General features: G+C 74.2%; 29 protein-coding genes (2 of these 29 cut by a window edge). 20 read left to right on the plus strand and 9 right to left on the minus strand.

Annotated features, from left to right (window positions below; genetic code table 11):
• The 4 genes in view from mhpA to ACL03H_RS00710 are tightly spaced (each overlapping or abutting the next) and all read right to left on the minus strand, a layout consistent with a single transcriptional unit that may run on beyond the window.
• Window positions 1–1,426, minus strand: partial view of a bifunctional 3-(3-hydroxy-phenyl)propionate/3-hydroxycinnamic acid hydroxylase MhpA gene (gene mhpA, locus ACL03H_RS00695; RefSeq protein WP_412809031.1) — the 5' portion only. The gene continues 113 nt to the left of window position 1, outside the view; only the first 1,426 of its 1,539 coding nucleotides appear in the window; the start codon lies at window positions 1,424–1,426; its stop codon lies off the left edge, out of view.
• Complete coding sequence (locus tag ACL03H_RS00700) at window positions 1,423–2,367, minus strand: fumarylacetoacetate hydrolase family protein (protein ID WP_412809032.1); 945 nt, start codon at window positions 2,365–2,367, stop codon at window positions 1,423–1,425. Before ACL03H_RS00700 ends, mhpA begins: the two co-directional genes overlap by 4 nt.
• Window positions 2,364–3,530, minus strand: a complete 1,167-nt coding sequence (locus ACL03H_RS00705; RefSeq protein WP_412809033.1) for a VOC family protein — start codon at window positions 3,528–3,530, stop codon at window positions 2,364–2,366. Before ACL03H_RS00705 ends, ACL03H_RS00700 begins: the two co-directional genes overlap by 4 nt.
• On the minus strand, window positions 3,527–4,555 hold the full coding sequence (locus ACL03H_RS00710) for an amidohydrolase family protein (RefSeq protein WP_412809034.1): 1,029 nt from the start codon (window positions 4,553–4,555) through the stop codon (window positions 3,527–3,529). The genes ACL03H_RS00705 and ACL03H_RS00710 overlap by 4 nt, the downstream gene beginning before the upstream one ends.
• A 143-nt stretch (window positions 4,556–4,698) precedes the next feature.
• Between ACL03H_RS00710 and ACL03H_RS00715 the strand changes: the two genes are divergently transcribed.
• Complete coding sequence (locus tag ACL03H_RS00715; RefSeq protein WP_412809035.1) at window positions 4,699–5,334, plus strand: TetR/AcrR family transcriptional regulator; 636 nt, start codon at window positions 4,699–4,701, stop codon at window positions 5,332–5,334.
• 41 nt (window positions 5,335–5,375) lie between these two features.
• Here the strand turns inward: ACL03H_RS00715 and ACL03H_RS00720 are convergent, their stop codons facing one another.
• The 3 genes from ACL03H_RS00720 to ACL03H_RS00730 all read right to left on the minus strand — a co-directional run bounded on the left by ACL03H_RS00720 (window position 5,376) and on the right by ACL03H_RS00730 (window position 8,890).
• On the minus strand, window positions 5,376–6,833 hold the full coding sequence (locus tag ACL03H_RS00720) for a sulfatase family protein (protein ID WP_412809036.1): 1,458 nt from the start codon (window positions 6,831–6,833) through the stop codon (window positions 5,376–5,378).
• 120 nt (window positions 6,834–6,953) lie between these two features.
• On the minus strand, window positions 6,954–8,210 hold the full coding sequence (locus tag ACL03H_RS00725) for an alkyl sulfatase dimerization domain-containing protein (RefSeq protein ID WP_412809037.1): 1,257 nt from the start codon (window positions 8,208–8,210) through the stop codon (window positions 6,954–6,956).
• Window positions 8,211–8,254: 44 nt separating this feature from the next.
• Window positions 8,255–8,890, minus strand: a complete 636-nt coding sequence (locus tag ACL03H_RS00730; protein WP_412809038.1) for a DUF3159 domain-containing protein — start codon at window positions 8,888–8,890, stop codon at window positions 8,255–8,257.
• A 311-nt stretch (window positions 8,891–9,201) separates the two neighbouring features.
• Here ACL03H_RS00730 and ACL03H_RS00735 point away from each other — a divergent pair, with 311 nt between their 5' ends.
• The 5 genes from ACL03H_RS00735 (at window position 9,202) to ACL03H_RS00755 (ending at window position 18,233) form a co-directional block, all read left to right on the plus strand.
• Window positions 9,202–10,065: an MBL fold metallo-hydrolase gene (locus tag ACL03H_RS00735; RefSeq protein ID WP_412809039.1), complete on the plus strand. Its 864-nt coding sequence runs from the start codon at window positions 9,202–9,204 to the stop codon at window positions 10,063–10,065.
• A gap of 118 nt (window positions 10,066–10,183) precedes the next feature.
• Window positions 10,184–10,360: a hypothetical protein gene (locus ACL03H_RS00740; RefSeq protein ID WP_412809040.1), complete on the plus strand. Its 177-nt coding sequence runs from the start codon at window positions 10,184–10,186 to the stop codon at window positions 10,358–10,360.
• A gap of 359 nt (window positions 10,361–10,719) precedes the next feature.
• Window positions 10,720–11,403, plus strand: coding sequence for a helix-turn-helix transcriptional regulator (locus ACL03H_RS00745; RefSeq protein ID WP_412809041.1), 684 nt, complete (start codon window positions 10,720–10,722; stop codon window positions 11,401–11,403).
• A 128-nt stretch (window positions 11,404–11,531) separates the two neighbouring features.
• A complete protein-coding gene (locus ACL03H_RS00750) occupies window positions 11,532–12,806 on the plus strand; it encodes a PLL family lectin (protein WP_412809042.1) in 1,275 nt (424 codons plus the stop codon).
• Between the two features lie 261 nt (window positions 12,807–13,067).
• Window positions 13,068–18,233 carry a WXG100-like domain-containing protein gene (locus ACL03H_RS00755; RefSeq protein ID WP_459561764.1) on the plus strand — a complete coding sequence of 1,722 codons (5,166 nt, stop codon included), beginning with the start codon at window positions 13,068–13,070 and terminating at the stop codon, window positions 18,231–18,233.
• A gap of 82 nt (window positions 18,234–18,315) precedes the next feature.
• Here ACL03H_RS00755 and ACL03H_RS00760 read toward each other — a convergent pair whose 3' ends face one another.
• Complete coding sequence (locus ACL03H_RS00760) at window positions 18,316–20,793, minus strand: AAA family ATPase (protein ID WP_412809044.1); 2,478 nt, start codon at window positions 20,791–20,793, stop codon at window positions 18,316–18,318.
• Between the two features lie 415 nt (window positions 20,794–21,208).
• Here ACL03H_RS00760 and ACL03H_RS00765 point away from each other — a divergent pair, with 415 nt between their 5' ends.
• The gene (locus ACL03H_RS00765) at window positions 21,209–22,555 is read left to right on the plus strand and encodes a helix-turn-helix transcriptional regulator (protein ID WP_412809045.1); all 1,347 of its coding nucleotides are present in this window, start codon (window positions 21,209–21,211) and stop codon (window positions 22,553–22,555) included.
• 37 nt (window positions 22,556–22,592) lie between these two features.
• A complete protein-coding gene (locus ACL03H_RS00770; protein ID WP_412809046.1) occupies window positions 22,593–23,408 on the plus strand; it encodes a sensor histidine kinase in 816 nt (271 codons plus the stop codon).
• A gap of 117 nt (window positions 23,409–23,525) precedes the next feature.
• On the opposite strand, the gene ACL03H_RS00775 is transcribed toward ACL03H_RS00770, so the two are convergent.
• Window positions 23,526–23,984, minus strand: a complete 459-nt coding sequence (locus ACL03H_RS00775; RefSeq protein ID WP_412809047.1) for a CAP domain-containing protein — start codon at window positions 23,982–23,984, stop codon at window positions 23,526–23,528.
• Between the two features lie 197 nt (window positions 23,985–24,181).
• On the opposite strand from ACL03H_RS00775, the gene ACL03H_RS00780 reads away from it, so the two are divergent.
• From ACL03H_RS00780 to ACL03H_RS00835, 12 genes are all read left to right on the plus strand, one after another.
• Window positions 24,182–24,505: a WXG100 family type VII secretion target gene (locus ACL03H_RS00780; RefSeq protein ID WP_412809048.1), complete on the plus strand. Its 324-nt coding sequence runs from the start codon at window positions 24,182–24,184 to the stop codon at window positions 24,503–24,505.
• A 40-nt stretch (window positions 24,506–24,545) separates the two neighbouring features.
• Window positions 24,546–24,842: a WXG100 family type VII secretion target gene (locus ACL03H_RS00785; protein ID WP_412809049.1), complete on the plus strand. Its 297-nt coding sequence runs from the start codon at window positions 24,546–24,548 to the stop codon at window positions 24,840–24,842.
• 105 nt (window positions 24,843–24,947) lie between these two features.
• The gene (locus ACL03H_RS00790) at window positions 24,948–25,748 is read left to right on the plus strand and encodes a hypothetical protein (RefSeq protein WP_412809050.1); all 801 of its coding nucleotides are present in this window, start codon (window positions 24,948–24,950) and stop codon (window positions 25,746–25,748) included.
• Window positions 25,749–25,864: 116 nt separating this feature from the next.
• On the plus strand, window positions 25,865–29,332 hold the full coding sequence (locus tag ACL03H_RS00795; protein WP_412809051.1) for a hypothetical protein: 3,468 nt from the start codon (window positions 25,865–25,867) through the stop codon (window positions 29,330–29,332).
• Window positions 29,333–29,374: 42 nt separating this feature from the next.
• Window positions 29,375–33,361, plus strand: coding sequence for a type VII secretion protein EccCa (eccCa, locus tag ACL03H_RS00800; RefSeq protein WP_412809052.1), 3,987 nt, complete (start codon window positions 29,375–29,377; stop codon window positions 33,359–33,361).
• Window positions 33,362–33,425: 64 nt separating this feature from the next.
• Window positions 33,426–34,817, plus strand: a complete 1,392-nt coding sequence (gene eccD / locus ACL03H_RS00805) for a type VII secretion integral membrane protein EccD (protein WP_412809053.1) — start codon at window positions 33,426–33,428, stop codon at window positions 34,815–34,817.
• 10 nt (window positions 34,818–34,827) lie between these two features.
• Window positions 34,828–36,165, plus strand: coding sequence for a type VII secretion protein EccB (gene eccB, locus ACL03H_RS00810; RefSeq protein ID WP_412809054.1), 1,338 nt, complete (start codon window positions 34,828–34,830; stop codon window positions 36,163–36,165).
• Window positions 36,166–36,169: 4 nt separating this feature from the next.
• On the plus strand, window positions 36,170–38,884 hold the full coding sequence (locus ACL03H_RS00815; protein WP_412809055.1) for a hypothetical protein: 2,715 nt from the start codon (window positions 36,170–36,172) through the stop codon (window positions 38,882–38,884).
• A 61-nt stretch (window positions 38,885–38,945) separates the two neighbouring features.
• Window positions 38,946–42,236, plus strand: coding sequence for a right-handed parallel beta-helix repeat-containing protein (locus ACL03H_RS00820; RefSeq protein ID WP_412809056.1), 3,291 nt, complete (start codon window positions 38,946–38,948; stop codon window positions 42,234–42,236).
• A 113-nt stretch (window positions 42,237–42,349) separates the two neighbouring features.
• A complete protein-coding gene (locus ACL03H_RS00825; protein ID WP_412809057.1) occupies window positions 42,350–42,766 on the plus strand; it encodes a YbaB/EbfC family nucleoid-associated protein in 417 nt (138 codons plus the stop codon).
• A 52-nt stretch (window positions 42,767–42,818) separates the two neighbouring features.
• Window positions 42,819–43,256 (plus strand): hypothetical protein, encoded by a 438-nt coding sequence (locus tag ACL03H_RS00830; RefSeq protein WP_412809058.1) that lies wholly within the window; start codon window positions 42,819–42,821, stop codon window positions 43,254–43,256.
• Window positions 43,257–43,373: 117 nt separating this feature from the next.
• Window positions 43,374–57,671, plus strand: partial view of a DnaJ domain-containing protein gene (locus ACL03H_RS00835; RefSeq protein ID WP_412809059.1) — the start only. Its footprint extends 22,776 nt past the window's final position; 14,298 of the gene's 37,074 nt are visible here — the first part of the coding sequence; it begins with the start codon at window positions 43,374–43,376; the stop codon falls past the right edge of the window.

Here is a 57,671-nt window from a genome sequence, read left to right on the forward strand (position 1 = left end):
CCAGGGCCGCGCGGGCCCCGCCCTCGGCCAGCCAGCGGCCCAGCGGCTCGTCCGGGGCCACCCGCACCGGGATCGCCCCGGCGCGTTCCACCTCGCGCAGCTCCCCGGCGTCCAGCGGGAGGTCGGTGACGAGGGCGAAGCGACCCCCGGCCAGGTCGTCGAACCGGCACGTGCGGGTGACCTCCGCGTTCGGGCACAACCGTCCCGCGAGTTCCGGGCGCGCGCGCACCAGCGAGGAGCGGCGCAGCGCCGGGCTGGAGCTCTCGCCCAGCGCCGCCCGCACCCCGGGGACCCGCAGCAGCGCCGGCAGCAGGGTCCGGCGCACCAGGTCGGCGGGGCGCCCGCCACCGGTCATGGCCCGCCCCATCGCCACCGCCACGCGGACCATCATCGCCGCGTGCTGGCGGCGCTCCACCTGGTAGCTGTCCAGATCGGACTCCGGGAGCTCCCCGCGCAGCACTCCGGCCAGCTTCCAGGCCAGGTTCTGCGCGTCGCGCAGCCCCGCGCCCATGCCCTGCCCGACGAACGGCGGGGTGAGGTGGGCGGCGTCGCCGAGCAGGAACACCGGTCCGTCGCGCCAGCGGTCGGCGACCTGGGAGCGGAAGGTGTACTCGGTGATCCGCAGCAGCTCCAGGTCCAGCCCGTCCCGCACCCAGGGGCGCAGCAGCGGGCGCAGCGCGGCGATGGTGGGGAAGTCGGCGGCCGACTCCCCGGGCAGCAGCTGGAACTCCCAGCGGTAGCGCTCCGGTCCGACGCGCATGAAGGTGGCCGCCCGCTCGGCGGAGCACAGCTGGTGCGTGCCGTCCCACCTGTCCAGGTCGTCGGCCGTGGCGATGTCGGCCACCAGCCACCGCTGCTCGAAGCCCAGGTCGGTCATCCGCGCGCCGATCACGTCCCGCACCAGGCTGTTCGCGCCGTCGCAGCCGAGCACCCGGTCGGCGACCACCGCGTCCCGCTCCCCGGTCGCGGTGTCGCGGAACTCGACGGTCACCGCGCCGTCGCCGGTGATCTCGTGCCGCACCAGGCCGGTGACCTCGACGCCCCCGCACAACTCCGCCCGGGGGTGGCGGGCGAGGTTGCGCCGCAGCAGCCGCTCCAGTTCCGGCTGGTCGAACATGTTGGCCTCGGGGAAGCCGTGCGCGCCGGGCTCCGGGGGGCGGCCGAACTCGGCGAGCACCTCGGTGTCGGCGTCCACCAGCCGCATTCCGGGCGAGGGCAGCGAGATCGCGGCGAACTCCTCCGCGACGCCGAGGCGGGCCAGGATCCGGTGCACCTCCCCGTCCAGGTGCACGGCGCGCGGGCGCGGGTAGACCTCGGTGAAGCGGTCGAGCACGAGGCACTCCACGCCGAAGCTCGCGAGCAGGGTGGCCGCGGTGATGCCGGTCGGGCCGGCCCCGACCACCACGACGGGTACCCGGCCGGTCATCGGTGCTCCACCGGGTTGCGCTGGGTGCCCAGGTCGAGGGCGCCGTCGTCGGTCGCGATCGAGGCGGTGATCACGTCTCCGTGGCGCAGGTACGCGGGGTTCGCGGCCTGGCGATCGATGAAGGACTTCCACTTCTTCGCCGGGGGCAGCAGCCCGCCGATGATTTCGAGCGCCTTCGCCGGGGCCCGCAGCGCCGTGCCGCCGGGTGTGCCGGTGAGCACCAGGTCGCCCGGGTCGAGCGGCTGGAACCGGGCGAGCACGCCCAGCGCGCGGGCCGGGGGAACGATGATGTCGGCGAGGGTCCGGTCCTGGCGGACCACGCCGTTGACCTCCAGGCGCAGCCGCAGCCGGCCCAGCCGCGCGTGGTCCGCGGGGTCCAGCAGCACCAGGCGCGGGCCGACCGGGGTGAAGGTCGGGTAGGACTTCCCCTCGTAGAACTGGCCCTTCGGCAGCTGCACGTCGCGGGCGCTGATGTCGTTGGTGACCACGAGCCCCGCCACGTAGCGCGGCAGGTCGGTCTCGGCGACCTCGGTCCCCACCGGCAGCGGGGCGCCGATGACGAGGCCGAGCTCGACCTCGTAGTCCAGCAACCGCACGTGCTCGGGCCGAACGACGGTGGCGTCCGGTCCGGTGACCGAGTGCGAGGCCTTGCGGAAGAAGGTCGGCAGCACTTCGTCGGGATCCATGCCGGAGTCCCGCGCGTGCGACTTGTAGTTGACCATCTGGGCCACCACGCGGCAGGGCGTGGTGACGGGGGAGACGAGCTCCAGCGCGGTGACCTCCACCGCCTCGCCGTCGTCCGCGGCGGCCGCCTCGACCGCGGCGCGGTCGGCCAGCAGCTCGGCGGTGGTGCGGGCGGCGGTGTCGACCCGGACGGCCCGGCCGGTGCCGGGGAGCTCGACGTACCAGTCGTCGGTGGTGCGCAGGACGGAGGTGCTCATGAGTTCATCGCTTTCATCAGGCTCAGCAGGCGGGCGGTGGTGAGGTCGGTCCGGTCCCCGCGCACGCTGTCGAAGATCTCGCGCAGCTTGCCCGGGGACGGCGAGGCGCCGAGGAAGTCGCGGGTGACCGGCGGGCCCCACTGGGCGAGGCCGGAGGAGGACATGCTGGCCCAGCCGGGCTCGACGGAGGCGTCGAACAGGTCGCCGTCGGCGAAGTGCTCGACCATCAGGCCGTCCGGGTCGCGCCAGTAGTCGAAGAGCTGGCTGCCCTGGACGTGGCGGCCGATGCCCCAGGCCCGCTTGTAGCCGCGCTCCCCGAGGTACTGCCCGCCCGCCGCCAGCGCGTCGAGGTCGGTGACCTGGTAGGCGGAGTGCACGTACCCGGTGGACGGGCCCAGGTGCATCGCGAGCGTGTGGTGGTCGGCCGGCTCGTCACCCCGGTCGCACCGGATGAACGCCATCGTCGGGCCGAAGGACCGGTCGTCCGGCAGGTACAGGAAGTCGCTGACGATGAGCCCGAGCGTGCGCAGGTACCAGTTCAGCGCGGCCTGGAACCGGGGCGTTTCCAGCACGACGTGCCCGAGCCGCTGCACCCGGGCCGGCTCCAGCGCGGGCCGCTGGGCGCGGTTGAGCCGGGGTGCGGCGAAGCGGTCGGGCCCGAGGCCGGTGTTGAGCGTCAGCGGGACCTGACCGGGCAGCTCCGCGTGCTCCTCGGCGCCGTGCACCACGCCGACCGCGATGCCGGAGGGGTCGGTCAGCTCCGCGATCCGCCCGGAGCGGCCGGGCCCGAGCCCCCGGATACGGGCGTCCGCGTGCCGGGCCAGCCGGTCGAGGTCCTCGGACGCGGCGGCCTGGAACACCGGGCCGACGAAGCGGGAGCGAGCGCCCCGCCGGACCACCAGCGAGTCGGTGCCGGGGAAGCTGCCGCGCAGCCGCAGCTCCTCGCGGGTGCGGGCGGCGATGGTGAAGCCGAAGTCGCGGGCGAAGCTCTCGGTGCGGTCCAGGTCGGGTTTCTCGAACTCCAACCAGGCCAGATCGCGGACCTTGATGATCGGGTCGCGGACCCGGCCGGGGTGCTCCCCGGGCAGTGCGCCGCGCTCGCTGTGCAGGCCGCTGTGCGCGTCGGCGGGCAGGTCGTCGGGAGCGGGTATCTCGATGGTCATCGCTGGTCACCTCGAAGCGATCGGTCGTCGGGACGCGGTTCCGCCGCGCCGGGAGGGCCGGGCCGCGCGAACCGGGGGAAGAGGGCTTCGGCCGCACCGCGCCGCATCGAGCGCTGCTGCTCGGCGGTGAGCGTCGCGTCGGCGGCGAGCGCCTCGGCGAGCCCGCGGGCCACCGGGGCCGGGGTGAACGGGAGGTCGCTGCCGTAGAGCAGCCGGTCCGGATCCGCGAGCGCCAGCAGCGCGGGGAGCTGGCGCGGCAGCGCGAACCCGGCCAGGTCGTAGTGCAGGCCCCGCAGCGCGCCCGCCACGTCGATCGGCGGACCGCCGCTGATCAGGGAGAACGCGGCGATCCGGTCGGCCAGCACGGGCAGCGCGGCCCCGGCGTGCGGGACGACGAAGCGGATCCGGGGATGGCGTTCCAGGGCGCCGCTGAGCACCAGGGAGGCGACCGCGCGGGTGGTCTCGAAGGGGAATTCGAGCAGGGGGCGCGGCAGTCCGGCGCTGACCGCCTCCCAGCACGGCGGGGAGGTCGGGTGCAGCACCACCACCGCCGCGCGTTCGTCCAGCGCGGACAGCAGCGGTTCGTGCTCCGGGTGGCCGAGGTGCTTGCCGTCGTAGTGGGTGTGCAGCGTGATGCCGTCCGCGCCGAGCGCGTCGAAGGCGTGCTCGACCTCGGCCAGCGCGCCGGTGACGTCCGGCAGCGGCAGCGACGCGAGCAACCCGAACCGGTCCGGACGCGCGGCCGCGATCTCCGCGCCCTCGGTGTTGACGTCCCGGGCGAGCCGCCGCGCGTCGGCGTCCGATCCGAAGTGGACTCCGGGGGAGGACACCGACAGCAGCGCGGTCGCGACGCCGAGCGAGTCCATGTCCGCCAGCGCGGATTCCGGGCTCCAGTCCGGGATCGCGGGCATTCCGTCGGGTTCGGCGTGTCCGGCGTCCACCATGGCGGCCCGCAGGCGCGGGGTGACGTAGTGCGCGTGCACGTCGATGGCGCCGTCCAGCGGCGGGCCGGAACGGGGACTCATGGTGCTCCTCTCGGGTGGGGGCGGATCGCTTTACTGATGAAATCATCAAACATGTTGAAGTCATCGTCAACAGCTCGACCCTGAGAAAGTGATGAGAACATCAGAACAGGGGTTTTCGTCAGAAGTCTTGTTAAGCTGGGCACATGCCCACTTCAGCCACCACCGGCAACCGCAACGACCGCCGCCGGGCCGCCACCCGGCAGGCGCTCGTGCGCGCGGCCCGGCAGATCCTCGCCGAGACCGGCGACACCTCCGTGAGCATCCAGTTCATCGCCGAGCGGGCGGACGTCGGCTTCGGCTCCTTCTACAACCACTTCGAGTCGAAGGCGCAGCTGTTCGACGCGGCGGTCGCCGACGTGCTGGAGGAGTTCGGCAGCGCCTTCGACGCGCACCTCAGCGAGGTGCAGGACCCGGCCGAGCTCGTCTCCGGCGGCTTCCGGCTCAGCGCCCGGATGGTCGACTCGAACCCGGAGGCGATGCGCATCCTGTGCGACCGCGCCCGGGGCCACCTGCACTCCGAGGGCGGCCTGGCCCCGCGAGCCCGGCGGGACGTGAACCGGGGGATCGCGGAGGGGCGGTTCCTCGAACTGGACCCGCTGATCGCGCTCACCGCCCTCGGAGGCGCCATGCTCGGCCTGGTCGAGCTGCGGTTCTCCCACCCGGAGATCGACGGCGACCGGGCGGCGGCCGAGCTCGCCGAGATGCTCCTGCGCAGCTTCGGGCTGACGGCGGAGGAGGCCGCCGAGGTCGCCCGCCGGCCCCTCCCCGAACTCCGCTGACCCGGAGGACGCCCGGCGGCCCGGGCGTCCCCCGCGACGGATCACCGCGGTGGGTAGGGCAGCAGTCCGGCGTCGACCGCCTCCCAGGCCGCCCGGAGCCCGGCCAGGACCTCCGGTTCCCGCGTGGCGAGGTCGGCGCACTCCCCCGGGTCCCGCTCCAGGTCGAACAGCACGTCCCGCCCGTGGTTCACCGGGATCTTGGCGTTCTCGGCGCGGTGGTACTTCCACTTCCCCCGGCGCAGCGCCCGTTCTCCGCGTTGCCGCCAGAACAGGTCCCGCGCCGGGGGCTCCTCGCCGCGCAGCAGATATCCGGCCAGGCTCGCCCCGTCCAGCGGTGCGGTCGGGTCGGGACGCGCTCCCGCGACCTCCAGCGCGGTGGCGGTCCAGTCCGGGGTGATCACCGGCGCGGCGCTGAACTGACCGCCGTCCAGCCGGGCCGGCCACCGCGCGATCGTCGGCACCCGGATCCCGCCCTCCTGCAGGGACGACTTGTGCCCGTCCAGCGGCCAGGTGTGCGAGAACCGCTCGCTGCCGTTGTCCCCGGTGAACACCACGAGGGTGTCCTCGGCCTGCCCGGAGCGGTCGAGCGCCGCCAGCACGTCGCCCAGCGCGCTGTCCAGGCCCTCCACCATCCGCCGGTAGGTGTCCAGCGAACCGCCGTCGGTGTGCGCGAGGGCGAGCTTCTTGCGCTCCGGCGGGAGCGCCCGCACCCGCTGCGCCACCCGCGCCGCCTCCTCCTCGTCGCCCTCGGCGATCCACGGCCAGTGCGGCGTGGTGAAGTTGAGGTTGAGCAGCCACGGCGCGCGGTGGTCCCGCTCGATGAACTCGGCTCCCCGCTCGGCGATGATCCGCGGGTAGTAGCGGGAGTCCTGGTGCGGCTCCTCACCGTCGTACAGGTCGTGGCGGCCGTCCTCGTCGATCTTCGAGTACGGCTCCAGCGCCCCTCCGTAGCTGCCGAAGAACTCGTCCCAGCCGGAGCGGAGGGGGGAGTGCTCCGGCAGCGCGCCGCAGTGCCACTTGCCGATCATCGCCGTGGTGTACCCGGCGTCGCGCAGCGCGGTGGCCAGCGTCGGGTGCGCGGGATCGAGGCCGGGATCGCCGGCCTGGATGGGCTCTGCCAGCCCGGCCTCCACGCGACCCGGGTAGCGGCCCGTGTAGAGGCTCAGCCGGGTGGGCGAGCAGGTCGGCGCCCCGGCGTAGCCGTCGGTGAACCGGACGCCCTGCGCGGCGAGCCGGTCCAGGTGCGGGGTCGCGAGGTGCGGGGCGCCGTAGCAGGACAGGTCGGCCCAGCCGAGGTCGTCGACGAGCACGAACAGCAGGTTGGGGCGCGGGGAGCGGCGACCGGGCGCGGCCTGGAACGGTCGCTCGGCCGGTGCGGCCGCGGCCTCCGGGCGCTCCGGCCCGGGCAGCCCTGCCACCACGGCGGCGCCCGCCGCGGCGCCCGCGCCGAAGGCGCCGCCCAGGTGACGGCGGGAGAACGTGCGAGATGAGGGGGACATGACGGGAGCGGTCCTCTCCGGGGTTGGGGTGGGTGTTGCGGCGCCCGGGGCCGCGTCGCCCCGGGCGGCGGTGGGGCGGCGGCGTTCCACCGCCGCCGCTTCGCGGTCCGAGCGCCCCGATCAGCCGCGCAGCTTCGCGAGCGCGGTGTCCGATTCGGACGCGGCCCAGCTGAAGATGCCCTTGGACATCGTGCTGCGCTCCGAATCCGCGCGGGTCGCGTAGACCTGCTTGCGGGCCCGCTGCACGGTGGCGCTGTCCGGGGCGGCGTCGCCCGCCAGCTGGGCGAGGTGGCAGGCCAACCGCAGCGAGCCCTCCTCGGCGAGCGCCGTCGCGCGCTCGGCCAGCACCTCGGCGCCACCGCACAGCTCGGCCAGCTCCCCGGCCAGCGCCTCGTCGGGGGCGGGCTTGAGGCGCGCGGGGTTGCCGTCGTACCAGCCGCCGTGGAGCCGCCAGACGTTGCGGACCACGAACTCCGGCTCGTCGTAGAGCGGCTGCAGGTAGTGCAGCCCCGCGAGCTCCTCGGGCACCCGCACCCGGTGCACCGCCTCGACCAGGGTGGCGCCCTCGTTGAGGCACTCCAGGGTCTGCTCGACGAGGCTCTCCAGGTAGGCGGCGCTGTTCTCCAGGGCTTCCCGGATGCGCGCGGCGCCCACGATCGGCACCCCGTGGCTGCCGAGCATCAGCTCCGCGCCCAGCGAGGCCATCCAGCGCAGGGCGGCGGCCCACTCCTCGGGGAACCGCTGCACCTTCTGCGGGTTCCCCGCGTTCGGCGCGAGACCGATGAACAGGTCGCCGGGGAACAGGATCTTGCGGTCCGGCAGCCAGCCGACGGCGTGGTCGTCGGTCTCGCCGCGGTGGTGGGTCAGCTCCAGGACGACTCCGCCGACCTCGATCCGGTGCGAGTCGGTGAACGTGACGTCGGGGTGGCGGTACTCGGTCGGCCAGGTCAGGTCCGGCATCTGGAACTGGCGCCGGTTGATGATGCCGTTGTAGCCGTTGGTGCGGACGTAGCGGTCGAACCGCTTCGCCACGTTCTCGTGCGCGACGACGACGGGGGCGTCACCCGCGGCCTCGAACGGGCCGAGGCCGAAGACGTGGTCGGCGTGGCCGTGCGAGAACACCGCGTGCGTGACCGGCGCGTCGCTCCACCCCCGCACCGCGCGGTGCAGGTTGTCGGCCAGCATCGCCGAACCGGTGTCGAACAGCAGCAACCCCTCGTCGTGGCGCACGGCGAAGGAGTGGCTGAAGCCCGGCACCATGAACACGCCGTCGGCCACCTCCTCGGGGGCGGCCATCGCGGAGTGCCCGGCGAGCTCGGCGAGCGGGGCGCGCCCCGCCCAGACCTCTTCGGCGGCGTGCAGGATGGATTCGGTCATGGCGTTCCTCTCCTCGGGGTGCGGGTGGTGGCGCGGACGCGCGGTCACGCGGCGCTGGTGGCCGGGGCGCGGGTGGCGCGGCGCTCGACGAACACGGTCGCGGCGGCCATCGCCAGCAGGGTCGGCTTGTTGAAGAAGGTGCCGAGCACGGTGAGCCCGGCCACCGAGTCGATCGAGTACAGGTAGGCCAGCGGCAGCAGGTGCAGGGCCCACATCGCCGACCAGGCGGCGGTGAGCCCCAGGTGCCTGCGCGCGGCGCCCCGGTCGCGCGGGCTGTCGTCCGGGGTGACGCCGAGCTTGCGGCAGACGACGGCGGTGATCGGACGGCCCACCAGCAGCGATCCCGCGCAGACCAGCAGCGCGACGACGTTGATGATCAGCTCGGGCAGGAAGAACGCCCTGCCCTCGCCCATGAGGACCGCTCCGGCGCTGTGCAGGGCGACGAAGCCGGTGGAGGCGATGACCAGGCCCAGCGGTTCGCCGCGGTAGCGCCGCAGCGCGGCGATGACCACCGCGACCAGCAGCGCGGCGAGCGCGGCGCGGCGGGCTCCCCAGGGGTTGTTCAGCAGCAGGAAGGTGAACGGCGGCGCGGCCGCGTCCACGACGTGCCGCAGCACCGCGCCCGCATCGGGTCGGGTGCGGGAGGGCGGGGCGGCGGAGTCGGTGCTGGGTTCGCTCATCGGGTTCTCCACGGGGCTCGGCAATCTTTGCAGCGACACTGCAATAGTGCGGCGCTGCGGGGTCGGGCTCGGGCGGAAGTCGGGGTGGCGGACGGCTCGGCCGGTCGCGTCCGCGGTGGACCAGTCGGCGGGATCCCGTGTGGCGCCCGGAGTTCCGGTTCGCGCGGCTCGGGTCCGCGATGTTTCTGATCGTATCATCACTTACGAGTTGAACGTCAGAAACTTGGGGGTGGGCGGTTGCCGAGCGCCCGCTGGCCACTATATTGCAGTGAGACTGCAATTGGCTGACCTGCCGAACCCGAGGAGCGAACATGAGCACGACGGTGACGTTGACCGGGACCGGAGTCCCCTTCCCCAGCGCGGACCGCGCCGGTGCCGGGACCCTGATCCGCCACGAGGACATCGCGATCCAGGTCGACGCGGGCCGCGGCACCACGCTGCGGCTGGCGGGGCTGGGCGTGCTCCCGAGCGACCTGTCGGCGCTGCTGCTGACCCACCTGCACAGCGATCACGTCGTCGACGTGGCCGACCTGGTGCACACCCGCTGGGTGCGGGACCACCTGACCGGATCCGGGCCGCTGGAGGTCGTGGCCAGCGACGGGCACGCGCGCCGGTTCCTGGACCGGGTGCTCGACGCCTACGAGTACGACGTGGCGGTCCGCCGCGAGCACGTGCAGGAGAACCCGCCGAGCCTGGTCCCCACCCTGTTCGAGCTGCCGGAAGTGCCGACCGAGGTGTGGGCCGACCCCTCCGGCCGGGTGCGGGTGGAGGCGGTTCGAGTGCGCCACGAACCCGTCGAGCAGGCCGTGGCCTACCGGATCACCACCCCGGACGCCGTCGTGGTCGTCTCCGGCGACACCCGCGTCTGCGACGAGGTCCAGGACCTCGCGCGCGGCGCCGACGTGCTGGTGCACGAGGCCTGCCGGGCCTCCTCGCTGGGGCCGTTCGTGGAGGGCACGGCCTTCGAGACGATCTTCAGCTACCACGCCGACACCGTCGCCCTCGGGGAGCTGGCCGCGAAGGCGGGCGTGGGGCGGCTGGTGCTCACCCACCTCATCCCGGCGCCGGAGACCGAGGAGGATCGGGCGGCCTACGAGCGCGAGGTGCGCGAAGGGGGCTGGACCGGCCCGCTCCTGGTCGGCTCCGACCTCGATTCGGTGGTCGTCGGGAAGTGAGGCGGCGCGCCTTCGCGGGCGGGTGGTTCCTGGTGAGGGGAACCCCTTCCGGGGCCGCGCCGGAGAACCCGGCTGCCGCGGTGGCGGCCTACTGTCCGCTGGCCCGCTCCGTGCCCACGTGGAAGAGAGGTTCGCCATCAACGCTCACCGAATCGCCGGGGCGGCAGGTGTCGCGGCGGCCGCGCTGGTGGTGTTCCCCGCGCTCGCGCAGGCCGACGCCGAGCCGATCGGGGCCGGCCTCGTGCACCTCGCGGGGGGCCGCCCCAGCGACCAGGCGCCGGTCCGCGGAGGCTGAGGACGCGGTTCGATCCACGCTCCGACGATCATCGGCCGCTGGGGCCGCGTGCGAAGCGCCGCGCTCTCCCCGGCGCGCTCCGGGCACCGCCCTCCGCGGAGGAGCGAGGCGAGCTGACCCCGCCGATGCGCTTCGGGTGCGGCGCCCGCGCGCGCCCGCGCCGAGTTTCCCCGACGCCGCAAGGAATGCGTGCGGCGTCCGGATCGTCAAGTGGGGGGAATCCCGCCCGGTCTCGGGCGAATCGGATGTCGGCACCACGGCGTGCGGAGACTCGTGGTGGTCGCCCCTCCTGGTGAGCAACGTCGTTCCCAGCGGCGGGCGTGCGACCCGAATCGTCCTACATGTTCGGAGGAGTGCGGATGAACCCCCCTGCTGGATCGGTGGTGCGCCCGGCCAGTGCGCTGAGCGAGCAGGAGCCGGAATCCCGGGTGCGCGTCGTGGTGTGGGCGGCCGATCCGATCACGCTGAACGGTCTCACCCAGACGCTGACGGGCAGCCTGGACGTGTTCGTCACGACGGGCGAGCTGCCCGCCGAGGTGGACGTGCTGGTGTTCGCGGCCGACCGGGTCACCTCCGAGGTGATGGCCCGGATGCGGCGGACCGCCGCGCAGACCACGGCCCCGATGGTGCTGGTGACCAGCGAGCTCGACCGCTCGCACCTGCTCGGCGCGGTCGAGTGCCGGGTGGTGGCGGTGCTGCACCGCAGCGCGGCCACCGAGGAGCGGTTGATCAGCACGATCGCCATCGCGGCGCGCGGCGGGGGGATGCTGCCGCCGAACCTGCTCGGCGACCTGCTGCGCCAGGTGCAGAACCTCCACGAGGAGGTGCTCACCCCGCGCGGGCTGAACTCGGCCGGCTTCAACAGCCGGGAGATCGACGTGGTGCGGCTGCTCGCCGAGGGCTGCGACACCGAGGAGATCGGGAATCGGCTGTGCTATTCGGAGCGCACGGTGAAGAACATCATCCATGCCCTGACCAGCCGTCTCGACCTCCGGAACCGTCCGCAGCTCGTCGCTTACGGGCTTCGGGCGGGCATAATCTAGTAATCTTCCACTGCGGTGACAGAATGTGAGAATGGCTGGTGTGTCCGTTTCCGCGCAGTGATGAACCGGGCCTTTCCTCCGAGGACGACGTTCGACCGTCGCCGCACCCCTACAGCGAGGACCCCCGCATGTTCCCCGTCGATGACCGGCCGACCCGGCCGATCCCGCGGGTACCGCGCCGTCGCAGCAGCGACCAGCGATTCCTGCTGTTCGCCGGAGTCGGGGGAATGCTGCTGATCGCGGCGCCGATCGTGGTGTTCAGCCAGACGACCCCGCAGGACGGCGCCCCCGGTGCTCCGGGGTCGGAAGCGGGCCGCGTGCCGGCGCAGGTGAGCGATCCCCCGCAGCACCCGCGGCCGCTGGCGGAGAGCGGGCTCCCGGGCGGCGCGGCGCACCTGGATCGGAACGGCCGGGTGGGGGTGCTGGCGCGCGGTCTCGACGACGTCGTCGTCCGCAACGTCACCGACGAGGGCCGATCGCTGAGCGGGGGCTGGACGAACATGGGCGGCAACGCCGTCGACGCGCCCACCGCCGTGCGGGACGGTTACGGCGACCTGGCCGGGTTCGCCATCGGAGTGGACGGTCACCTCCGGGGCCACCTGGGGATCGCGAAGCCCGGCTCGCAGCAGGTGCCCTGGCGGGACATGGGCGGCGACGACCTCACCGGCGTGCCCGCCGCCGCGGTGAACTCGGAGAACCGGATCGTCGTGGTCGCTCGCTCCCTCCGCGGTGCGCTGCGCGTCACCGAGCAGCGCGAGCTGGGGGTGGACGAGTGGACCCCGTGGCAGGACCTGCCGATCGAGGCAGTCGAGGGCGATCCCGCCATCCACCGCGACGCGCGCGGCGACCTGCGGGTGTTCGCCCAGGGCGCCGACCGACGACTGCGGGCGGTGGCGCAGCTGCGCCCCGCCGCCGACGCCTGGGGCGCGCCGGAGGACCTCGGGCTGGGCGGCGAGGGCCGTCCCTCGGTCGCGCTCGACAAGCAGGGCAGGCTGCGGGTCTTCGTCCGCACTCCGCAGGAGACGTTGCAGCAGATCGCCGAGACCGGAACCGCCTCGCACGCCTGGGGCGAGTGGGTGCAACTGGGCGGCACCATCGAGAGCGAGCCGTTCGCGGCCGTCGACGCCAAGGGCGCCGTCGCCTGCTACGCGCTCGACCAGCGCGGTGAGCTGCAGGAGATCTACCAGGCGGGTCCCGGCCGCTCGGGCTGGTCCAGGTGGATCGAGACCGAGGGCGTGATGAACGAGCTGGTCGGCGTCTCGCCCGACGCTCGCGGGCGGCTGTTCGTCTTCGCCGTCGGCGAGCGAGGCGGGATGGAGAGCATGCACCAGACCATCCCCGCCGGCGGCCCGTGGACCTCGTGGAGCACCGAGCTCGGCGGTTCGTTCACGCTGAACCGCTGAACCGCTGAACCGCAATACCGCTGAACCGCAATACCGCTGAACCGCGCGGCGCCGCTTCGCGCGCACCGGGACGACACCGCCGTCGCCCGGCGCCGTCTCCGCGAAGCGGCAGGGCCTAGCGGCGTCCGGCTGCCGCAGCGCTGCTGGCACCCGGTCTTCACTTCCGCATCGAAGTGGTGCGCTTCAGCGCGCCATTTTTCGGCGATGCCGCGATGCGCTCAATTCTTGTTCGAACGTAGTGCGCGTCATTACCTGAGTCGCATGGTTGGTGTGGCAGTCTTGAGTGGACGTTACGAAACGACCGAGCTTCCTGAGCAGCTCCAGAATTTCTTCAAGATCACGCTGGGAATGGAGTGGCCGGAGGGAAGCGAAAGCGGTCTCCAGAAGATCCACGACGTCTTGGAGGTCTACGCCGAGCGGATCGATCTCGTCCGGGATCGGCTGCTCGCCGCGGGTGGGGAGCTCGATTCCTCCCTGCGCGGCGAGACCGCCGAACCCACGGTCGACTACCTCCGGCGCACCCTGCCCGAACACCTCGATCAGCAGAGTTCCCTCGCGCGGGAACTCGCGAGCAAAGCCCAGGACGCCGCCGCCGACATCCAGAAGAACAAAATCATCTTCGTGGCGATGACCGCGCTGACCCTGGCCACAGTCATCTCGCTGATCGCCTCGTTGTTCGGTGCGTTCATGGTGCCCGCGGTGCTGGCCGCCGCTCGCGTCGGAATCACCGCGCTGCTCCGCGAGCTCATCAAGCAGATCGCCCAGAACGTCGTCAAGCAGCTCTCCCGAGTTCCCCAGGCCATCAAGGCCGGCGGCTGGCAGGCCGGGGCCAAGGTCGCCGGGTCCCAGGCTTGGCGGATCGCCAAGTATCCCGCCATCGGCGCCGCTGTCGGAGCTGGTGTGATGGGCGGGCTCGATGCCGGAATCCAGTTCTTCCAGAAAGATGTTCTGCACAATCGCGACAACATCAACACCGACTCCATCAAGGGGATGATGATCGGTGGCGCCATCGGTGGCGCCGCTTCCGGCTTCGCCGCTGGAGCGGTGCGCGGCCTCGCCAAGAGCGTCGACGACGTGATCATCAATCTGAACAGGAACATCGGCCGGACCAACAAGCTTCGCGGCCCCGACGAGCAGATCCCGGAGAAGAAGCTCACCCGCGGCCAGGTCGCCTTCGGCCGCGCCGCGGACGGCGCTCTCCAGATCGTCTCCGTCGCCGCGAGCAACCCCCTCGTCTACCTCGCCAGCGGCGACAAGGGCGGTGTCGCGTCCGACGGCATGTTCGGCGCCTTCGCTCGCGGTGGCCTCGGAGGGGGGACGAACACCGGCGACAGCGCGCTCCTCAACGGCAGTCCCGAGACCCGCACCGGCCCTGGCGCGTTGACGATCTCCGGCCCGGAGGCGTTGCGGATCCCGGGCCCGGACAGCGCCTCCGCCACCGGTGGCGGGGAGAGCAAGGTCGGCGGGAAGCCGGGCGGGTACGGCGAGGTCGCCGACGGCGGCCGAGCCGCGGTCGACGGCACGTCGTCCGGCGGGGCCTCCGCCAGCGGTGTCAACACCGCCGGAGCGTCCGGGATCGAGCAGCGCGCCTCGGCGGCGGTCGAGCCGCCGAGCTACGAGAGCGTCATGGCGGACCCGCCTCCCTACGCGGCTGTCGTCCGCCAGGACGCCACCGGGACCGGCCAGGTGGCCGGGACGAGCGGCAGCGCGCGAGCCGGGCAGGAGGCCGGGGGTTCCTCCGGCGGATCGCGCGGTGACGCGGCGGAGCGGAACCGGGGCGCCGAGACCCACCAGGAAGGCGCGTACCGCGATGTCAGCAGCGGAGGCGCGAAGATCGGTGCGGTCTTCGCGCACCCCGACGAGGCAGCGAGCCGGAGCGCGGTCGGTGCGCCCGTGACGCGCGGTGTCCACGGGACCGGAACCGATGGCCCCCGGTCCGCAGCGGACGCGCCCGGCACCAGGGCGGTGAATCCTTCCGGCGGGAGCCGCGCGTCCGGCGACGATGCCGGAGCGCCCGGAAGCACTTCGGCGGCCGATGGCGCCGGTTCCGGCCACGCCGGCGCCGTGCCAGGTGGGGTGCCGTCCGCGGCTCCCGCCGTCGAGGCGGGTGCGGCGGTGACGTCGCAGAGCCCGGCTCCAGCCCGGGCGTCCACCGGAACATCGGGAACCGAGTCCTCCGGCACGCCGAGCGGGCGTGCGGAGGTCTCCGGTCGTGGCGCCTCGCCGAGCGTCGGGGGCACGGTCTCCCGAGGCCCGGCGCCGCTCGCGCAGGCCGCCGAGCCCGCAGCGCACTCGCTCGACGACGGCCGTCCGCGGACCAGCGCCGACGGGCGGACCGCCGCTGGGGAACCGGTCGCGCACTCGCTCCGCGCGGAGATCGCGGAGGCGGTCCCGGCTCGGGATTCCCGCGTGGACGGCCGCACCGCCGCGCACGACGCTCCTCCGGCAGGCGGTGCGGGCTTCGCCGACCCGGCCCGGTCCGCTGAGCCCGCCGCACCGCCCCGTTCGGACTCCCGGGCGGGCGGTGCGCGGGCCGAGTCGATCCGCGTGGAGGGCGGCCAGCGCCAGGCGCCGGACACGAGCGTTCCTCCCGAGTCCCGCGCCGTCCCGGAATCCGGTGCGATAGCGGAATTCCTCGCTGCGCCGGAGGAGAGCCGGGCTCCGGAGTCCCACGGGAGCCAGGATTCCCACCGCCTGTCGGGCGAACCGTCCACTCGGGACGAGAGCGTGCGATCGTCCGAGCTGGACCGGTCGGGGCAGTCGCACGATGCCGCGCCGCCTGCTGCTCGCGAGCAGCACGGGCGAACCGACGGCCCGGCCGGTCGGCGTCCCGAGCAGTCCGCCCTCGATTCGACCGCCACGCCACAACCGCTCGCCGCCCACCACGCGGGGTCGGGTGGGCCGTCGGCCCCGGTGGCGCGCTCGACGAGGGGCAGCGCCGCGCCCGACGCGGTGCCCGCCGCCCAGCCGGATGCGATCGCACGGCCGGGCGGTGCCGAGCAGCCGAACGCCCGGAGCCACCGCCACCGGGGAGAACCAACCCACCAGCACGACGGGCAGCAGGCCCCGGGGAACCGGTCGCTTCCCGCCACCACCTCGCGCGACGCGGCCGTGCCGGGACGCGGCGCCGAGCGCGCCCCGGCACGGCCTGAGGCGGTGGTCCGACCGGACACCGAGAGCTCCGCTCCCGCCCGCACCGGAGCCTCGCCGGACGGTGGAGCCACCGCTCACCTCGACGTCCCGCCCCCGAGCCGGTACGACGTCAGCGCGAACAGGTACGGGGTTCCCGCCGTGGCCCAGAACCCGTTCCGGACGCAGGATCCCCACGGCTACCAGGGTTATCCCGGCGGCGGGTATCCCTCGGCTCCGGCCCGTTCCGGGAACGAGCCGGAGCCGCTACCCGGCGGCGCCGAACGGAACGACTGGTCGCCGTTCGAGGTGGAACCGCGGGACTGGGAGGCGTTCCGGGACTCCATCGCGGAGACGCGGCGCGGGCGGGTCGCCGGAATCCACTTCTCCGAGCTGGCCGCCTTCCGCGAACCCGAGGTGGACCTGCGCACCGCGATCGCCGATGCGGCCGCGCGCCGGACTGATGCCCCCGCTCCGGCGCTGGACTCGCGGTTCGGCGTGCGGCGGGTGGCGCACGGGGGCGATCACGTCGCCGAGGTGACGTTGCGGGTGGCGTTGTCCGCGGGACGGGACGTCGACGAGGGGACGCTGGAGGCGGTGTGGGCGTCGGCGGTCGAGGGCGTGCACGGCCTGCTGAACGAGCCGCGAGCGGAGTTCCGGAACGGCCCGACCGGAGATCGGTTGTTCGTGCGACTGGAGCGGGTGGAGCCGGGCGAGGACGCGGACGTCCCGGTCGTCGTCGGTGCTGGCCATGAGGGGCTGAGCACCGTCCGGCAGTGGCGCTCCGACATCAGGCCGCGGGAGGCCGTGCACGAGATCCTGCACGTGCTGGGCGTTCCGGATGAGCACAACGCCGGAACCGGGCCGCAGGTGCAGCTGAACGTCCCCGGATCGCTGATGGGCGATTTCCACTCCGAGGTGGAAGCCGGGGTCGCCGCCGAGGGGCTGGCCCAGGGCGGGATTCGGCCTCGCTACCTGGATCTGCTGGGGGCCGCCATCGGCGAGGACGTCCCGGTGGCCGTGTTCTCCGCTGATGCCCCCGGGGCGGTGCGGGGCGGGGCGTCGACCGCGCCGGCATCCGAGGTCAAGGCGGAGCGCGCAGGTCCCAGGGCCGGTGACGTTCGTGCGTCGCGGGCGCTCGGGGAGCAGCGGCCGGAGGCACCGCAACCGTCCATGCCGAGGCGGCCGAACCAGCCGGTGTCGTTGCGGGGTGCTGTCCGGCTCCCGGACGGCGGTCGAGGTGACGTGACGTTCACGGCGAACGACGTGGAAACCCACGTCCTGCGGGACGCGAGTGGTCGCCCCGCGGGAATCTGCTTCCCGAGTGATCCGGGTGATGTGGACATGTTCGCGGCGTTCGTGGAGAGCTTCAACAACCGGGTGACGCGAACGCTGCCCGGAGAGATGGGCATCTATCCGGATGCTGCCCTGCGCGCTGACTCGCAGGTGGCGCCGCCCTGGAACGGGGAAGTCGATCGGCGTGGTCGGCAGCGCCCTCCGGTTTTCGTCTTCGTGCACACGAACAACGAGCGGTACGGCGTCCGCGTTCCGGTCAACGGCACGAGCACGCTGGTGAGCGTGAATCAGGACACGGTGGCGTACCTCCTGGACCGGAACCAGGACTCCGCCCACGTCCTGAGCAACAACGAGAAGTCGCCGCTGGTGTTCGTCGCCTGCGATGCCGGGAGCGGGGAGAACTCCACCCGGATCGTCAGCGGTCTGCGGTCCGGGTATTCCTCCGGGCACGCGCTGAGCCGGAAGTACGACAACTCCCTGTACTTCGGGATCAACGAGGTGACGGTCACCCGGGTCGGCCACATCGGCGTGGCCGAGAACGGTGGATGGATGTACTACGGCCGAGGATCCACCAGGCCGCGAGTGGATCGCAGCACGATCTACCCCGCGGCGGAGGTGAGCAAGATCCTCCGCGAGCGGGCGGCGGCGGACGTCCTGGCCGATGGCATGGCTCAACTGTCCGTTGCGGATTATGGGAACGCTTACGGTTCCGCTGGGGTCGGCAGCGGTTACGGTGGTACGTACTCCGGCAGCGTCGTGCGGGAATTCCCCGTTCCTCCGGCAGATCAGGCCGCGGAGTGGATCTGGGACGAGACGGCGCAGGGATATCCGAGCCAGAACCCCTACCAGACCTCGTACGATTCCCACGCGACCTACGCCGCACCGGACTACGACGACACCGGCGGAACCGGGTACGAGGCGCTTGATCCGGCCCCGAACCCGTTCCCGACGCAGGACCCCTACCCCGATCAGGACCCGTACGGGTCCTACTACCACCGATGAGGAGCGAGGTGCCCAGCCGCGCGGCCGGGGCACGCGAGCCGGGCCCGTCGGCCGGACGAGCGGTTCACCGACCGGGGACGGGTCAGGGGCGGTGGTGCAGCATGGCGGTGGCCAGCTCGGCGCGGGACCGGTAGCCGTGGCGCTGGAAGAACCGGGTCAGCCGCCCCTCCACGCTCTTCTCGCTGGTGCCCAGCACCACCGCCGTCTGGGAGTTCGTCAGCCCCTCGGTGACCAGCGTGGCGAGCAGGCGTTCGTTCTCGGCCAGCGTCGCGTTGCGACCGGGCACCGCGATGTTCTGGGCGCGCATCAGCAATCGCAGCCGGGCGCGGGGGATCAGGGCGTCCAGCTCGCCGAAGATCTCGTAGGCCGTGCGCACCAGGTTCGCCGCGCCCAGCCCGCGCTCGGCGACGAGGGCGACGGTCCGGGCGAACTCGAACGGCCGGTCGCGCTGCCGGGCGAGGTCGACGGCCTCGCGCGCGGCGGCCTCGTCGCGCTCCACCAGCACCCGGGCGAGCAGGTGGTTGCGCCGCGCGCTCACCGTCCCCAGCCGCCGGGCCACCCGCTCGGCGCGGGACGCGCACTCCTCACCTCCGGCCGGGGTGCCGTGCACCGACTCCCACTCGGCCAGCCGCAGCCACAGCTCGTCGGTACCGATCAGGACCCCGCCCTCGGCGGCGAGCGCGAGACCCTCCTCGGCACTCGCTCGGGCGCGCTCGTGCGCGCCGATCGTGCTTTCCAGGTCGGAAGCGGGGATCGCGAGCAGGTGCGGCAGCAGCAGCGGCCGCGAGCGGGCGTGTTCGAGCACCGCGTGCGCCCGGCTCAGCTGACCGCGCGCGGTCAGGATCGCGGCCATCTCGCGAAACGTCGGCGCCTGCTCCGGCACGTGCGGATACCCGGCGGCGATCGCCGTGGCGCGGCGCGCCTCGTGCAGTGCGCGGTCCCAGCGCCCCGCCGCTCCCATCGCGGGGTCCGGCACCGGCTCGGCGAGCCGGTCGTTCCCGTCGCACAGCGCGAGCGCGCTGAACAGCCCGTACGCCTTCGCCACCGCCTCCGGGCCGGCGCCCGTGGGCCGCCGGTCGTCCTTGACGCCCGTCAGGGAGACCGCGACCTGGGCGATCACCTCGGCGAACGGGGCCGCGTCCGGGCCGAAGCCGCGCTGCTCGGCCAGCAGCCGGTGCGCGTCCTGCCAGCGGTTGAGCAGGCACAGCCCGGCCGCCCTGGTCACGATCCTGCTGCCCGGCGTGCCGGGCAGCGCGCGCCAGCCGTCCCGCACGAACTCGCGCAGCTCGTCGGTGTTCCCCGCCGAGCAGACGACGCGGATGATCTGAAGCTCCTGCACGGCCTCCGGTGGGAGTCGGCCCGCCAGGTCCAGCCCGCGCTGGGCGGCTTCGACCGCCGAGCGGAACCGGCGCCGCAGCGCGGCGCGCATCGCCTGCTCGTGCAGCACCTCGGCGCGGCGGTCGAAGTCGCCGAGCAGCTTGACCGCCGCCCAGCGCCACAGCTCGGCGCGATTGCTGTCCGGGGGCATCGCGGCGGCGTGCTCCAGCAGCTGCCGCGCGGTCTCCGCCGCCCCGTCGGGTGCCCCGGCGTCCATCAACCGGTCCGGCAGGAAGGAGGGGTCCGCGCAGGACGCGGCTCCCGCGCGGATCGCGCGCACCGCGACCTGCCCGGCCCGACGCCGCTCGTAGGGGCCCAGGCAGGACAGCAGCACCGCGGCGAGCATCGGGATCCGGAACCGCCACGGCCGGGCCAGCAGCACGCCGGAGGCCCCGAGCTCGCCCAGGATTCCGGTGACCCGACGCTCGTCGAGACCGGTGCACTCGGCGACCAGCCCCGGGGCGGGCTCGCCCAGCGGGTGCAGCGCGGCGAGCGCCTTGAGCACCGACCAGGTCGGCGACTTCGGTTCGCACAGCTCCGCGAACAGCGGGTGCGAGCTCGGCAGCCGCGGATCCCGGCCGTCGACCAGGTGCACGTGCCGGTCCACGATTCGCAGCCGCTCGACGGCGAGGAGCGCCTCCACGGCGGCGCGCAGCATCGCCGGGTTGCCGCGGCAGGAGCGGCGCAGCTCGGCGGTCATCTCCGGTGCGGGCCGCGCGTGCAGCAGCTCGTCCAGCATCCAGTCCACTTCGGACTCGTTCAGCGGGCGCAACCGCTCCTCGTGCACCAGGCCGGATTTCCGGAGGGTGTCGAGCCCCTCGCGGGAGGCCGGCGTGCGCGCGGCGCAGACCAGCGTCACCGGGGACCCGGCCAGCGCGTCCAGCAGCGCGGCCGCCATGCCTCCGGAGTCCGGACCGATCCGGTGCGCGTCGTCGAGGAACACCACCAGCGGCTCGCGCCGGTCCTCCAGCGCCGCCAGCAGCCGCCGCAGCGGGCATCCGGCCGTCGCGGCCGCGCCGAGCTCGTCGCCGAGTCGGTTCAGCAGGTGCGGGACGTCCCGTTCCCGGCGGGGCATCGGCACGTCCACGGTGGAGGTGCCGAGCCGGGTGAGCTCACGGCCCACCTGGGCCAGCACGGTGCTGCGGCCGATTCCCGCCGGGCCGGTGACCAGCACGAGCGGCACGCCCGGCCGGTTCGCGCAGTGGTCGACGATCCGGCCGACCGCTCCGCCGCGGACGCCTGATGGGGCACTCGGCCCGGCCTCTCGGGCAGTGCCCGTCCCCGGACGGGTGCGCCGGGAGCCGACATCGGGCACCGTCGTGGTCGCTGAGTCCGGCGGCTGGATCGTGGGTCGAGAAGTGAGCACCACGCCAGTATTGCCACAGTTCCCGCGCCCGGCCGTTCCCCGGCCATGACAAGAGTCTTAAGCGTTCCTTGCGTGATTCCGGTCGAGTTCGAACTTCTTGCGAGTTCCTAAAATGTCCCGTTCGGCTTTCTTGATCGCCGTGATCTCGGGATGCTCCCGAAGCTAATGTCCGGCACGTCGAAATGGAAGTGCTGGCGCTGCGGCGTCTGATTCGCGAACGGGATGGACGATCATGGCGCGGGACCAGGTTGCGATCGAGGGGCGGGACGAAGCCCTGGAGCGGTTGCGGACCGCCCTGCACCCCGGAGCGCGGCGCGGTCGCCTGGTGGTGGTCCGCGGCCCGGCCGGGATCGGCCGGTCGGCGCTCCTCGAAGTCGCCGCACGCCGCTGGTGGCAGCGCGGGGTGCGCGCGACGCTGGTGCGCGCGGTCCGCGAGCAGCACGGGGCGCGCGCGCTGGCCGCCGCCCTCCGGCAGGACCTGGACCGCTTCGGCGACACCGGTCTCATCGACGCGATCAGTTCCCTGACCAGGGTGAGCGTCGCTTCCGGTGCGGCGGACTCCCGGCTCCCCGCGGCGGTCGCCGAGATCAACCGGGTGTTCGCCGGGGTCGGCGGCGCCGAACCGAGCGCGGTGCTGGTCGACGACGTGCTGGAGATCGCCGACCCCGTCCCGCTGCTGCTGGCCGCGCACCGGCCCGGCTGCCTCGTCGTCGCCGCGGTGCGCACCGGGTTCGAGTCCACCACCAAGGAGGCCGAGCTCGTCCAGATGGCCGACGAGGTGATCGACCTGCCACCGCTGTGCGAGCAGGACGTGGAGTCGGTTCTCGGCGGTGGGGTGGACCTGAGCGTGCACCGGGCGCTGCGCGTCGCCTTGGGCCCGCTCTACGGCAACCCCGGCACGGTGCTGGCCGCGGTCCGGGAGCTGACGGAGCGGGGAATGCTCGTCCCCGAGCGCGGTCGCGTCGCGCTCGCCGATCCGGCCGCGCCCATCACGCTGCCCGTCGGGCACGACCTGCTCCGGCGCGCGCACCGGATCGACCCGGCCGCCACCCGCGTGCTGGCCGCCGTCTCGTTCGGCACCTTCGACCTGGACGACCTGCCCACCGTGGCGTCCGCGCTCGGCGTGGACCTGGCGCGCTGCGAGCGGATCGTCGACGAGCTCGTCGAGGAGGAGTTGTTGATCGCGGCCGAGTGGGAGCTGCTGCGCTGCGCCTGCCCCGCGCTCGCCGCCACCGTCGAGCGCGAGGAAGCGGACGTGGCGCGGCTGCTGGCGGACGCTCCCGGCCGCGGCGCCGAGTGGCCCCGCGCCACCTCGGTCCGCTTCGCCGTGCCCTCCCCGCAACCGTCCGCGAACGGCCCCCGGGCCTGGGCCAGCGCGGACGTGCGGCTGGTGGGGTTGATCAGCTCCGGGCTGACCAACCGGCGGATCGGCGCCGAGCTCGGGCTCAGCGAGAAGACGGTGGAGAGCCAGCTGACCAGGCTGTTCGCCCGGACCGGTTGCCGCTCCCGGGTCGAACTGGTGGCGGTGGCGAACCGGGAGGGCAGGCTGCGCGCGGCCCGCGCCCGCTCGGTGGCGTGACGGCGGGCGTCGAGAGCCGGGGAGATGGAGCGGTTCCATGAGCGTGCCTGATCCGCTGGTCGTGCTGCTGGCCGTCGGCGAACTCGTCGGCGTCAGCATGATCGGCCTGGTGGTGGTGCGGGTGCTGCGCCGCTACCCGGTGGCGGTGCCGCTGATCGGGGTCCTGATGGCCACCGTCGTCGCCATGGTGATGAGCACGGTGGTGCTCCTCGTCGGCGTGCCGCGGGACGAGCCCGCGGCGGAGACGATCGTGGTCTGCGCGACCGGCCTGGCCTCGGTCGGAGTCGGCCTGCTCCTGGGCAGGCCGGTGCTGGAGCGGGAGCGGCGCCGGATCGCGCGCCGCGACGAGGAGGCGCTGGCCGAGACGGTGGACGAGGCCTTCGCGCTCTCCCGGATGCAAGTCGACGCCGCGCTCCCACCCCGCCACGAGGTCGCGCTGCCGGAACTGATCGGCGAGGCCGTCGCCGGGGCGACCCCGGCCGCGGCCGCCTGGGGCGTGCGGGTCTGGGCGGGGTGGATCGAGCGGTCGGCGGTGGTCGTCGACGGGGCCATGATGACCAAGGCCATCACCGGCCTGCTCGTCACGGCGGCCCAGTGCAGCCGCGAGGGCGGCACCGTCTCGGTGGACGTGTGGGTGAACGGGCCCTGGATCACCGTCTCGGTCCGCAGCGAGCGTTCCCCGGGCCCGCCACCGGCGAGGTCCGACCCGGTCCGCGCGGACCAGCGCGGCACCGGCCTGCGGCTGGCCGCCGCCGACGGCATCGTGCGCGCGCACCGCGGCGAGCTGGCGGTCCACAACCAGCCGGACTCCTGCCGCTTCGAGGTCTGGCTCCCCGTCCCCGCCGCGACGTGAACGCCCCGTCGTCCTCGCCGTCCTGCCAGCGGCGGTGGGTGGGCCGGAGCGGCCGGCATCCTCGCGGGGCAACCGCGGGAGCCGACCAGGGGTGAGCGGCGGCGGTCGTCCGGGGCTTCAGATGCCGAAGTTCTGGGTCCACCAGGGGAAGTCCTCGGCCACGTGCAGTCCGACGCCGATGGTGCGGAACTCCGCCCGCAGGATGTTCCTGCGGTGGGGGACGCTCTCCATCCAGCCGCGCACCACGGCCGCGGGCGTGCGCTGGCCGGCGGCGATGTTCTCACCCGCCGGGTTCTCGACCCCCTCGGCCAGCATCCGGTCGAACGGCGACGAGCCGCGCGGGCCCCGGTGGGCGAAGAAACCGCGCCGCGCCATGTCGGCGCTGTGGCCCCGGGCGGCGCGGCGCAACCGCTCGTCGGTGCGCAACGCGGCCAGGCCCTGCCGCGCGCGTTCGACGTTCACGAGCACCACGACCTCGTCCTCGGTGCGGACCCGCACCGATTCCCGACTGGCCCCGAGCGCCATCGTCGGCGACACCTCCCGGTCCGCGAGCACCTCGCCCGCACCCGCCGCCACGCTAGCGCGTGCTCGGGACGGTCGTCCGCGCGCGAAGGAGCCCTGCCAGAACGGGCAGCGACGAGCGCTCTTCGGGCAGGGATGGCTCGTTTCTCCTGTCGTGCGGCCGAGTCGCGCGGGAACACTGGACCCCGCCCGCGCACGCACGTGGTCCTCGGTTGCGTGGTGGGAGGAGCACACGACAGAGGAGTCCTCGAATGGCCAACTTTCCGCAGGTGCAGACGTCGCAGCCGGGAATGCAGCAGGCTGCGCAGATCTTCAGCGACCGCGCCTCCGAGTTCACCCAGGAACTCCAGCGCGTCAACTCGATGATGGCGACCCTGCAAGGCAGCTGGACCGGTTCCGCGTCCACGAACTTCAACGCTGCCATGGACAACTGGGAGCGGTCGTTCCAGGCGATCATCACCAAGCTGATCAACATGATGGACGTCATGGGCGTCAACACGAAGGACTACGTGTCCGCTGAGGACAGCGCGGCGAGCACCGCCCAGTCGTTCACCTCGGCCCTGCCCGGAGTCTGATCCACCCCCCCGCAGTACCCGATCTCCCTAGGAGTGAACGTTGTCCGACTACAGGTTCGACTTCAACGTCGCGGACATGACCCTCGACGAGATGAACTCGATCAACGCCCGCGTTCGCAACGCGCTGACCGACATGGAGTCCCAGGTCGAGAAGAGCTTGGCCGAGTGGACCGGTGTCGCCCAGGAGGCCTACTGGGCCGCCAAGGCCGAGTGGAACCAGCAGGCCGCGCAGATGCCGGTCTACCTGGAGTCCGGCCGTCAGACCCTGCTGTCCATCTCGGACAACTACGGCACGACCGAGCAGCGCGCCCGCCAGATCTGGGAAGGCAGCCGCTGACCGACCGCGGGTCGCGCGGTCCGGGCCGCCGGTGAGGTCTTTCTCCCTCCGGCGGCCCGATGCGGATGACCTCCGCACGGGAGTGCGGATCGAGAGGAGAGCACGATGGCCGAAGAGCTGACGGGCCTGGACTACTGGCTGAGCTTGGACGACTGGCAGGACACCGACTACGCGGACTGGACCAAGCTCGACGCCTACGTCGAGATGGGCTGGATGACCGAGCAGGACCGCGACTACGTCCAGGCGGCGGGGAGCATGGCCGCCATGAACCAGAGCGGCGGCGGGTTCCCCGAGGTCGACGCGGCCTGGTCGAAGTACCTGGACGTCAAGGACGAGCACGCCGGTGACCCGATGTTCAACTCCTCGGCCGGTGCCGAGGAGATCCCGCCGCCGGACTACGACTCCACGATGGAGGAGGGGGTCGACTACGACCAGGACACCCCGTTCGACATCGAGGGCATGGAGGAGACACCGGTCGCCGACGTGCCGGACGTTCCCGGCGACGAGGGCGAGGGAAAGACCGGTGACGGCGTCGTCGCGGTGAACACCCGGGCGCTGGAGGTCTTCGCGGACAACGTCGACTCGCTGCGGCGGATGATCGCGGACTCGAAGGTGAAGACCGACGAGGTGAACATCCTGCCCGGCGGGTTCCACGCGGCGTACGTGATCCGGGACGAGATCATGGGCGACGGCGGCAGCCGCCCCGGCCTCAAGAACGACGTCCGCTTCTACCTGGACAAGCTGGAGATCGCGCTGGAGAACGTGCGCGACGAGGTCCGCAAGCTGGTCGTGGACTACGACAACACCGAAGACCTGAACGCGCTCACGACCGACAAGCTCAACGGGATCATGAACGAGTCGTTCGGGTACATCAATTCCAGTTCGCAGGCGACGCCTACGGCGTGACCACCTGAGTGGTCGACGGATGACCGCCCTGCCGCCGGACGCGGCAGGTGCCGGAACGAGGCGCGGCGCGCCTCGGCCGCGTGACCGATCGCGGTCCGAGCTTTGGGGAGTGTGGCATGGCCGGTGCGCCGGAGGGGTACGACGAGAACGTCTTCGCGAAGGACGACATCGACGAGCACGCGGTCTTCGTCAACCCCAGGGGAACGAGCAGCGCCGACGACTTCGAGAGCTGGGACTGGAAGCAGATCAAGGCCGCGCTGTGGGGCGGGTCCGCGCTCGGCAGCGAGGATCTCAAGGAGGAGGCGTGGCACCGGGTCAACCCGAACACGCTCTACGCCGCCTCGAACGCCTTCTCGCACATCCACCAGACGATGCACGCCGTCGCCGAGAACCTGCGCGCGCAGGCGGAGGCGGTGGCCGGTGAGCACGGCGCCTGGTCGGGCGTCGCCGCCACGGAGTTCCTGGCCAAGATGAACACGCTGGCCAACAACATCCGGGACAACGGCGACCGGCTCGCGGGCGCCGACGCCGGGCACCCGGTCCCGACGAAGCTCTACGACGACGGGCGGTGGCTGTCCTGGGCGCGCGACGCGACCAGCCAGATCGACCAGTACTACGCCCAGGTCGCGAAGTGGCGGGGCAAGGCGGGGGTGATGGACAACGGTCTCGTCGCCGTCAGCCAGGACCCCGAGGTGGTCCAGGCGATGACCGCCGAGATGAAGAAGCCCATCCGGGAGCTCGCGAAGACCTACACCATCACCGTCGACAGCGTCGAGTACACGACCCCGGTGACCCCGGGGCTCGGTGACGGACCACCACCGCCGGATCTCCCGGGTGGTGACGAGGTGACCGGACCGCCGCCCCCGCCGGACGCGCCGCCGACGACACCCCCGCCGCCTGTTCCGCCGCCGCCGGACGCGCCGCCGGGCGACGTCCCGCCGCCGGGAGCGAACGTCCCGCCACCGATGACGAACGTGCCGCCGCCCGGAGCACCTCCGCCCGGCTCGCCCCCGCCCGGATCCGTCCCGCCGCCTCCGGGCTCGACGCCGCCCGGCAGCACGCCGCCTCCGGTGGCGAAAGTCCCGGAGCCGCCCGGTTCGACGCCGCCTCCGGGATCCACCCCTCCTCCGGGCAGCACGCCGCCGCCGGGATCGACGCCTCCTGTCGGCAGCACCTCGCCGCCTGGTTCGACGCCGCCGGTGCCCCCGCCGCCGGGAACGTCGCCGCCTCCGAAGGCGACGATGTCGCCGCCGCCGGACAGCGCCCCGCCGCCAGGTTCGACGACTCCTCCGGGCAGCACCCCGCCGCTCGGTTCGACGCCGCCGCTCGGTTCGACGACGCCGCCGGTCGGTGCACCGCCGCTCATCGGTGGACCGCCCTCCACGACGAAGCCGCCGGGTTCCACGCCACCGCCGGGCAGCACCCCGCCGCTCGGTTCGACGCCGCCGCCCGGTTCCACGCCGCCTCGTGGTTCGACGCCGCCGCCGGGCTCGGAGCCCCCGGGCGCGCCGCCGCCCCTCGGCGAGCTCCCGCCCGTGGGGCCACCGCCCGGGATCGGTTCGCCGCCGGGCACCTCACCGCCCGGCGGGATGCCCGGGGGCGGGACGACACCTCCGCCCGCCGGGGGAGAGGTGCCGCCTCCCGGCGGCCTGACACCGCCGCCCGGCAACCAGGTGCCGCCGTCGGCCACCAACCCGGAGGAGTGGAGCCCGCCCGCCGGGAACGGGACGCCCGGCGGTCAGCCCGACCGCGGCGGGATGCCGATGATGCCGCCGATGATGCCCCCGGGCGCCGGTGGTGGTCAGCCGGGCGCGGGCGCGGACCGCCCGGACGCCTCGGGCCTGCTGGACGCGGGTGCGGAGCCGTGGAAGGGCGAGGGGCCCGGCGCGGGCGAGCCGGAGGCGCCGGGTGGCGCCGTGCCGGGTGGTCCCGGGCTGGACGCCCCGCCGGTGGCGGAGCAGCCCGGCCTGCGGGAACCGGGCGAGACGGGTGCCCAGAACCCGCCTGGCGGGATGCCGATGATGCCGCCGATGATGCCCCCGGGCGCCGGTGGTGGTCAGCCGGGCGCGGGCGCGGACCGCCCCGACGCCTCTGGCCTGCTCGACGCGGGTTCGCGGCCGTGGGAGTCCTCGGCTCCCGATGTGGGCGAGCCGGAGGCTCCGGGCGGAGCGGTGCCGGGCGGTCCGGGGCTGGAGCGCCCGGTCGCGGGTCCGCAGGAGACCCCGCCGGTCACGCGGACCCCGTCGGAGGCGCCGAGCTCGCCCGAGGCGCGGCCCCCGGGTGGGATGCCGATGATGCCGCCGATGATGCCTCCGGGGGCGGGTGGCGGTCAGCCGGGCGCGGGTGCGGACCGCCCGGACGCCTCGGGCCTGCTCGACGCGGGCTCCGGCCCGTGGGAGTCGGCCGCGCCGGAGACCGGTGAGCCGGAGGCGCCGGGGGGCGCCGTGCCCGGTGGTCCGGGTCTGCGGGCCCCGGCCGGCGGCCCGCAGGAGACCTCGCCGGTCGCGGACGTGCTTCCGGAGGCGCGCACCGAGGCGCGGTCCCCGGGCGGGATGCCGATGATGCCGCCGACGGTGCCCTCGGGTGCGGGAGGTCCGGCCCGGTCCGCCGAGCGCCCCGACGCCTCGGGATTGCTGGAGGCCGGCGCGCGGCCGTGGGAGCCCGCGGCCGTCGGCGCCGGTGATCCGGATGCCCCGCACGGCGCGGAGCCGGGTGCTCCGATGGCTGAGTCCATTGTGGACCAAAAACCCGCGTCGCAGGCACCGCAGGAGATTTCCGCCGAGAGCGCGCCGGTCGCGGAGGTCGCGCCGGAGTCCCCGGCGCCGGAAACCGCCGCGCCGCCGGTGGTGGCCGGCGTGCCGCCGGTGTTCGGTCCGCCGGGGGCGCTGCCGCCGCCGGTGGTGCCGCCCGCGCCCGCGAGTCCGCCGCCCCGCTCGGTGCCGCCGGAGTCCGCCGCCCGCTCGTGGGAGGCGAACGTCGGGCCGGGCCGGGCCGCACCGCCGAAGGAGGAGGTGGCGGCACCGCCCGCGCGCGGGGAGGGCGCCGCGGCTTCGCCCGCCGAACCCGTTGCCGCGCAACGGGGATCCGCCGACGGGAAGCGCGAGCCCGAGCCGCCGGACGACCGGGTCGCGGTGGTGCGCCGGGACGCGGCCCAGCAGGACACCAGCGCCTGGGACGTGCCCAGCGACGGTCTGCCCTGGCTGGTGCCGTTCCCCGCTGCCCGCGAGGAGGGGACCGAGCAGGACCGCCAGGACCCGGACCGCGTGCTGCGCGACGGCGAGCCGTGGCGGCGCGGGCCGGGTTCCGGTGCCGGGTACTCCGACTGGCGCCAGGCCAAGTGGGCCGAGTCGGGCAAGCCGGTGCGCGAGCGGAAGCCGCCGCCGATGTGCGGCGGGCCGGTGCTCACCCCGGAGCAGGTCGCCGAGATGCGGGCCGCCGAGAAGGCGGAGGCCGAGGCCGAAGCAGCCGCGGCGGAGGAGCGCGAGGGCGAGGAGGACGAGCGGTCCAGTTCGGACCTCCTCGTGAGGGATACCTCTGCCTGGGGTGGCAAATCGGCCACGCCGCCCGGTGGGGTGATCGGCTAGGAGCAGCTCCCGCACCCGTCGACCCACGAGCGAGGCAGATCCATGAGCACCGTGACGGTGAAGCGGCCACCGCGCGTCGCCGGTCCCGAGATGCCCGAGGGCGAGGTCGACCTCCAGGAGCCGCCGGTGATGGCGGAGCCGGCGGCCGTGGACTTCAGGTCCGCGGCGATGTTCCTGCCGATGGGCATCGGCTCCGCCGCCATGATGATGATGTTCGCCTCGTCGAGCGGGTCGCCCGCGATGTACATGATGGGTGGCGTCATGGGCGTGGCGATGCTGTCCATGGCGCTCACCCAGATCGGACGGGCGGGTGCGGAGCGCAAGCGCAAGATGAGCGCCGAGCGCCGGGACTTCCTGCGCTACATCGCCCAGTTGCGGGAGAAGGCGCGGGACGCCGCGGACCGGCAGCGCCGGGCGGTGCTGTGGAACCACCCGGACCCGTCCTGGCTGTGGACGACGGCCGGGGGCCCTCGCCTGTGGGAGCGGCGCTCGGGGGACGAGGACTTCGCCCGCGTCCGCATCGGGCTCGGCACCCAGGCCTCGTCGGTGGACTACTCGGCGCCGTCGACGAAGCCGATCGAGGACCTGGAGCCGCTCGCGGCGATCTCGCTGCGCCGCTTCCGCGAGGCCTACGGCACGGTCTCCGGAATTCCCATCTCGCTGGGGCTGCGCAGCTTCACCAGCATCGAGTTCGCCGGTTCCCAGGAACCGGCGCTCGGGCTGGTGCGGGCGCTGCTGGCCCAGCTGGTCACCTTCCACTCCCCGGACGAGCTGCGGGTGGCGGTGCTGACCAGCGAGTCGGGGCAGCCGGAGTGGGACTGGGTGAAGTGGCTGCCGCACAACGCCCACCCGAGCGCGCACGACACGGCGGGTCCGCTGCGGCTGCTGGCCTGCGACCACGACGAGCTGCTCGACGTGCTCGGCGCCGAGATCACCGACCGCCCGGACCACGACCCGGGCAGCCGGGCCAGCGTCGGCGAGCCGTTCGTGGTGGTGGTCGCGCACCAGGCGCCGCTGCCGGAGCAGTCGCGGCTGCTGCAGGGCGGGCTGCGCAACGCGGTGCTGCTGGACGTCACCGGCGCGATGCCCGGTGGCCCGAAGGTGCTGCGGCTGACCGCGGAGGGCGACGACGTCCAGTTCCCGGCGGGGGAGGAGCTCGGCTCGGCGCGGCGCGACGAGCTGAGCCTGGTGCAGGTCGAGGCGCTGGCCCGGATCCTGGCCCCGAAGCGCACCAGCGGTGCGGTCGACATCGTCGATCAGACGCTGGAGAACGACTTCGAGCTCACCACTCTGCTGGGCATCCGGGACCCGAGGTCCTTCGACGTGCCGTCGCTGTGGCGCTCCCGGGCGGCGCAGCGGGCGCGGTTGTCGGTGCCCATCGGCGTCACCGAGGGCGGCGAGGTCGTCGAGCTCGACATCAAGGAGCCCGCCCAGGGCGGCATGGGGCCGCACGGGATGCTGATCGGCGCCACCGGCTCGGGCAAGAGCGAACTGCTGCGGACCCTGGTGATCGGGCTCGCGGCCACGCACTCCTCGGAGATCCTGAACCTGGTGCTGGTGGACTTCAAGGGCGGCGCCACGTTCCTGGGCATGGACGCGCTGCCGCACACCTCGGCCATGATCACGAACCTGGCCGACGAGCTGCCGCTGGTAGACCGGATGCAGGACGCGCTCAACGGCGAGATGGTGCGGCGCCAGGAACTCCTGCGCACCAGCGGGTTCTCCTCGTCCTTCGAGTACGAGAAGGCCCGTGCGGGCGGCGCGCAGCTGGTGCCGTTCCCGGACCTGCTCATCGTGGTGGACGAGTTCTCCGAGCTGCTGGCGAACAAGTCCGAGTTCATGGATCTGTTCGTGTCCATCGGCCGGCTCGGCCGCAGCCTCGGGGTGCACCTGCTGCTGGCGTCGCAGCGGTTGGAGGAGGGCAGGATCCACCGCGTCGAGGGTCACCTGTCGTACCGGATCGCGCTGCGCACCTTCTCCTCGATGGAGTCCCGCGCGGTCATCGGCGCGACCAAGGCCTACGAGCTGCCCTCGGACCCGGGCAACGGCTACCTGAAGATCGACACCAGCACGCTGGTGCGGTTCAAGGGCGCCTACGTGTCCGGGCCGTGCCCGGTCCCGGACGGCCCGGCGGCCGTCACCGAGAACCGGGCGTTCTCCGAGGTCGTCGCGTTCCGCACCCAGCCCTACCCGAGCCTGCACGCGCTGCGCCCCCAGGAGGACGCGGCGGACGGGGAGCAGGAGGAGCAGGGCGAGCAGGAGTCCCGCGAGGACGCCCCGGCGCTGGCCGACGTGCTCATCGGGCGCCTCGCCGGCGCGGGCCCGCCCGCGCGCCAGATCTGGTTGCCCCCGCTGTCGGAGGCCACCAGCCTGGACGCCCTGCTGCCGACCGTGGTCCCGGACCCGGTGCGCGGGATGACCGTGGACGACCCGGCGCGCCGGGGCGCGCTGCGGGTGCCGGTGGGGGTGGTGGACCGGCCGTTCGACCAGCTGCGCGACCTGCTGGTCGCCGACCTGTCGGGCTCGGACGGGCACGTGGGCGTGGCGGGGGCGCCGCAGAGCGGGAAGTCGACGCTGCTGCGGACCCTCATGCTCGGCCTGGCGCTGACGAACACCCCGCAGGAGGTCCAGTTCTACTGCCTGGACTTCGGCGGCGGCGGCCTGATGTCGGTGTCCGGGCTGCCGCACGTGGGCTCGGTCGCGACCCGGATGGAGCACGACCGGGTGGTGCGCACCATCGCGGAGCTCACGCAGCTGATGGAGCGCCGCGAGTCGCTGTTCGCCGAGCGCGGTTTCGACTCGATCGCCACCTACCTGCGAGCCCGCTCCCGAGGCGAGGTGGACGACCCGTACGGGCACGTCTTCCTCGTCGTGGACGGCTGGTTCACCGTCAAGCAGGACTTCAACGACGTCGAGACCAAGATCGGCGAGCTGGCCTCGCGGGGGCTCTCCTTCGGCGTCCACGTGGTGATCAGCGCGACCCGCTGGTCGGAGATCCGGCCGTGGCTGCGGGACCTGCTCAGCACCAAGTTCGAACTGCGCCTCGGCGACTCGATGGAATCGGAGTACGGCTCCCGCAAGGCCGCCACGGTGCCGAACCAGGCGGGGCGCGGGATGACCTCGAAGGGCTTCCACTTCCTGTCCGCGCTGCCCCGCCTCGACGGGGGTTCCGGCGCCGAGGACCTGACGGACGCCACCAGGGGAGTCGCGGAGGAGATCCGCGCGTTCTGGCCCGGGCGAGGAGCGCCACCGGTGCGGATGCTGCCGATCAACCTCCCGGCGGCGGAGCTGCCCGCGCCGCAGCGGGATTTCCGGGTCTGCCTCGGCTACGACGAGCAGCGGCTGGAACCCGTGTGGCACGACTTCTTCACGCACCCGCACCTGATGATCTTCGGGGACAGCGCCACCGGGAAGACCAACCTGCTGCGGCTCGCGCTGCGCTCGATCCGGTCGCGCTACGGCCCGGACGAGGCCAAGATCGTGCTCGGCGACGCGCGCCGCGACCTCGACCAGGAGGTGCCCGCGGAGTACGGGGTGGGCTACGGCTTCAGCGCCGACGCGCTGCACCAGCTCGCCGACCAGGCGCTCGGGTCGATGACGAAGCGGGTGCCGGGCCAGGACATCTCCTCCGAGCGGCTGCGCAGGCGCGACTGGTGGGAGGGACCGGAGCTGTTCGTGGTCGTCGACGACTACGAGCTGCTCGGCCGCGGCGGCGTCAGCTCGGCGCTGGAGCCGCTGCTGCCGATGATCCCGCAGGGCGTCCACATCGGACTGCACCTGGTGATCGCGCGCAGCACTTCCGGCGCGGTGCGGGCGATGATGGACCCCGTTCTGCGCCGCCTGTGGGAGCTCGGCACCCCCGGCGTGCTGCTGTCCTACCCCAAGGAGGAGGGCAAGTTCCTCGGCGAGGCCGCGCCGCGCAAGCTGCCGCCCGGCCGTGCGCAGCTCGTCACCCGTCGCGGCGTGGGGCTCATCCAGACCGGTCTCGTGACCGCCCAGAACCCCGCCGCCGCGTCCACCGGTTCCTGACCGGCCCCCGCGGCCCGGCCGGACGAGGCCGGGGCCGCCACCGCACCTTCCACAGGGAGAACTCATGACCAGAGCAGCCGAGCTGTGCCGGATCACGGTGTTCGGCCCGGACGGCCGGGCCGATCTCGCCGTGCCCGTCTCGACCTCCGTCGCCGACCTGCTGCCGGTGCTGCTGAGCCACACCAGCTCCCAGCCCGAGGCCGAGGAGCACGGGTCCTGGGTGCTGCAACGCCTCGGCGGCACCCCGCTGGACCCCTCGGGCACCCCGGAGACGCTGGACTGGATGGAGGGCGAGCAGCTGCACCTGCGCCCGGCCGACGACCCGCTGCCGGAGCTGGACTTCGACGACCTCGCCGACGGCATCGCCACCTCGGTCGGGCAGCGCGACGACCGCTGGCAGCACGAGCACGGCAGGTTGCTGTTCACCGCGCTGTCCGCGGCGGTCCTCGCCGTGCTGGCTCTCGTGCTCGCCGGGCCCGGTCCGACCGCGCTGCACGCCGGGTTCGCGCTCGGGCTGGGCCTGGTGTGCGCGTTCGCCGCCGCACCGGTGGCGACGAAGCTGGACGACCTCGCGCTGACGCGGCTCACCGGTTTCGCGGGCTGCGGGTTCAGCGCGCTGGCCGGGCTCATCGCCGCGGACGGGGTGCCCGGGGAGACCGCGCCGACCCCGCCGGGCGTGCTGGTCGCCGCCGTCGGCGCGGGGGCCGCCGCCGCGCTGCTGCTGGTGCTGCGGCGCTTCGCGGCGCGCGGCATCCCGTACGCGCCGTTCAGCACGGTGCTGCTCGTGGCGGTCGCGGTGATCGCCGGGGTGTGGCTCGGCGCGAGCTTCGGCCTCGGCATCGGCCAGGTCGCCGGGGTGCTGGCGGCGGTGCTGTTCGGGGTCGTCGTGTTCGTGCCGAAGCTGACCATCCGGGCCGCGTTCCTGCGCGGGCCGCAGCTGCCGCGCAACGCCGCCGACCTGCAACAGGACATCGAACCGGCGCCCGCCGACCAGGTGGCGGTGCGGACGGCGACCGCCGACCGCTACGTCAGCGTGGCGATGGTGTTCGCCGCCGCCGTGCTCAGCGGGGCGTTCCCGCTCATCCTCGCTGAACCCGGCTGGATCGGGTGGGCGCTGGTGAGCGTGCTGTCCTGCGCGGTGCTGCTGCGCTCCCGCAGCTTCCTCGGCGTCTGGCAGCGGGTCTCGCTGGCCGTCGCGGGCACCATCGGCCTGTCCCTGGTGGTGCTGCACCTGGCCCGGATGTTCCCGCCGGAGTGGCGCACCGCGCTGCTGGCCGGTCTGCTCGTGGTGCTGTTCGCACTGGTCAAGGCGGCGCTCCGGCCCCCGATGCGGCGGATGCTGCCGATCTGGGGTCACCTGGCCAACATCTTCGACACGGTGACGGCGCTCGCGGTGCTGCCGCTGCTGCTCCAGCTCCTCGGCGTGTACGCCTGGGCGCGCGGACTGGCCGGGTGAGGGCGGAACCATGCAGACCCAGCGCGACCACGTGCACGCCTACCAGTTCCTGATGGGGCGGATGAGCTCCGCCCTGGTCCTCGGCGACCCCGCCAGCCCCGAGGTGCCCGCGCGGCGAGCGAGCACCGGAGTCGTCTTCGGGCTGGTGCTGGCGGTGCTGATCGCCATCGGCTTCGGCGTCTACGGACTGCTCGTCCCCGGCGGCAACACGGCCTGGCAGGCCCGGGGCGCGATCGTCGTGGAGGAGGAGTCCGGCACCCGCTTCGTCAACGTGGGCGGCGTGCTGCACCCGACCCCGAACTACGCCTCGGCGAAGCTGCTGCAGGGCCCGAAGGGCGGCCCGGACGTCGAGATGCTGTCCCGGGCGTCGCTGGCCGCCGCGCCGCGCGGCGTCCCGATGGGCATCCCGGACGCGCCGCAGAACCTGCCCGCCGCCGATGAACTGCTCGGCTCCAGCTGGCTGGCCTGCCTGCCGGAACCGGGCGCGGGGCGGGACCTGAGCCTGAACTTCGACCCGAGCGCGCCCACCGCGCCGCTGCGCGCCGACCGGTACTCGCTGGTGGCCGCCGAGGACGGCGCCCAGTACCTGCTGCTGGGCGGCGCCAAGCTCCGGGTCGCCGACCCCGCCGCGACGGTCGCCCTGGGCATGGCCGCGGTGCGGCCGCCGGTCGCGCCCCGCGCGTGGCTGGACGCGGTGCCGGACGGCCCCGTCCTGGCCCCGGCCGCCCTCGACGGGGCGGGCTCTCCCGGCCCGGCGGTCGACGGCGCGGCGCACCCGGTGGGGCAGCTGTTCGAGCAGCGCGCCGCGAACGGCGACGTCCAGCGGTTCGTGCTGCGCAACGACGGTCTCGCCCCGCTCAACGGGACCGAGTTCATGCTGCTCGACGCCGTGGGCTCGACCGATCCGGTGCGGGTGGGCGCCGCCGCGGTGGCCGCCGCGCCCCGTTCCGCGGACCGGTCGCTGACCCAGCGGCTCCCCGAGCTCAGCGACGCCCGCTGGCGCGACCCGGGCGGCGACGCGCTGTGCCTGCGGCAGCGCCCCGACGGACCTGTGGTGCGCAGCGAAGTGGTGTTCACCGGCAGCCGGGTCGGCTCGATCCCCGGCGTGCACCTGCCCCCGGCGGGCGGGCTGGTGGTCGGCGCGGTGCCGTTGCCGCCCGGCCAGCGCAAGCCCGACCGCTACCTCATCTCCGAGGGCACGAAGTACCTGCTGCCCGACGACGATTCCATGAAGGCCCTGGGGCTCGGTGGCGCGCCCGTGCGGCCGTTCGACGCCGCCCTGCTCGACGAGGTGCCGAGCGGCCCACCGCTGAGCACGGCCTCGGCCGGTGCGATCAGGAAGGGATGACCAGATGCCCGCACGGCCCCCGATGCCCCCGCTCGCCCGGCGCCGCCGGGGCACCACCGACCTCGCGCTGACCAGGCAGGTCGTCGGCAACGCGCTCGTGGTGCACCCGGAGCGCCGGATGACGGCCGAGGCGCAGTCGATGGCGATGTCGGTCGCCGCCGACCCCGAGCACGAGATGGTGGTCCTCGACCTGCCCGTCGGCGTGCCGGTCTCGGCCTGGGACTCGGTCGCCGAGCTGCTGCCCCGGCACCGGCGCGGCCTCCGGCTGATCCTGGGCGGGCGCTCCCGCGAGGCCACCGCGCTGACCGGCCAGTGGCTGTCCGAGCGGCTCGGGCGCACCGTGGTGGCTCCGGACGGGGCGATCTTCCGGGGCGCGGGCGGCACGCTGTTCGTCGACTCCGGCAAGGGCAGCGGTTGGGTCCGGTTCCGCCCGGGCCGGGCCCCGGAGTGGGAGGCGAAGCGCTATCCCCGGCCCGCCTGGGACGAGGGGATCACGAACGCCTGGCCGACGAGCTCCACCGGGATGGCCGACCCGATCCCCGGCGGGGTGTGGATCCACTCCGCCGCGCGCGGCGGGCCCTCCGGGGAGCACTGGTCGCGGCTGGTGACGGGGATGCCCTGCCAGCCGGAGGTGCTCACCGTGGTGCTCGGCTGCCCCGGGGAGCCGCCGCTGTCGCTGGACGACGTCACCCGGTTCTGGCGCGGGCTCGACGAGCGGGTGCGTCCCCAGGTCCGCTTCGTGCGGTACGGCCCGGTGCACCTGCCCCGGGGCGAGTCGCTGGGGCAGGCGCTGGCGGACCTGCTGGACTCCCGGGTGGTCTGCTACCCGGGGATGCCGATCGGTTCGCCGAGCTCCCCGGACCTCTACACGGTGTGCCCGGACGGCGGGCTCGGCTGGCAGTCCTTCGCCCGCGAGCTCGGCTACACGCCGCGCACCGATCCGGCGCACCGGTCGACGCCCGCGCTGCTGAGCCACCGCGCGCCGGTGCCCGGGGCGGAGCAAGTCGCCCCGGCGGTGTACTGGTACACCCCGGACGCGGTGCTGGAGGTCGTGCAGTCCGGGCTGTGGGTCCGGCCGCCGGAGGACGCCCAGAACGCCGCCGCCGTGCGCGCCGAACCCGCGCGCCCCGAGGAGAACCTGCTCGCCTTCGACGCCGGTGACGAGAAGCGCGCCGACCGGATGCGGCGGCTCGCGCAGGACGTCCTGGCGCGACTGGACCCGGCGACCCGGGTGCGGGCCCGCCTGGTGCCCGCGACCGAGGTGAGCCGCGAGGTGCTGCGCATCGCCGGCCCGGCGGGCGGGCAGCTGGTGGCCCCGGCGGGCGCCTCGCGCGCCGCGTCCCCGATGTCCGAGGCCGAGTCGGTGACCGACACGGTGCGGTTCGCGCCGGTGCGCGACGAACCGGAGGCCGAGGTCGCGACACCCCCGGTGACCGAGGCGCCCGCCCCGCCCGCGCCCGCCCCGGAGACCCCGACTCCCGCGGATCCCACCGCCGCGAACACCCCGGTCGGGCCCCCGGCCGCCGGTCCGGTGGCGTCACCACCCGCCGCCGCGACCGAGGCCCCGGAGCCGCCGCGCCCGGTGGCGATCCGGCTGGAGAACTCGGCGATGCCCTCGGTCGAGGAGCCGCCCGCGCCCCCGGCCCGCGAGACCGCGGCCCCGGGCGCCACCGCGCCGGAGACGGAGCCGCCCCCGGCGGGGCCCGCGAAACCGGAGGCGTCCCGGCCGGAGCCCCCGGAATCCCCGGTGCCCCCGGCCCCGGAGCGGGAGTCGCCGGCGCCCGAAGCGGTGCCCGAGCCCGTCTCGCGCGCGGAGACGCCGAACCCGGGACCGGTGCCGGAGTCCGAGAGCGCGCCGCAGGCGGCCCCCGAACCGGAGGTGGCCGGGCGAGCCGCTCCGGTGGAAACCGCCGAACCGCGCCTGCAACCGACCCCGGACCCCGCCGCCTCGGCGCTGGTGGCCGGGCACGGCCTCGCCGAGGAGCGCGCCTGGCTGCGCCGCACCCTCAGCGCCGACTTCGACGCGATGGCGCACTCCACCTCGCGGATCCTGTCCGAGCACCCGGGATTCCAGGCCTCGGAGAGCCGTTCCACCACCGACGTCCTCGCCGACGCCGTCGCGGTGCGGCTGCACCTGGCCGAGCGCGGCGCGGCGGTGGACCGCTCGCTGCGCTCGGCGGTGAACGGACCGCACGTGCCGTTCGCGCGGTGCGTGGTCTCCGGCCTCAGCCGGTTGCCCTCGCATCGCGGGGCGACGGTGTTCGCGGCCTCGCCGACCTCCGCCCAGTGGGAGCTCTACCGGCGCCGCAGGCTGCTGACCGACTGGAGCTTCCTGCACTCGCTGACCGAACCCAGCGCCGACCAGGTGGGGGAGGTGGACGTGCTGGTGTGGTCGATGACCGCGCGCCGCACGAAGCTGCTCGAAACCGGCGGCGACGACGTGGTGGACAACCGGGTGGTGTTCGTGCCGGGCACCAGCTTCAAGGTGCTGGAGCTGGCGGAACCCGGCTCCGATGGCGCCCGCGGCCGGATCCTGCTGCGCGAGCTGGCCGAGTCCGAAGTGGACGACGAAGGCCGGGTGGACGCGCGGGAGGCGCTGGACGAGCTGGCCACCTCCTCCCTGCTGCGCTGCGTGGAGCGCTGGGCCGCCGCCCCGCCGCGCGGCGCCGTGGGGGAGTCCGCGCGCGCGAGGTTCGGCGCGCTGCCGGGATTGGTGTGAGCGAGATGGACTTCCCAGCGGCCCCCGGCCGACGGGGCGGGCGGAGAGAAGGTGACCGGCGATGAACCGCGAACTGCTGGTGGTGGGCGGAGACCGGGCGGGCGCGCACCCCACGATCGGCTCCGCCCTCGCGGCGGCCGGGGACGGCGCGATGATCAGCGTCCGGCCCGGCAGGTACGAGGAGAACCTCGTCGTCGGCCGGACGGTCAGCATCGCCGCGGAGCAGGACGGCGGAACCGTCGAGGTGCACGCGGCGACGGGCAGCGCGCTGGTCGTCGACACCGACGGGGTGCAGCTGCGCGGGCTGCGGCTGAGCTGCTCGGACGGTGACACCGCGGCGGTCGACGTGCGTCGCGGCGAGGTGGCGCTGGACGGCTGCTGGGTGTCCGGCACCGCGTGGGCGGCGCTGCTGACCAGGGGCACCGGTTCGGTGGCCACCCGGAGCTGCGAGATCACGAACTCCGGGGGCGCGGGGATCGTGGTGACCTCCTCGGCACCGAGCACGGTGGAGGACACCGCGATCCGCGACGTGTCCTCCTCGGCCGCCGTGGTCGGCGAGGACGGCTCGTTGACGCTGCGCCGGGTCCTGGTGGAGCGGCCCGGCGGCAACGGCGTCTGCGTGAACGGCCGGGGCCGGTGCGTCATCGAGCAGGGCGCGATCACCGCCGCCGCGAAACCCGCGGTCGTGGTGGAGCAGCAGGGCGACCTCAAGGTCACCGACCTGACCGTGCGCGACGGCGCGAACGTGGACCTGTACCTGACCGGCGGCAGGTCCGTGGTGATCGCCGGGTCCCGGTTCACCGGCGCGGCGTCGCAGGCGGCCCACCTGTCCGGGAGCACGGCGGCGGAGCTGCGCGGCTGCGCGTTCACCGGAGCGGGCCACAGCGCCGTGCAGGTCTCGGGCAAGGCGACGGCGAAGCTGGTGGACTGCGAGCTCGCGGACTCCCCGATCGGGCTGATCGTGGACGCCGAGGCCGCTCCGGTGCTGGAGCGCACCGAGGTGCGCGGCACGGCCGAGGCGATCGCCCAGCTGTCCACCTCGGGGCGGGTGCGCTTCTCCCGGTTCCGGGCCGAGGTCGCGGACGGCGCCGGGGTGCTGGTGCGCGGTTCGGCGGCCGAGTTCGACGACACCTCGATCGAGACCGGCGGCACCCCCGCCGTGGTGCTCGTGGAGTCGGCGCGCGCCACGTTCACCGACACCCGGCTGGGCACGCGCGACGACTGGGCGGTGACGCTCGCCGGGGGCTCCCGCGCCGAGCTGATCTCCGCGCTGCTGCGCGGCGGTGGGCTCGACGCCGGGGCGGGGGCGGCGGTGGTGCGGGACACCGAGATCGTCGACACCGCCGCCGACGGGATCCGGCTCGCGCGGGGTGGTTCGCTGACCGGAAGCCGCTTCCGGGTGCGCCGGGCGGGCGGGCACGGTCTGAACCTGGCCGAGGGCTCTCGCGCGGAGCTGGTGGGGTGCGAGCTGCTGGACAGCGGCGGGGACGGTGCGCACGTGCGCACGGCGGAGCCGGTGCGGTTGAGCGGGTGCACGATCAACGGCAGCGGCGGCGAGGCCGTTCGGCGCCCGGCCGACGAACGCGGGCTGGCGATCGAGGGGCTGGTCACCGACGCCGCGAGCGCCGAGCCCGAACCGGCCAGGGCCGCTCCGGGGCCCGCGCCGGAGACCCCGGCGGCCGAGGACCGGTCGCTGGGCGAGGCCGGTGGCAGCGTGCTGGACGGTCCGCTGGCGGACCTGGACTCGCTGATCGGCCTGGACGGGGTGAAGGAGGAGGTCCGCGGCCTCATCAACCTGATCAAGATGTCGCAGGTCCGGCAGCAGATGGGTCTGCCGATGCCGCCGATGAGCAGGCACCTCGTGTTCGCCGGGCCGCCCGGTACCGGCAAGACCACGGTCGCCCGGCTCTACGGCGCGGTGCTCGGCGAGCTCGGCATCCTCTCCAGCGGCCACATGATCGAGGCGGCGCGGGCCGACCTCGTCGGCCAGTACATCGGTTCCACGGCGATCAAGACCACCGAGCTGGTCACCGAGGCCATCGGCGGGGTGCTGTTCATCGACGAGGCCTACACCCTCACCGCCGCCACCGGCGGCGTCGGCCCGGACTTCGGCCAGGAGGCCGTGGACGCGCTGATGAAGATGATGGAGGACCACCGCGACGAGCTGGTGGTCATCGTCGCGGGCTACTCGGAGCTGATGGAGAAGTTCCTGCAGTCCAACCCCGGGCTGGCCTCCCGGTTCACCCGCACCATCGAGTTCCCCAACTACAGCGTCGAGGAGCTGGTGACCATCACCAGCAACCTGTGCCGGAAGCACTACTACGAGCTCACCGACGACGCGGTGGAGGAGCTGACCGCGTACTTCACCCGGGTGCCCAAGGGCGAGACCTTCGGCAACGGCCGCGTGGCCCGCAAGCTGTTCGAGGCGATGATCAGCACCCAGGCGTCGCGGCTCGCGCAGCGGCCGCCGTCGCGGGACGCGGACTTCAGCAGGCTCACAGCCGAGGACCTCGCCCCGCAGACCGCGATGCTGGAGCAGCTGCCCGCCGAGGAGGACGCCGCCCCGGACGCGGCCTCGGATCCGGTGCGGGCCGTGCAGTCCACCCGGGCGTGGCGGCGGATGTCGGAGCTGGTCGGCATGGGCGGGCCCCGTCAGGCGGTGGGATCCGCGCTGGTGGGGCTGTGCCAGCGGCGCACCCAGCGGCGTTCCGTCGGCCCGCACGGCAACGCGGTGCTGGCCGGTCCGGGGGGCAGCGGCCGCCGCGAGCTCGCCCGGCTCTACGCCCAGGCGCTCTCCGAGCTGGGACTGGTCGGGATCGGGCAGGTGGTGCGGGTGTCGCTGGCCGAGGAGCTCCGGCCGCACTGGCCGGGGCAGGCCGAGAGCCTGGTGCGCAAGGCATTCTCGGACGCGGCCGGCGGCGTGCTGGTGGTCGACGCCGACGTCGAGCCGCAGCAGGAGGAGACCGAGGCGCTGTCCGCCGCCGTGCGCGAGCACGCCCAGGAGGTCGTGGTGGTGCTCACGGGCACCCCCGCGAGCGTGGAGCGGCTGTTCGGGCGGGTGCCGCAGCTGGCGGCCTGCTTCGGGCAGCGCTGGGAGACCGCTCCCTGCTCCCCGCCCGAGCTGGCGGCGGTGGCGGTGCGGCGGCTGCGCGAGCGCGGGCACGAGGTGCCGGAGGACGTGGTGGCCGCGCTGGCCGCGCACGTCGAGGAAACCGGTGAGACCTCGGTGCGCGGCGCGCACCGGTTCGCCGACCACCTGGGCCGCGCGGCGGCCTCCCGAACCCTCACCGTCGCCGATCTGGCGGGTCTCGGCCACCGCGTCGCGGTGGGCGGGCTGGCGTCCGTGGGGTGATTCCCCATCCTCCGGGCAGATCGCCTGCCCGGAGGTCTTCGGTCCTGTTGAGTCGGCACCGGAGACGGCCGCGGTGCCGTTGACTTGATCGACGAACAGGTCAGGAGGCAGCTGTGTCCGGAGTGGACCGACGCAACGTGGAGATGTTGCGCGAGGAGTTCGAGCGCCAGGTCACCAAGATGGCGGACATGAAGGAGCGGATGACCGAGCTGTCGGCCACCGCCGTGTCGCCGCGCCGCGAGCTCCAGGTGACCGTGGGGATGCACGGGCACATCACCGAGCTGAAGTTCCTCACCAGCGGCTACCGCTCGCTGGCGAAGAACGAGATCGCCGAGCTCATCACCAGCACCATCGCGCAGGCGCGGGAGAAGCTCGACGAGCAGACCGCCGAGTTCATCGCCCCGATGCTGCCGCCGGGGATGAACGCCCAGGACCTGATGCGCGGAGACGTCGCCGCGGGGCAGATGGTGCCCAACGAGGCGATGCTCCCGCAGGTGCTCCGCGACCGCCTCGCCGCCCGCCGGGCGTGATCCCCGACCACCACATCTTCCCCCGCGTCACCGGGAAGGAGCGCTTCTCCGCATGAACCAGTTCTGGGTGGACCCCGAGTCCCTGAGCCGCAGCGGCCACGGGTACGCCGAGGTGCAGAGCCGGCTCGACTCGTTGCGCACGCGGATCATCGGCCTCTCCGGCCGGTACGCGTTGAGCAGCTTCGGCGACGACGAGGAGGGGCGCGAGGCCTGGCAGGGCTTCACCGACGGCAACGACCAGTTCGCGGGCAGCGTGCAGCAGTACTCCGGGGCCATGCGGTACATCAGCGACGGGCTGCGGCAGAACGGCGCGGACTACGGCAACTCCGCCGACCAGGCCGACGCGATGTCCCGGGAGTTCCTGGGCAGCGGGGGCGATGGTGCTGGTTCGAGCCGAGGTCCCACGGCGCGGAAGCCGGATGTGCCGCTGGAGCCGGGAATTCAGGAGCAGGCTCCGATGGCCCCGGACACGGGGTCCCGCAAGCCCTAGCGGGCGAGCGCGCGGATCCGCGCGGAAGTGACGAAGCGGTAGTTCGGTCAGCGGGGCCAGGACCCCGGAATCGCGGTGCAGCGGAGCTCAGGCTCCTGTCGAATGGTGTGGTGAACGATGGGCGAGATCCAGATCCCCGATGACGGTTTCTGGGGTCCCATCTACTACTCGATGTACGCGCTGACCGGGATGAAGCCCCCGCAGGTGATCTCGGGGGACATGTACGCGCTGTCGCCGGAGCTGATGGACCTGGCGGGGTCGTTGCAGCAGACGATGGATTCGGTGAATTCGTTGTCGGGCGGTGTGTACGAGACGGTGTCCGGCGGGACCGCGGACGCCTTCTCGGAGCACGTGCGGGGTCTGTCGGACGGTCTGCCGGACCTGATGGCGAACATCGCGTACATGGCCGAGAACCTGGAGAGCTTCGGCTTGAACGGGGAGGAGGCGGAGTACGAGATCATCGTGACGCTGGCGTTCTTCGCGGCGTCGATCTTCTCGTTGTACTTCTCGCCCTTCGGGCCGTTGCTGGTGCCGTCGTACATCGCGATGGGGCGCGAGTGGGTGCGCCAGATCATCATGGTGGCGAAGCAGCAGGCGAGCACCTTGACCGGTCAGATCCGGATGGCGTGGAACTGGGTCCAGGAGGGCGTCCAGGAGGTCGTCGAGTCGGGGTTGCCGCAGGTGATCACGATGAACAACGGCAAGCGCCAGCACCTCGACGGCCAGATGTTGATGGACATGTTCTTCATCGGCATGGCCGTGGGGATGAACAGCACGCTGTTGCACGCCGGGGCGAACCTGAACCGGCACCTGCGGGAGGCGATCAAGAACCCGTTCGGCGGTGGTGTGCTCGACGTGATGTCGGAGATGCCGATCGAGGCCGTGTACTCGGTGATCAAGGGCATGGAATTCGACGGCCTGGGCACGTTCCTCTCCGGGATGGTGATGGGCACCTGGTCGCAGTCGGCGCACAACTGGGCCCAGGACAAGAAGCAGGAGCTGGGCCAGATCGGTGATCGCGGTCCCGCCGGCGCCCCGAAGCCGAACCTGGGCATCGTCACCCCGCCGCCCACCACGACCGGCCCGAAGGGCGACAGCGGACCGAAGGGGTCCGGCGCCCACCAGGGCGTCCCGGACGGCAAGTCCGCCGTGAACGACAAGCCCGCCGTGAACGACGAGGGCGCGCCGGACGGCAAGGGCAAGGACGGCCTCGACGGCAAGGGCGACCCGAAAACCCCGGTGGGCACCGGAAATCCGGACCCGGACGTCGTCGAGAACCCCGCTCCGCCGTACACCCCGAACCCGACCGTCGCCGAGCAGACGCTGCTGCTGCCGCCCACGACCGGGCAGGGTGGTCCGGGCACCGCGCCGCCCGAGGCGGGTGCCGGGCAGGGCAGCACCACGCCCACCACCGGCGAGCAGCCGACCGCGCCGCCGCCGGGCGCCGTCGGGGGCCAGCCGGGCGCCACGCCGCCCGGGGCGGTCCCGCCGCCCGTCGCCGGGACGACTCCGCCCGCCGCCGGGCAGAAGTCCCCGGGGGGCGACACCCCGGTCGCTCCGGGATCGCCCGCGTCGCCGGAAGTCCCGGTGTCGCAGCAGATCCCGCTCCCGCAGGCGCCCGGCTCGAACGCCCCCGTCGCGGGCACCCACCCCCCGGGGGGCCCGGGTACGACCCCGCCCGCCGCGACCCAACCGGCGGGGCAGGGGACGCCCACCGGGCAGGAATCGTCGGTGGGGCAGCAGGATCCGGGCGCCGCCACCGGTCAGCTGGGCGACCGGCCCCAGCCGTCCGGCTCCACCTCGCAGCCGGGTCAGACGACCCAGCCGGGTCAGACGACCCAGCCCGGCCAGACGACCCAGCCCGGTCAGACCCAGCCCGGTCAGACCCAGCCGGGCCACGCCTCGCAGTCCGGGCAGGGGGCGCAGACCGGTCCGACGACGCAGACCGGCCAGGACTCCGCGAGCGACCAGAGCTCGACCCCGGCGCCGGTCACCTCCGGCACCGCGGACCCGGCGACCGGCCAGCCGACCGGTGCCACGGCGCAGCAGCCGACCCAGGGCACCGCGCAGCACCCCGGCGGCGACCAGCAGAGCGGGACCAACCAGCCGAGCGCACCCCGGAGCGAGACGCCGCAGGTCGGCACCCCGCAGGCCGGGACGACCCAGGCCGGGACGACCCAGCAGACCCCGGCGGGCCAGACCTCGAACAGCGGTCAGCAGACCGCGAACCAGACCGGCGGCCCGACCGCGGACCGGTCGACGAACCCCCGCGGGCTGCCAGGTCTCGACACCTCCGCGCAGTCGCTCACCACCGATCAGCCCACCTTCGCCGAGCAGGCCACCGACCGGCCGACCTCGGTCGCCCCGCCGACCGCGCAGCAGAACTCCCCGGCCTCGGACGTGCTCTCGGTCGGTTCGCCCGAGCTCACCGAACCGTCCGAGGTGGACTCGGACGTGAGTACCGAGTCCACATCGGACCAGGACTCCCCGCTCCAGCCGGGCCCCGCCCCGCGGCAGGGCACCTCGACCACCCAGCAGCAGACCACCCAGCAATCCGGCACCACACAGCAGCAGGCCGGCTCCACCCAGCCGAGCACCGGGCAGGCGACCTCCCAGCCCACCGGTCAGAAGGGCCCGGCCGCGACCGCGTCGACCACCGACCCGGGCGCGCGCCCCGAGCTGACCACCTCGGTGGACGCCGCCACCGATCCGCGCCCCGGGGCCAGCACCGAGGTCGCGGGCCCGGAGGCCCCGGCCCGCACGTCCGAACCGTCCGCCGTGCTCGCCCCGCCCGCCACCGCCGAGACCTCCGCCGAGTCGGGCACGCGGTCGAACCCGGTGCAGGAGACCAGGACCACCCGCACCCCGCGCCCGATCGCGAACGTCTTCCGCCGGTTCGACGACGACTACTCCTCGGGCACCAGCGCCAGGACCGGCAAGAAGGTCTACTTCAAGCGGTCCGAGGTCAAGGCCACCGCGCACCAGGACACGACCGGCAGGATCGTCGGCGTCAGCTTCCGCGACGGGCAGCGGGAAGTGAAGCAGGATCAGGCCTACGCCTCGCTGACCAGGGGCGAAGCCGGGACCTCCCTGCTGTTCAAGTTGCCGCGGTTCGGCAAGGTCTACGAGCGGCGAACGCGGACCTGGCTGGAGGTCGGCGAGCCGCGGCCCCCGTTCCTCGCGGTGGACCGCTCGTCGGATGGCTTCGAGGTCACCGCGGGCACCGGTGAGCGGGTGCGGGTGGACGGCGCGACCTACGACCACGTCGTCGACGACTCGGCGGTGTTCCACCGGGCCATGACCCGGTACGCCCGGGAGCAGGGCACGCCTCCTCGGCGCTACGAGCTGCTGGGTTCCACCACCGGGAGGAACGCGGACCAGGTCACCGCGGACTTCCACCTCTCCCGGGTCGCGCGCGGGCGCACCGAGCTCGTCGACGCGGCCACCGAGGACCTGCTGATCTCCCCCGACGGCCGCTACGGCGTCAACTTCGGCGGGACCTGGGAGACGTTCTCCGGGGACACCACGACGGGCCAGATGCTGTCCCGGAAGGCCTCGCGGGCCGCCTCCGGCGCCTTCACCGACGGGCACTGGGCCCCGTCGTCGCCCGCGTTCGGCAAGCACGTCGACCTGCAGTCCGGGCGGGGCGTGGCCACCGGCAGGACCTACTACTTCGATCCGGCCAAGGTCCAGGCGCGGATCCTGCGCGGGCCGCAGGGCGAGCCGGTCGCCGTCACGTACCTGTCGAAGCCCGCGGAGCTCGCCCAGGCGGAGAAGTGGGCGCGGGCGCGGCCGCGGTGGGCGGCTCAGGCGTTCACCTTCGACGCGACCGTCGTCAGCGGTGATCAGCTCGAGGGCGAGCGCTTCGAGCGGCGCACCGAGACCTGGCAGGAGCGGGGCGAGAACCCGCCGCTGGGCCTGATGGCCCACGCCGACAGTCACTTCTTCACGGCGCGGCCGGACGGGGTCACCGAGGACGTCTGGGTCCCGGGCGAGGTGTACGCGCGGATCAACGAGTTCTCGGCCGTGTTCCAGCAGGCGAAGGCCGAGTACGAACAGCACCACGGCGTTCCGCCGCAGCGCTTCAAGCTGGTCTCCTGCCTGGCGGGCGGAAAGCGGCACGGGGCTGCCTTCGACTTCCAGCGGACCCGGTTCCTGCGCTTCGGCCACGCGCAGCCGGTGGACGCCGCGAGCGGTTTCGTCACCTTCCCCGCCAGCGGGAAGTCCGCCGTGCTCAACGGCGGTACCTGGAGCACCTTCAGCGCGGGCGACGACCCGGTGCGGACCCCCGCCCTGTCCGACGACGGGGTCGGATCCGGCACCTGGTCGGACGTCGGGCCCGCGCCGACGGCCACCACCGAGGGCGGTACCCACCCGGAGACCGAGCGGACGGCCCTGGCCCGGCCGGACAGCGCCCGCTCGTTCCCGCCCGGCTCCTCCGAGGCGGGCAGCACCTCGGAGTCCGATCCCGCGTCGGACGCGGGCATCGAGCTGACCGAGCCCGACACCGCCGCCGAGGAGGCGGCCTCGCGCGCGGTGCGGGAGGGCTACTCGCTCGGGTTCGACCCCCGGACCCGCAGCTGGATCCCGTTCCGGCGCGCCGGGGTCAGGGCGAGCGCGCGGCTCGACTCGAACGGCGTGCCCGTCGGCGTCAGCTTCCGGACCAGCCCGGCCGAGGTCGCCGCCGATCAGGCCTACGCTTCGCTGACCCCGCGCGAGGCCTCGGAGACGCTGCTGTTCGCCGAGAGCCGCGGCGACGATCCGGACGGGGACGGGGCCCAGCCCCGGGCCGGCGCCCGCTACCAGCGGGCGCAGCGGTCCTGGGCCCGCCGGGGCGAGTCCCGGCCGTTCTTCTCCTCCGCCGCGCTCGCCGCCACGACCGTGGAGATCACCCCGGCGGGCGGCGGGCGGCCGCTGCTGGTGGACGCGCCGACCTACGCGCGCGTCACCGCGGACTCGGACGTCTTCCAGCAGGCGGTGTCGGACTACCGCAGCTGGCACGGCGAGAGCCCTCGGCGCTACGAGCTGGTGGCCGTCGGCACGCCGGGGGCGCGCACGGCCGGGCTGGCGCGCGACTTCCACCTGGCGCGGCTGCACGAGCTCGGCCGGACCGAGCAGGTCGACGCCGCCACCGGCACCGTGTTCGTGGCACCGGACGGTCGCTACGGGGTGCTGCACGGTGGCACCTGGGTGAGCTACGGCGGCACTTCGGCGTTCGACCGGACCGCGACCGAGCTGAACAACCACGCCGGGCTGGAGACGCACGTCGACGGCATCTGGCGCGGCCCGTTCACCAACCGGCCGTTCGGCTGGAAGGCCGACTTCCTCCGCGGAGTCGGCGAGCACACCGGCCGGACCGTCCACTTCGACCCGAAGCGGGTGCGGGCGGCGGCGGTCCCGGACGAGAACGGGACCCCGGCCGCCGTCACCTTCCTGCTCGACCGGGCCTCGCTGAAGACCGCGGTGCGCCACTACGGCGGCCGGCACCGGTGGGGCTCCCGGTCCTTCCACTTCGGACCCGAGGTGCGCGGTACCCGGGACATCGTCGGCGCCCGGTACCAGGAGGGCGTCCGATCCTGGGACGTCCTTGGCGAACCGGCTCCGTTCGGGCTCGTGACCCACCACCTCAACGGGCGGTTCCAGATCACCTCGCCCGACGTCGCCGAACCGGTGCTGGTCACCAGCGCCACCTACGCGAAGGTCGTCGAGCTCAGCTCGGTCTTCCAGCGCGCCGTCGACGACCACACCTGGGCGCACGGCCAGGCGCCGCGGCGGTACGAGCTCCAGTCGTGCACGGCCGCCGTGGGCGGGCCCGCCAGCTCCGCCTACCGGTTCCAGCTCACCCGCGCGCTCCGGTTCGGCCACCAGGAGCCGACGGACGCCGCCACGGGCGTCGTGAGCAGCCTGGTGATCGGCGCCACCGCGGTCACCGGCGGCGGCACCTGGCACGCGTTCGGCAGCGACGGGACGATCCGCGAGGGCGTGCTGCGCGACGGCGATCCGCGGAGCAGCGACGGCCTCTGGAGCGGCCGAGGGCCCCTGCCGCACGGCACCGCGCCCGAGCCCTCGCGTGGCGAGGCGCGTCCGGACGAGCGGGCGGCCGACGCGGGTCGGCAGGCCCCGGCCTCGGAGTGGACCACCGAGAACAGCGTCGCGCTGTCCGGTTCCCAGCCGGACGGGCCGTGGGCGGACCAGGCCGACACCCCGGTGGCGGCCGAGCCGCCCCCGGCGGGCTGGTCGATCGGGTGGAGCCCCGCCGCGCGGCGGGACGTCTCCTTCCACCCGGCCTCGGTGCGGGCGACGATGTTCCGGGACGACCAGGGCGTGCCCACGGCGGTCGCGTTCCTGAGCTCGGCGCGCGAGCTCGACCAGGTGGGGCGGTTCTCGCGGAACCGGCGGCGGCAGGCGCACAAGGCCGTCCAGTTCGACCGGGGCGTGACCCACGAGAACGCGGCGAGCAGCGCTCCGCGGGTCAGGCTGATGCGGTGGGCGGCGAACGGCCAGCCGATGCCGCTGGCCGTGTTCGCCCACCACAACGAGCTCGGGTTCCAGATCGAGGCGCGGTCCGGCCAGGTCCGCTCGGACCTCCGGGTGGACGGGGACACCTTCGCCGATGTGACCGAGCACTCGCAGGTGTTCCAGCAGGCCGTCGCCGAGCACGCCGCCCTGCGCGGTACGCCGCCGCTGAGCTACCAGCTGCTGGCCTGCAACCCGACCGAGAACGGCGTGATGTCCGGTGCCGCCCACGAGTTCAACCTGGGGCGCGCCCGGTACGGGCACGCCGAACCGGTGATCGCGGCGAATCGGACCGTGCTCTACAACCAGTCCGGGATGGCCGCCGTCGTCGACGGCGGAACCTGGTGGCAGTACGACAGCGGGATCGTCTACCCGGCCACGGTCGACCCGCCCGCCCCGGTGCCTGCTCCCGCGACGACCCAGGCCCCCGGCTGGGGTGGGTCCGCTTCGCGGGGCACCGCGGTGTCGGCGGAGTCGTTCGCGGGTGATCCGGCCGCGGGTGACGCCCTGGTGCGGGGTCGCGTGGCGGCGCTGGCGGGGGTGAACAGCGCGAACTTCGAGCGGGACGCCGACGGGTCGCTGGGGTACCGGACGAACTGCGCCGATGCGGCGGTGCAGTTCCTGAACCGGTGGTCGCACCCGGATCGGGCGGCGGAGTTCGTCGCGGGCCCGAGCGGGCCGGTGCGCTGGGAGCGGATGGCTCGGTCCGGTCTGCGCTACGAGGGTGAACTGCCGGGGATGGACGCCGTGCGGGAGCGGCTGTCCGGTTCCGGCCGCTCGGGCGTGGTGCTGGTTCCCGCGCAGGAGGGGCCGGGGCACTTCCTCGCGGTGGTGGCGGACGGTGGCCAGGTGCGGGTGGTGGACGCGCAGGCCGGTCGGGTCGGCTCGACCCTCGAAGCCCCGGGCCCGGTGCGCTTCTGGGAGCGGCCCGCCGGTGGGCCGGTGCTGACGCCGGTCCTGGCGCCGGTCGGCGACCGGCTGGCGCTGGTCGGATCGGACCCCGCCGAGTTCGGCGGCGTGGACGTGAGCCGGGGCGCGCAGCGGCTCGTGAACTGGGCGGGACTCGGCTACGACCGGGCGCTGCGACGGGCCATGATCCACGAGATTCGGAAGCGAGCCTTCACCACCAGCCCCGCCACCGTCGAGCACCTGCGGCGGAAGTTCGACGACCAGGCCCCGTTCTGCCAGCGAGCGATCGCCCACGTGGTGCGGGAGAAGATCGCCGAAGCGGGCAAGGCCGGTGCTCCGCTGCGGATCGACTCGCTGGCGGAGGGTTTCGGCATCGCCCGCGAGGAGGCCGCGCGGAACCTCGCGGACGTCGAGCGGTCGAACTGGGACAACAACGGGCGCGAGGAGGGCGGCCGTCTCGTCTACGACGGGCGCCTCGGCGGTAGCGTCCCGCTGCACCCGGACTACCGCTTCGAGAACGTCCGCCCCGGGCACGAGGTGGACGCCAACCTGCTGTGGGCCGGGCTCGTGCGCCTGGACGCCGTCGACAGCAGGGGCAGGCCCGTGTCGGCCGAGTTCCTCGCCGCCAAGTACTACGGGCGGAACGGGTCGTGGCGGATGGATCGCGCCACCGCGGAGTTCCTGATCGAGCGCGCCGCCGCGGCGGCCGTGCGCAACTACGCGCAGGCAGGTGTGCCGAAGCCCCACGAGGTGCTGCGCCTCCGGTTCAACACCGACGTGCGAGCTGTCGTCTTCGCGGTGGCGCGGGAGCAGCTGGTCACCGGGGAGGTGAGGGCGACCGTCCGCGGCCTGGGTCGCAGGTTCGCGCTCGTCCCGGTGGAGGCCGAGCAGGTCCTGTGGGAAGCGCGCGTGGACCTGGCGCGGGAGGGTCTGCGCTCGGGGAGGCTGAACATTGACGACGCCCGTCGCCGGTACGGACTGACCGCGGGGGAGGCTCAGTCGCTGAACAGGGAGATCGCCGCCGAGATCGCGGCCAGCGGGGGGATGGTCCTCGACCCGGTCCCGGCGTACTCCCCTCCCACGTCACCGGACGCCTGGGGGCCGGCGCCGGAGTACGACGAGCTGGCTCCCCCGCCGGAGGGGGAAGCGGCGCCGGAGTACGCCGAGTTCGACCCGGAGGCCGGGGATCCGGCGTTCGGCGAGGACGGCCAGGTCACCGGCTGGGGCGGTGGACCCGGGCGATCGAGCCGCGACGGCGCGTCCCTCACGCCCTCGGGCGTCGACGCCTTCGGGCCGCTGACCGGGCCGAACCGCCTGCCGTCCTTCGACACCACCGAGGCGGACCTCGACGGCTCGCCCCGGGTGGTCTCCGCCGAGTCCTTCGCGGAGAGCCCCGGCGGCCAGCACGACTACCTGTCGCGGCACTTCGGCCACCTGCGCGGGGTGAACCAGCGCAACTTCGAGGGCGACCGCTCCGGCGAGCGCGGCTACCGGTCCAACTGCCTGGCCGCCGCGATCCAGGCCCTCAACGCCGACGCCGACCCCCGTCGCGCCGCGGAGTTCGAGGCCGGGCCGAGCGGGTTCGCGCACCGGGACCAGGTCGCGGCCTCCGGGCTGCCCCCGATGGCGAAGCAGCGGCGCGGCCACGACGACGTCATCGCGCACGTCCTGCGGCAGGACAGCGATGGCCCGCACGGGCTCGTCTACACCGACCTCGGCGGCGGCGAGGGGCACTTCACCTCCGCGCACAAGCGCGGCCGCGACGTGGTGTTCGTCGACGCGCAGTCCTGGTCGCTGGCCCCGCTGGGGAACCCGGTTGAGGTCTGGTTCTCCCCGGTGAGCCCCGACCGCCCGCTGATCCCGGTGCACAACCCGGTCGGCACCCAGCCGGGCCGAGTCCCCGGCTGGGGCGGCGCGCGGAGCCAGGTCCGCATCAGCGACGCCGGTTCGATCCTCGACGACATGGCGGATCTCGTCGAGGACGTGACCGGCAGGAAGCGGCTCAGCCCCGCGGTTCTCGTGTCGCGCTGGATCGGCACGACGCCCGCCGGCATGACCCCCGCGGAGAAGGGCGCGGCACGGCTGCTGGTCATGGAGCACCGCGGCGCACCGCTTCCGGAGGTCGACGCCGAGCACCTGAGCGCGGCCGCGAACGTGCTCCGCGGGATGCGCCAGGAGCTCGCCCTGCGGCGCAGCACGACCTCCGCGCTCGGCGGCTCGGTCCTGTTCGGTGCCGAGCTGACGTTCACCCGGGAGGACCTCGACGGGCCGTCCGAGACCGGCGGGCACCGGGAGACCGTGGACCGGCGGCAGCGGGAGCGCGCGGCCCTGACCGCCGCCCTGATCGACGAGTGGGCCGGGCGCGTCGTGGCGACCACCAGGTCGCTGCGTGAGTCGGGGATCGAGCTCCTGGTGGAAACCGGTCCCGGGCCCGAGGTGAGGTTCAGCTACACCGGGGGCGGCCGGAGCTGGTCGTGGTCCCTCGGCACCGGCGAGGGCGGCCTCGTGGTCCGGACCGCGCCCGCCCCGGCCACCGCGTTCGAGGACGGCTGGCTCGCCGACGTCGTCGACGAGCACATCTTCGGGGCGGCCGGGGAGCAGGGCTTCGAGCCGAGTGCGTTCGGGGCCCTGTCGGTCGACGCGCGGACCGCCTTCGGCGGGCACACCGAGCTGCACCGGGCGGTGCTCGACGGCGTGCTCGCGCACCCGGCCAACGGTGGTGCGGGTGACTTCCGCCCGACCGTGGAGCGGCTCCTCGACGGCGTCCGCAGCGGGCACGTCGACGCTCGTGCCCCGCTTCCGGACGGGGGGAGGGCGACCGGTAGGGCCGCCGCCCGGGTGAGCGGCACGGCCCTCCGCGGGCCCCGCCCGGCACCGCCGCACGAACCCGGGACGCAGGCGATGCTCACCCACGAGCACTGGCGGGACCGGGCCGCCTCGGTGGGGGCGGCGACCGTTCCCGAGGGCGGCAGGAAGGGCAAGAGCCGCGGCCCCGCGCGCGGCGCGGCCCGCAACACCGACGAGGTGCTCTCCACCGTCGGGCCGTGGTTGCTGCACGGCCTGGCAGGGCGGGGTCCGAGCGGCCGGTTGCGGCTCTACCGCACCATGTCGCACGCGGAGGCGGCCCAGATCCGGCACTGGTACGCCCACCAGAAGGACGCCACCGAGACGTGGATCCGGAACCGCGAGTGGGAGCAGGACCCCGCCTTCGGCGGGGAGCGGATCAGCAAGCTCTTCAACCGCGCGATGGAGCGGGACGACCGGCTCGGCGTCCTGGCGATCGGCAAGCACGTCGGCGGCTGGGAGCAGGTCGAGCACTACTACACGAACCCGGCCGAGCAGACGATCCTGGAGTTCGTCCTCAAGCCCGGCGCCCACGAGCTGCTGTTCGACCCGCGGCACCTCGCGATCTCCGGCGCGAGCGGCGCCCCCTTCCACCTCCGGAACTACGGCGAGCGGACCGGTGCGGCCTTCCCCGAGGCCAGCCCGGCCGAGGGCAGCCTGGTCGGCCACATCGGGATGAAGCTCGAACGACACGGCCCGTTCAGCCTGTTCACGGGTGGTTCGCGCGCCACCCAGCTGCTCTTCCAGCTGTTCGTCGGGGAGGTGCGCGACGTCCGCGACGGTTCGGAGGCCCGCCCCGCGGCCGAGCACCGCCCGGACTACGGGCTGCTCCCCCTCGGAGAGGTCGCGGCCGACGAGGGCCGGGCAGGCCTGGCGCGGCGGTTCCACCAGGTCCTCGGCAGCATCCAGGACATCCGGGTCGAGCTCCGCGGCGACCAGGAGGCCCGGCTCGACGCCCTGCGCAACCTGAGGGCGGCCTGGCTCCCCGGGGGCAGGAGCCAGCTCGTCCCCGCGCCGCGCGTGGTGTCCGCCGAGACCTTCCAGGGAGACCGGGCGGGTCACCGCTCGTACCTGGAGCAGCACTTCCCGCACCTGCGCGGGGTGAACCACGCCCGCTTCCGCGCCGACCGCGCCGGTGAGCACGGCTACCGCAGCAACTGCCTCCCGGCCGCGATCCAGGCGCTGAACGCCGACGCGCGTCCCGACCTCGCCGCGAACCTCACCGCGCCCCCGAGCGGGTTCGCGCACCGCGACCAGGTGCCGCACTCCGGGCTGCCGCCGATGGCGGAGCAGCGGCGCGGCTACGACGACGTGGTGGACCACGTCGTCCAGCAGGGCTCCGACGGCCCGAAGGGCTTGGTGCACGCCGAGTACGCCGACGGGCGCGGGCACTTCTTCACCGCGCACAAGCGCGGGCGGGACGTGACGTTCTTCGACGGCCAGTCCTGGAGGCTGGCCTCGCTGGGCACCCCGAGCCGGGTGTGGTTCTCCCCGGTGACCTCGGATCGGTTGCTCACGCCGGTGGGCACGCCGGTGGGGACCCGGGCGGGAGCGGATCCCGGCTGGGGCGGTGCGCCCCGATCGCACCTGACGGCCTTCGCGGGCCGGGACGCCGAGGGCGAGATCGTGACCTTCGACGTCGACCAGGTGCGGCTCAACACCGCCAGCGCGGGCGCCACGCGGCGGGGGATCGCCGAACACCAGATGACCCTGTTCTCCAGCCCGGCCGCCGCGCAGCGGTACTACGGCTGGAGCAGCCGGGGCGAGGGCACCCTCGTGGTGGCCGCCTCCCCGTCCGGCCCGCTCTGGAGCGAGGACGGCGACTCCCGGCCGGAGGTCGAGCTCACCGGCGCGCCCGTGGTGGCGGTCGAGATCGTCAACGGCCAGGTGCCGCTGCCGGTCGCCCTCGACGGGCAGCGGGTCGAGCCCGTCTGGGTGACACCGGAGGCCGCCGCGCGCGTGATCCTCCGCGATCCGCACGTCCGGGAGCGCAACGACCTGATCCTGCTGCTCCCGGACGCCGCGGACCGCGCGGTGATCCGGGACTTCGCGCACGCCTTGATCCAGGTGGACGGCGGCCTCGCCTCGGACCTGGCCGACGTCGTGCGGGTGACCACCAGCAGGGGACCGATCGAGCTGCTGCCGGAGGGGATGCTCGCCGTGCGCGGCGATGCCGGGTTCGTCACCTACGAGCCCGGGCCGGGAAGCGCGATCGACGACATCCGCGTGCGCGGCACCGTGCTCGCCCGGACGAGGTTCGCGCGGCCGCAGGACGCGGGCGAGACCTCCGCCCCGGGCGCGGGGAAGGCACCCGGGCGCTCCGGCAGCGCGAAGCAGGGGCGGAGCGGGCGCAGGCCGGAGCGCGACGGCCGGGACGATCGCGGCTCGGGGGCGACGCGGCGCCGCGCGCACGCCGCGCCGGAGACCCACGTCGAGCAGCCACCCCCCGCGGTTCCGGACGCCCCGGACCCGAGCGAGCGGGACCCGTACTCCGTGCTCGGCGTCTCGCGGGAGGACGGCGACGGGCACATCGCGACGGTCTACCTCTCCCTGCTGGAGACGGTGACCCACCCGCAGCACCACGCGGACATCACGCAGGCGTACCGGGAGATCACCGAGATCTCGCGCCGCCGGGAGGAGTCGGCGGCCGCGACCTCCGCGCGCGGGCAGGCCCGCCGCGACACCGACCCGCGGCCGCCGCGGGAGGCGCACGAGCTGCTGGGCGTGCCGAAGGACGCCTCCCTGCGGGAGATCGAGCGCGCGCACGAGAGGTTGGCCCGCGGGGCTTCCGGTGCCGAGCTCGAGCGGTTGCGGTCCGCGTTCGACGAGTTGGCGGAGCGTGCCAGGCAGCGCGAGGCCGCGCGGCACGAGGAGCCGCACGAGACGCTGGGGGTGGCCCCGGACGCCGGCCTGCGGGAGATCGAGCGCGCCTACGGCCGGTTGTCCCTCGGCGCCTCCGGTGCGACCGGGTTCCGGCTGCGGTCCGCGTTCGACGCGATGTACGAGCGCGCCCAGGCGCGCGAAGCGGCCCCCGAGGCGTCGCGGCCCGAGCCGGGTCCGTCCCGTCCCGGGCAGGAGCCGGAGGCACCGCCCCGTCCGGAAACGTCGGGGTCCGCGTCCCAGCCCGGCCCGGAGCGACCCGCGCACGAGGTGCTCGGGGTCGCGGAGTTCGCCTCCGAGGAGGAGATCTCCGACACCTACGGGATGCGGGTCTGGTTCTCGCCCGACGACGCCGGCGAGCTGCGCCGCGCCTACGAGATCATGCGAGCCCGGGCCAGGAAGCGCGCCGAGGACGCCCGCGAGCAGGTCCGGCGGGAGCAGGAGGAATCGGCGGCCCGGCCCGGTGGGAAGCGGCGGGACCCGCACGCCGTGCTCGGCGTGTCGCCCGACGTGACGATCGAGGGCCTCGGTGAGGCCTACGGCCGGAAGGTGCGCGCGCTCGCTCCCGGGGACCAGGTCGCCGCCGCGGAGTTGCAGGAGGCCTTCAACGCGGTGGCCAACGCGGTCGCGGCGCGGCTCGCGGAGGAGCGCTCGCGGCAGGACGCGCGGCGGCGCACCGAGCAGGAGCACGAGTCGGATCAGCGGCGCCGTGCGCGGCCGCAGGAGAAGTGGCGCCGGGCCGCGGACAAGTGGGGCGCGGACGACCTGCGCGCCGAGCAGGACCGGCTCTGGGAGCGGGAGCGGGCCCAGACCGCCCGCGGCGACCAGGACCGGCAGGAGCAGACCCGGGCCGAGACGAGCGCGGGGGCGCAGGCGAAGCAGGACGCTCGGGAGGACGACCGGCGCCGGGCGGCGGAGGAGCGCCGGGCCGAGGCCAAGCGGCAGGCCGCCGCCGACAAGCAGCGCCAGCTCGACGAGCGCCGCGCGGCGCGGGAGCGAGAGGCAGCGCGGGAGCGGCCAGCGCAGGAGCAGGACGCCGGGCGGGAACGGCCAGCGGGGGAGCAGGACGCGGAGAAGCAGGACGCCGGGCGGGAGCAGGACGCTCGGGAGGACGAGCAGCGCCGGGCGGCGGAGGAGCGCCGGGCCGAGGCCAAGCGGCAGGCCGCCGCCGACAAGCAGCGCCAGCTCGACGAGCGCCGCGCGGAGCGGGAGAGGCAGCAGCGGGAGGCCGAGCAGCGCGGCGAGACCGAGCAGCCCCGGCCGCAG

Source organism: Saccharopolyspora antibiotica, from assembly GCF_047200635.1.
GTDB lineage: Bacteria > Actinomycetota > Actinomycetes > Mycobacteriales > Pseudonocardiaceae > Saccharopolyspora_C.

What these genes read in the sequence shown, in the direction of transcription:
- ACL03H_RS00700 (WP_412809032.1), bottom strand. Translation starts at nt 2,367, where the DNA reads ATGAGCACCTCCGTCCTGCGCACCACCGACGACTGGTACGTCGAGCTC.
- ACL03H_RS00705 (WP_412809033.1), bottom strand. Translation starts at nt 3,530, where the DNA reads ATGACCATCGAGATACCCGCTCCCGACGACCTGCCCGCCGACGCGCAC.
- ACL03H_RS00710 (WP_412809034.1), bottom strand. Translation starts at nt 4,555, where the DNA reads ATGAGTCCCCGTTCCGGCCCGCCGCTGGACGGCGCCATCGACGTGCAC.
- ACL03H_RS00715 (WP_412809035.1), top strand. Translation starts at nt 4,699, where the DNA reads ATGCCCACTTCAGCCACCACCGGCAACCGCAACGACCGCCGCCGGGCC.
- ACL03H_RS00720 (WP_412809036.1), bottom strand. Translation starts at nt 6,833, where the DNA reads ATGTCCCCCTCATCTCGCACGTTCTCCCGCCGTCACCTGGGCGGCGCC.
- ACL03H_RS00725 (WP_412809037.1), bottom strand. Translation starts at nt 8,210, where the DNA reads ATGACCGAATCCATCCTGCACGCCGCCGAAGAGGTCTGGGCGGGGCGC.
- ACL03H_RS00730 (WP_412809038.1), bottom strand. Translation starts at nt 8,890, where the DNA reads ATGAGCGAACCCAGCACCGACTCCGCCGCCCCGCCCTCCCGCACCCGA.
- ACL03H_RS00735 (WP_412809039.1), top strand. Translation starts at nt 9,202, where the DNA reads ATGAGCACGACGGTGACGTTGACCGGGACCGGAGTCCCCTTCCCCAGC.
- ACL03H_RS00745 (WP_412809041.1), top strand. Translation starts at nt 10,720, where the DNA reads ATGAACCCCCCTGCTGGATCGGTGGTGCGCCCGGCCAGTGCGCTGAGC.
- ACL03H_RS00750 (WP_412809042.1), top strand. Translation starts at nt 11,532, where the DNA reads ATGTTCCCCGTCGATGACCGGCCGACCCGGCCGATCCCGCGGGTACCG.
- ACL03H_RS00755 (WP_459561764.1), top strand. Translation starts at nt 13,068, where the DNA reads ATGGTTGGTGTGGCAGTCTTGAGTGGACGTTACGAAACGACCGAGCTT.
- ACL03H_RS00765 (WP_412809045.1), top strand. Translation starts at nt 21,209, where the DNA reads ATGGCGCGGGACCAGGTTGCGATCGAGGGGCGGGACGAAGCCCTGGAG.
- ACL03H_RS00770 (WP_412809046.1), top strand. Translation starts at nt 22,593, where the DNA reads ATGAGCGTGCCTGATCCGCTGGTCGTGCTGCTGGCCGTCGGCGAACTC.
- ACL03H_RS00780 (WP_412809048.1), top strand. Translation starts at nt 24,182, where the DNA reads ATGGCCAACTTTCCGCAGGTGCAGACGTCGCAGCCGGGAATGCAGCAG.
- ACL03H_RS00790 (WP_412809050.1), top strand. Translation starts at nt 24,948, where the DNA reads ATGGCCGAAGAGCTGACGGGCCTGGACTACTGGCTGAGCTTGGACGAC.
- ACL03H_RS00795 (WP_412809051.1), top strand. Translation starts at nt 25,865, where the DNA reads ATGGCCGGTGCGCCGGAGGGGTACGACGAGAACGTCTTCGCGAAGGAC.
- eccCa (WP_412809052.1), top strand. Translation starts at nt 29,375, where the DNA reads ATGAGCACCGTGACGGTGAAGCGGCCACCGCGCGTCGCCGGTCCCGAG.
- eccD (WP_412809053.1), top strand. Translation starts at nt 33,426, where the DNA reads ATGACCAGAGCAGCCGAGCTGTGCCGGATCACGGTGTTCGGCCCGGAC.
- eccB (WP_412809054.1), top strand. Translation starts at nt 34,828, where the DNA reads ATGCAGACCCAGCGCGACCACGTGCACGCCTACCAGTTCCTGATGGGG.
- ACL03H_RS00815 (WP_412809055.1), top strand. Translation starts at nt 36,170, where the DNA reads ATGCCCGCACGGCCCCCGATGCCCCCGCTCGCCCGGCGCCGCCGGGGC.
- ACL03H_RS00820 (WP_412809056.1), top strand. Translation starts at nt 38,946, where the DNA reads ATGAACCGCGAACTGCTGGTGGTGGGCGGAGACCGGGCGGGCGCGCAC.
- ACL03H_RS00830 (WP_412809058.1), top strand. Translation starts at nt 42,819, where the DNA reads ATGAACCAGTTCTGGGTGGACCCCGAGTCCCTGAGCCGCAGCGGCCAC.